The sequence below is a fragment of the Drancourtella sp. An12 genome (genome assembly GCF_002160935.1).
Classification (GTDB): Bacteria; Bacillota; Clostridia; order Lachnospirales; family Lachnospiraceae; genus Sellimonas; species Sellimonas catena.
Map to the genome: position 1 here is coordinate 1 of NZ_NFLO01000025.1, position 57,642 is coordinate 57,642.

Annotated in this window: 53 protein-coding genes; 8 read left to right on the forward strand and 45 right to left on the reverse strand. The window is 46.3% G+C overall.

Going from position 1 to position 57,642, the window contains the following annotated elements:
* Positions 1-243, reverse strand: a 243-nt coding sequence (locus B5E64_RS18235) for a hypothetical protein (protein WP_140398882.1), incomplete at its 3' end; no start/stop codon positions are given.
* The gene (locus B5E64_RS15895) at positions 165-1,391 is read right to left on the reverse strand and encodes an MFS transporter (protein WP_162610212.1); all 1,227 of its coding nucleotides are present in this window, start codon (positions 1,389-1,391) and stop codon (positions 165-167) included. The genes B5E64_RS15895 and B5E64_RS18235, both read right to left, overlap by 79 nt.
* A gap of 182 nt (positions 1,392-1,573) precedes the next feature.
* Here B5E64_RS15895 and B5E64_RS15900 point away from each other — a divergent pair, with 182 nt between their 5' ends.
* Positions 1,574-2,458: a serine hydrolase gene (locus B5E64_RS15900; protein WP_087169439.1), complete on the forward strand. Its 885-nt coding sequence runs from the start codon at positions 1,574-1,576 to the stop codon at positions 2,456-2,458.
* A 126-nt stretch (positions 2,459-2,584) separates the two neighbouring features.
* On the opposite strand, the gene B5E64_RS15905 is transcribed toward B5E64_RS15900, so the two are convergent.
* From B5E64_RS15905 to B5E64_RS15945, 10 genes are all read right to left on the reverse strand, one after another.
* Complete coding sequence (locus B5E64_RS15905; RefSeq protein WP_087169440.1) at positions 2,585-3,463, reverse strand: DMT family transporter; 879 nt, start codon at positions 3,461-3,463, stop codon at positions 2,585-2,587.
* Positions 3,464-3,483: 20 nt separating this feature from the next.
* Positions 3,484-4,293 (reverse strand): hypothetical protein, encoded by an 810-nt coding sequence (locus tag B5E64_RS15910; protein ID WP_087169441.1) that lies wholly within the window; start codon positions 4,291-4,293, stop codon positions 3,484-3,486.
* Positions 4,293-4,706, reverse strand: coding sequence for a hypothetical protein (locus B5E64_RS15915; protein WP_140398883.1), 414 nt, complete (start codon positions 4,704-4,706; stop codon positions 4,293-4,295). Before B5E64_RS15915 ends, B5E64_RS15910 begins: the two co-directional genes overlap by 1 nt.
* Before the next feature lie 5 nt (positions 4,707-4,711).
* Positions 4,712-5,488 carry a carbohydrate ABC transporter permease gene (locus tag B5E64_RS15920; RefSeq protein WP_087169443.1) on the reverse strand — a complete coding sequence of 259 codons (777 nt, stop codon included), beginning with the start codon at positions 5,486-5,488 and terminating at the stop codon, positions 4,712-4,714.
* A complete protein-coding gene (locus tag B5E64_RS15925; protein WP_087169444.1) occupies positions 5,481-6,338 on the reverse strand; it encodes a sugar ABC transporter permease in 858 nt (285 codons plus the stop codon). The genes B5E64_RS15920 and B5E64_RS15925 overlap by 8 nt, the downstream gene beginning before the upstream one ends.
* Positions 6,339-6,375: 37 nt before the next feature.
* Positions 6,376-7,467, reverse strand: a complete 1,092-nt coding sequence (locus tag B5E64_RS15930; RefSeq protein ID WP_087169445.1) for a hypothetical protein — start codon at positions 7,465-7,467, stop codon at positions 6,376-6,378.
* A gap of 54 nt (positions 7,468-7,521) precedes the next feature.
* Complete coding sequence (locus tag B5E64_RS18110) at positions 7,522-7,662, reverse strand: hypothetical protein (RefSeq protein WP_162610213.1); 141 nt, start codon at positions 7,660-7,662, stop codon at positions 7,522-7,524.
* A 38-nt stretch (positions 7,663-7,700) separates the two neighbouring features.
* Positions 7,701-8,825, reverse strand: a complete 1,125-nt coding sequence (locus tag B5E64_RS15935) for a hypothetical protein (RefSeq protein WP_140398885.1) — start codon at positions 8,823-8,825, stop codon at positions 7,701-7,703.
* Between the two features lie 166 nt (positions 8,826-8,991).
* Entirely contained in the window at positions 8,992-10,278 is a 1,287-nt protein-coding gene (locus B5E64_RS15940) for an extracellular solute-binding protein (RefSeq protein ID WP_087169447.1), read from the reverse strand.
* 32 nt (positions 10,279-10,310) lie between these two features.
* A complete protein-coding gene (locus B5E64_RS15945) occupies positions 10,311-11,576 on the reverse strand; it encodes an extracellular solute-binding protein (protein WP_087169448.1) in 1,266 nt (421 codons plus the stop codon).
* A gap of 295 nt (positions 11,577-11,871) precedes the next feature.
* Here B5E64_RS15945 and B5E64_RS15950 point away from each other — a divergent pair, with 295 nt between their 5' ends.
* The 3 genes from B5E64_RS15950 (at position 11,872) to B5E64_RS15960 (ending at position 14,843) form a co-directional block, all read left to right on the forward strand.
* Positions 11,872-12,564: an ABC transporter ATP-binding protein gene (locus B5E64_RS15950; protein WP_087169449.1), complete on the forward strand. Its 693-nt coding sequence runs from the start codon at positions 11,872-11,874 to the stop codon at positions 12,562-12,564.
* Positions 12,561-13,322 (forward strand): ABC transporter permease, encoded by a 762-nt coding sequence (locus B5E64_RS15955; RefSeq protein WP_087169450.1) that lies wholly within the window; start codon positions 12,561-12,563, stop codon positions 13,320-13,322. Before B5E64_RS15950 ends, B5E64_RS15955 begins: the two co-directional genes overlap by 4 nt.
* A gap of 138 nt (positions 13,323-13,460) precedes the next feature.
* A complete protein-coding gene (locus tag B5E64_RS15960; RefSeq protein WP_087169451.1) occupies positions 13,461-14,843 on the forward strand; it encodes a VWA domain-containing protein in 1,383 nt (460 codons plus the stop codon).
* 48 nt (positions 14,844-14,891) lie between these two features.
* On the opposite strand, the gene B5E64_RS15965 is transcribed toward B5E64_RS15960, so the two are convergent.
* On the reverse strand, positions 14,892-15,572 hold the full coding sequence (locus B5E64_RS15965; protein WP_087169452.1) for an HD domain-containing protein: 681 nt from the start codon (positions 15,570-15,572) through the stop codon (positions 14,892-14,894).
* A gap of 23 nt (positions 15,573-15,595) precedes the next feature.
* Entirely contained in the window at positions 15,596-16,969 is a 1,374-nt protein-coding gene (locus B5E64_RS15970) for a PhoH family protein (protein WP_087169453.1), read from the reverse strand.
* A 269-nt stretch (positions 16,970-17,238) separates the two neighbouring features.
* Here B5E64_RS15970 and B5E64_RS15975 point away from each other — a divergent pair, with 269 nt between their 5' ends.
* Positions 17,239-17,961, forward strand: coding sequence for a DUF3592 domain-containing protein (locus B5E64_RS15975; RefSeq protein ID WP_343284095.1), 723 nt, complete (start codon positions 17,239-17,241; stop codon positions 17,959-17,961).
* A 444-nt stretch (positions 17,962-18,405) separates the two neighbouring features.
* Here the strand turns inward: B5E64_RS15975 and ppdK are convergent, their stop codons facing one another.
* The 17 genes from ppdK to B5E64_RS16050 all read right to left on the reverse strand — a co-directional run bounded on the left by ppdK (position 18,406) and on the right by B5E64_RS16050 (position 38,650).
* Positions 18,406-21,033: a pyruvate, phosphate dikinase gene (gene ppdK / locus B5E64_RS15980; RefSeq protein WP_087169455.1), complete on the reverse strand. Its 2,628-nt coding sequence runs from the start codon at positions 21,031-21,033 to the stop codon at positions 18,406-18,408.
* A 267-nt stretch (positions 21,034-21,300) separates the two neighbouring features.
* Positions 21,301-22,707 (reverse strand): aminopeptidase, encoded by a 1,407-nt coding sequence (locus tag B5E64_RS15985; protein ID WP_087169456.1) that lies wholly within the window; start codon positions 22,705-22,707, stop codon positions 21,301-21,303.
* 84 nt (positions 22,708-22,791) lie between these two features.
* Positions 22,792-23,559: a tryptophan synthase subunit alpha gene (trpA, locus tag B5E64_RS15990; RefSeq protein ID WP_087169457.1), complete on the reverse strand. Its 768-nt coding sequence runs from the start codon at positions 23,557-23,559 to the stop codon at positions 22,792-22,794.
* Positions 23,552-24,736 carry a tryptophan synthase subunit beta gene (gene trpB, locus B5E64_RS15995; protein ID WP_087169458.1) on the reverse strand — a complete coding sequence of 395 codons (1,185 nt, stop codon included), beginning with the start codon at positions 24,734-24,736 and terminating at the stop codon, positions 23,552-23,554. The genes trpA and trpB overlap by 8 nt, the downstream gene beginning before the upstream one ends.
* A 34-nt stretch (positions 24,737-24,770) precedes the next feature.
* A complete protein-coding gene (locus B5E64_RS16000) occupies positions 24,771-25,382 on the reverse strand; it encodes a phosphoribosylanthranilate isomerase (protein ID WP_087169459.1) in 612 nt (203 codons plus the stop codon).
* The gene (gene trpC, locus B5E64_RS16005; RefSeq protein ID WP_087169460.1) at positions 25,379-26,173 is read right to left on the reverse strand and encodes an indole-3-glycerol phosphate synthase TrpC; all 795 of its coding nucleotides are present in this window, start codon (positions 26,171-26,173) and stop codon (positions 25,379-25,381) included. The genes B5E64_RS16000 and trpC overlap by 4 nt, the downstream gene beginning before the upstream one ends.
* Positions 26,170-27,207 carry an anthranilate phosphoribosyltransferase gene (gene trpD / locus B5E64_RS16010; protein WP_087169461.1) on the reverse strand — a complete coding sequence of 346 codons (1,038 nt, stop codon included), beginning with the start codon at positions 27,205-27,207 and terminating at the stop codon, positions 26,170-26,172. The genes trpC and trpD overlap by 4 nt, the downstream gene beginning before the upstream one ends.
* A gap of 239 nt (positions 27,208-27,446) precedes the next feature.
* Positions 27,447-27,578, reverse strand: a complete 132-nt coding sequence (locus B5E64_RS18685; RefSeq protein WP_275532837.1) for a hypothetical protein — start codon at positions 27,576-27,578, stop codon at positions 27,447-27,449.
* Between the two features lie 30 nt (positions 27,579-27,608).
* Positions 27,609-29,141 (reverse strand): AAA family ATPase, encoded by a 1,533-nt coding sequence (locus B5E64_RS16015; RefSeq protein WP_087169462.1) that lies wholly within the window; start codon positions 29,139-29,141, stop codon positions 27,609-27,611.
* Positions 29,142-29,144: 3 nt separating this feature from the next.
* A complete protein-coding gene (locus B5E64_RS16020; RefSeq protein ID WP_242960261.1) occupies positions 29,145-30,497 on the reverse strand; it encodes a VWA-like domain-containing protein in 1,353 nt (450 codons plus the stop codon).
* A gap of 12 nt (positions 30,498-30,509) precedes the next feature.
* A complete protein-coding gene (locus B5E64_RS16025; RefSeq protein ID WP_087169463.1) occupies positions 30,510-31,472 on the reverse strand; it encodes a leucine-rich repeat domain-containing protein in 963 nt (320 codons plus the stop codon).
* A gap of 69 nt (positions 31,473-31,541) precedes the next feature.
* Positions 31,542-32,933 carry a glycine--tRNA ligase gene (locus B5E64_RS16030; RefSeq protein ID WP_087169464.1) on the reverse strand — a complete coding sequence of 464 codons (1,392 nt, stop codon included), beginning with the start codon at positions 32,931-32,933 and terminating at the stop codon, positions 31,542-31,544.
* 131 nt (positions 32,934-33,064) lie between these two features.
* Entirely contained in the window at positions 33,065-33,814 is a 750-nt protein-coding gene (recO, locus tag B5E64_RS16035) for a DNA repair protein RecO (protein WP_087169465.1), read from the reverse strand.
* Entirely contained in the window at positions 33,741-33,935 is a 195-nt protein-coding gene (locus tag B5E64_RS17920) for a hypothetical protein (protein ID WP_138372364.1), read from the reverse strand. Before B5E64_RS17920 ends, recO begins: the two co-directional genes overlap by 74 nt.
* A 54-nt stretch (positions 33,936-33,989) precedes the next feature.
* Positions 33,990-34,904, reverse strand: coding sequence for a GTPase Era (gene era / locus B5E64_RS16040; protein WP_087169486.1), 915 nt, complete (start codon positions 34,902-34,904; stop codon positions 33,990-33,992).
* A 51-nt stretch (positions 34,905-34,955) separates the two neighbouring features.
* Positions 34,956-37,880, reverse strand: coding sequence for an insulinase family protein (locus B5E64_RS16045; protein ID WP_087169466.1), 2,925 nt, complete (start codon positions 37,878-37,880; stop codon positions 34,956-34,958).
* A gap of 83 nt (positions 37,881-37,963) precedes the next feature.
* Positions 37,964-38,650, reverse strand: a complete 687-nt coding sequence (locus tag B5E64_RS16050) for a GTP pyrophosphokinase family protein (RefSeq protein WP_087169467.1) — start codon at positions 38,648-38,650, stop codon at positions 37,964-37,966.
* 167 nt (positions 38,651-38,817) lie between these two features.
* Here B5E64_RS16050 and B5E64_RS16055 point away from each other — a divergent pair, with 167 nt between their 5' ends.
* A complete protein-coding gene (locus B5E64_RS16055; protein WP_087169468.1) occupies positions 38,818-39,660 on the forward strand; it encodes a glycerophosphodiester phosphodiesterase in 843 nt (280 codons plus the stop codon).
* A 66-nt stretch (positions 39,661-39,726) separates the two neighbouring features.
* Here the strand turns inward: B5E64_RS16055 and B5E64_RS16060 are convergent, their stop codons facing one another.
* From B5E64_RS16060 to B5E64_RS16095, 8 genes are all read right to left on the reverse strand, one after another.
* The gene (locus B5E64_RS16060) at positions 39,727-40,617 is read right to left on the reverse strand and encodes an Rpn family recombination-promoting nuclease/putative transposase (protein WP_087169469.1); all 891 of its coding nucleotides are present in this window, start codon (positions 40,615-40,617) and stop codon (positions 39,727-39,729) included.
* A gap of 202 nt (positions 40,618-40,819) precedes the next feature.
* Complete coding sequence (locus B5E64_RS16065; RefSeq protein WP_087169470.1) at positions 40,820-42,226, reverse strand: aldehyde dehydrogenase family protein; 1,407 nt, start codon at positions 42,224-42,226, stop codon at positions 40,820-40,822.
* Positions 42,227-42,271: 45 nt separating this feature from the next.
* On the reverse strand, positions 42,272-43,162 hold the full coding sequence (locus tag B5E64_RS16070) for a dihydrodipicolinate synthase family protein (protein ID WP_087169471.1): 891 nt from the start codon (positions 43,160-43,162) through the stop codon (positions 42,272-42,274).
* 28 nt (positions 43,163-43,190) lie between these two features.
* The gene (locus B5E64_RS16075) at positions 43,191-44,366 is read right to left on the reverse strand and encodes an FAD-dependent oxidoreductase (RefSeq protein ID WP_158099278.1); all 1,176 of its coding nucleotides are present in this window, start codon (positions 44,364-44,366) and stop codon (positions 43,191-43,193) included.
* A 4-nt stretch (positions 44,367-44,370) separates the two neighbouring features.
* A complete protein-coding gene (locus B5E64_RS18835) occupies positions 44,371-45,204 on the reverse strand; it encodes a (2Fe-2S)-binding protein (RefSeq protein WP_204229606.1) in 834 nt (277 codons plus the stop codon).
* A 5-nt stretch (positions 45,205-45,209) separates the two neighbouring features.
* On the reverse strand, positions 45,210-46,289 hold the full coding sequence (locus tag B5E64_RS16085) for an NAD(P)/FAD-dependent oxidoreductase (protein ID WP_087169474.1): 1,080 nt from the start codon (positions 46,287-46,289) through the stop codon (positions 45,210-45,212).
* A complete protein-coding gene (locus B5E64_RS16090; protein WP_087169487.1) occupies positions 46,286-46,603 on the reverse strand; it encodes a (2Fe-2S)-binding protein in 318 nt (105 codons plus the stop codon). The genes B5E64_RS16085 and B5E64_RS16090 overlap by 4 nt, the downstream gene beginning before the upstream one ends.
* Before the next feature lie 36 nt (positions 46,604-46,639).
* Entirely contained in the window at positions 46,640-47,647 is a 1,008-nt protein-coding gene (locus B5E64_RS16095; RefSeq protein ID WP_087169475.1) for a proline racemase family protein, read from the reverse strand.
* Positions 47,648-47,952: 305 nt separating this feature from the next.
* On the opposite strand from B5E64_RS16095, the gene B5E64_RS16100 reads away from it, so the two are divergent.
* On the forward strand, positions 47,953-48,621 hold the full coding sequence (locus tag B5E64_RS16100; protein ID WP_087169476.1) for a cupin domain-containing protein: 669 nt from the start codon (positions 47,953-47,955) through the stop codon (positions 48,619-48,621).
* A gap of 127 nt (positions 48,622-48,748) precedes the next feature.
* On the opposite strand, the gene B5E64_RS16105 is transcribed toward B5E64_RS16100, so the two are convergent.
* From B5E64_RS16105 to B5E64_RS16130, 6 genes are all read right to left on the reverse strand, one after another.
* A complete protein-coding gene (locus B5E64_RS16105; protein ID WP_087169477.1) occupies positions 48,749-49,720 on the reverse strand; it encodes an ABC transporter ATP-binding protein in 972 nt (323 codons plus the stop codon).
* A complete protein-coding gene (locus B5E64_RS16110; RefSeq protein ID WP_087169478.1) occupies positions 49,710-50,765 on the reverse strand; it encodes an ABC transporter ATP-binding protein in 1,056 nt (351 codons plus the stop codon). The genes B5E64_RS16105 and B5E64_RS16110 overlap by 11 nt, the downstream gene beginning before the upstream one ends.
* Before the next feature lie 13 nt (positions 50,766-50,778).
* The gene (locus B5E64_RS16115; protein ID WP_087169479.1) at positions 50,779-51,702 is read right to left on the reverse strand and encodes an ABC transporter permease; all 924 of its coding nucleotides are present in this window, start codon (positions 51,700-51,702) and stop codon (positions 50,779-50,781) included.
* Between the two features lie 14 nt (positions 51,703-51,716).
* On the reverse strand, positions 51,717-52,637 hold the full coding sequence (locus tag B5E64_RS16120; protein ID WP_087169480.1) for an ABC transporter permease: 921 nt from the start codon (positions 52,635-52,637) through the stop codon (positions 51,717-51,719).
* A 149-nt stretch (positions 52,638-52,786) separates the two neighbouring features.
* The gene (locus tag B5E64_RS16125) at positions 52,787-54,418 is read right to left on the reverse strand and encodes a peptide ABC transporter substrate-binding protein (protein ID WP_087169481.1); all 1,632 of its coding nucleotides are present in this window, start codon (positions 54,416-54,418) and stop codon (positions 52,787-52,789) included.
* Positions 54,419-54,434: 16 nt separating this feature from the next.
* Complete coding sequence (locus B5E64_RS16130; protein ID WP_087169482.1) at positions 54,435-55,505, reverse strand: Xaa-Pro peptidase family protein; 1,071 nt, start codon at positions 55,503-55,505, stop codon at positions 54,435-54,437.
* 194 nt (positions 55,506-55,699) lie between these two features.
* On the opposite strand from B5E64_RS16130, the gene B5E64_RS16135 reads away from it, so the two are divergent.
* Positions 55,700-57,415 (forward strand): IS1634 family transposase, encoded by a 1,716-nt coding sequence (locus B5E64_RS16135; RefSeq protein WP_087169483.1) that lies wholly within the window; start codon positions 55,700-55,702, stop codon positions 57,413-57,415.
* Positions 57,416-57,642 lie beyond the last annotated feature (227 nt).

Genomic DNA, 57,642 nt, shown 5'->3' on the forward strand with positions numbered 1-57,642 from the left:
GAAGGTTTCTATATCTTCTGACCTTGCCAACGCCTTATCATCATACCCAAACGCATGTTTATCTAACATACGTTCGATGAACATGCGTTCTTTTTGGGCTGCTCCAGAAACGCAATTTCCTATAAAGCAAAAAAGAGAGAACTCTCTTTTCCCGAAATCTGATTTCAGGAAAGGAGTTTCTCTCTTTTCTTTATAACGGTAACTATCCCTGCAATCACCAAAAGCAGGCCGCTCATCTTCCATGTCGTTTCGATCGACCAGATCTCCGCAATCTTTCCCATGACCAGCATGGAAACATAATTAAAAATACTCACAATCATTGAGTGAAAGGACAGGACTGTGGCCCTGTTTTCATGGCTGATTCCTGCATTTAATACGGTCTCCTTGAGCGGATATATGATCCCCAGGAAAAACTCAAACAGAAGGATTCCAAACAGCAGGCTCCAGAATGTATGCAGATATGCCAGTGCAAACACACTGATTCCGCATACTGCACTAATCACTGCAAGTGCCGAAAACGACCGTTCTTTTCTTCGTTCCAGTACCGCATTTCCCGCCAGCATCGCGGCCCGCATCAGTACCCACGCCAGCCCGATCACTGTATAATTAACGCGTTCAAAACTGTGCAGCACCGGCGACCAGAATACAAATACCGGTGAAAACGCAAAGGTCAGAATACTGTTAAACAAAATCACATTCCAGACATTTTTGTCTTTCATACAATACTGCACGCTCTCTTTTATGACTTTTTTTACACCAGACGCTGCTTCTGAAATCCGCCTTTGTGTTCTCGTCTTTCTGACCGTCTCCACCTTTGGCATCACTACGAGACTGATTCCTATGTAAATCACCGCTGCCACAAACGCAAGCAGGAATATTCCTTCAAGATAAAAATCCGCAACCAGACCTCCCAGCAGGCCGGACAGGATCATCATGACAGAAATCCCTTTGTTTTTCAAAATAAAGACCGTTCTGCTTTCTTCTGTCGACGTATTGTCGATAACCCATGCATCCAGCGTCCCGGACTCAAAAGCACAGGAAATACCAAGGGAAATCTGTGCTGCCAGAAATACCGGCATTGTATCACAGAAGAAAAACAACACATTGGTCACAGCCATCAGAATTCCGCTGAGTACAGTCGTTCCGACATATCCAATTGAATCCGCCAGCGCGCCAGTCGGGATCTCCATGAAAAACGAAACAATCAGCGACATGGCAACAACAAGATTTGCTTCCATCGTATTCAGTCCCTTGCTGTACAGAAACAGAACAAATGTCGCCCCTGTAATTCCCGCATAAAACTCAAACAGACAATTCAATAACAGAAAAGTTCTTCTGACTTTCTTCCTTCTTACGCTTTCCGAAGCGTCAATCATGCTTCCTTTTCTCATACCCTTCATCCCATTTCCATTTTAGAAATATATTGTTTCGATTATATCACCAGCATAATAAAATTGCTATTAATTTTTAAATTTTAATTTTATAAATTGACTTTTTAGATATTTCCATCTATAATGACAGAAATTTATTAATCCCTTTTTCTATACGATATTTCATCAAAAGGAGGTTGCATATGAAGCACTCTTTAATTCAATTGGATTCTTTTATTAATGCCACACGGCCTCTTGGGCTTTTGGGTGTGAAAATAAATATTGGGAAAACGCTTGTTGGCGAATGGTATCTTGAAGAAGAACATCGTAGAAACGTCTATTCTGCAGCCAAGAGTTTCACTGTCTGCGCTGTAGGCTTGGCGCTTCAGGAAAATTTGTTATCCTTAGACGAAAAGCTAACAGATGCTTTTGCAGAAGACCTGCCGTCTACAATCAGTGAGAATTTATCCTGTGCAACTGTGAAAGATCTGCTAACTATGCATTTAGGACAGGAAAGGAGTTATCTCCGGGATGCAGAGCGCCCTCTTTTAGAATCTGATAACTGGGTCAGATTGTCTCTCCGTTTTCCGTTTCTTTACAGCCCTGGTTCCAAATTTGTTTATAATAATGTTGGTCCGTATCTGGCGGGTGTTCTGGTACAAAGACGCGCAAAATGTAATCTCGTTGAGTATTTGACTCCTCGTCTTTTTACCTACCTTGGCATCAAGAATCCCACCTGGGAAACTGATCCCCTCGGAAATACTTTTGGCTCTGCAGGGCTGATGTTAACCTTATCCGAGCTTCATCGCTTTGGTTTATTTTGTCTCCAGCAAGGCAAATGGAATGGAAAGCAACTACTGGATTCCGACTGGATCAATGAATGCAGCCGCCAACACTATGATGCTCCGTACGGTTATTGTTTTTGGTGTGGAAAGCACCATTCCTTTCGAGCAGATGGGAAATATTCGCAGTTGTCAATTATATTTCCAGACGAACAGGCAGTCGTCACAACTTTTGCAGAGTGCCGGGATGGAGGTCGTTTTCTCAATGCTGTCTATGAACTGCTTTACCCTCAAATTTCTAGATAAAATTTTCCCATCTCTTTCCAAATAGCACAAAAGAAGTACATTTTGATCTTCTACTCTCAAAATGTACTTCTTTTTTCTATATTCCATCTTAACACACCACTTTCTTCCGTCACCCCAAAGAAGATGCTATTCTTTTCTCAAGGAAATTACCAGCGCCACTCCAAGAATCACCGCGCCTCCGATCAGTTCCCGGATCCCCGGCACTTCTCCGAGAAAGAGAAGTGCATACACGATTCCGTAAACTGTTTCCATACCGGAGATAATACCAGCCGTCTGGGCTTTTACCTTCCTCTGTGCAGCCACATACAGGGAATGGGCGAATGCGGTACAGATAAAACCGATTGCAGCAATACCGAGAATATTCTGTGTTGTCCAGCTTGTTTTGACAAAAAATATTGCCGGAAGCAGGACAACCGCTGCCGTTCCCTGTTCGTACAGGCAGACTGTTCTTGCCGCATAACTGCGGGATAGATACCGGTTTGCCAGAGACAGAACCGCATACGACAGACTGGACACCATTCCCCAAAGGATCCCGATGGTAATCTGATTCTCCAGTGAAAATTCCGGTATCGTAATAAAGACGCCAAGAAGCAGGACCGCCGCGCTCAACACACTTGCCACTTTCAATTTTTCCCGGAACAAAAGTGGTTCCAGAAATGTCAAAAACAGCGGGAACGTAGAAAAGGTAATGGTCCCGATCGCCACAGAGGAACTTTGAATCGCCTGGAAAAAGGTCGTCCAGTGGACTGCCAGAATGATCCCTGCAAACACCGCGATGCCATAGTCTTTCCTCGATTTGAGTTTCAGGGAGGCTCGGCCTGCTATAGAAAGCAGGAAAAGCAAAAGGGAGGAACAGATGACCCGCCCTCCTGCTACAATCACTGCCGGAGCTGTCACAAACTGTCCAAGGACAGCAGACAGCCCAAACAGCATGACTGCAATATGTAATGATATCAGACTTTTTCTATATTCTTCTGACTGAACTGACTGCTCTTCGTTGTGCATGCCGATCGTTTCTCCTTTGTCTATCCGTATTGCCGTCTTCTTTCTCTTTTCTTTTGATTACGGCTTTCCACACCTGCGGCTATCCAGAAAATCAGTGTACCGATCCATCCGCATATAACCCAGGCTCCATAAATTTCCACCTCCTGATTATAACATGCCCGGAGCGTCTGGTACAGTTCCAGATCGGTCCATCTATCATCCGCAAAGAATCCCCGGATTCCATCCACATAAAACCGGATATCCAGGATCTGCTCCGGCGGCAGAAATTCTCTCGGTATCTCAAGTTTTCCTGTCAGAAAATAGATCACCACAAGCCATGCTCCAATCATCAGTACGCCTTCGACTCCCTGTCTCCACTGCTTCTCCTGCAATGCCCCGAGTTTTCGGATACCGACAATCAGAAGGATCACGCTCATCGGAAGCAATGCAATCAGCCATGACAGATACACTGCCTGCGAAGCCATTGTTCTGTGTGAGGACAGATTCAGACTCTCTCCTTCGATCTGTCTGCCAAAAACATTCCATGTAAAGTCAGACACCTGATTGACATGAAGCGGCTTCTCATTCGTCTTTCTGACAGTATAAATCGAAACCTCTCCCGAACCCTTCTCTATGTTTTTTACCTCGTATCCGGCAGTTTCTGCCTTCATAATCTCCCCGGCCTCTAAAGGCTCCACAAGTTTCAGCAGGATTCCTTCCGGAATCTTTTTGATCCGCTTTTCCATTCCCCGTCCAATCAGCATATGAAAGGCCGACAGTCCGGCAAGCAGAATCAATGCTGTAAGAAACAGAACAATTCCTCTACTACTCTTTTTTCTCTCCTTTTCCATCATTCTTCCCCCGCAATCACCACTACGTCACCGTCTTCCAGCGGCCACGCGGAATAATCCACAATTTTTCTCAGTTTTCCCTGATCATTCCTCGCCGACTGAGAAAGGATATACGCCTTATTTCCCTCTTCCCACATTACAGCAGCATTCTCGTCCTTTACAACATACAGTTCCTTTCCAAACAGCCCTTCCCGCTCTTCCACATAGTAAAGAGCTGTCCCGAACTCATCTTCTTTAAAACAGGACACCGGAAGGGTAAACATGTCTATCAGTTCTTCCTCGGTACATTGGATCGGACTGACTGTTTCCACTTCGATCCGCATCATCTTCTCCACCCTAAGAGACAGTACTGTGCAGATCAGAAGCAGAAGAAACACCGTACATCCGGCAATCCAAATTTTCTTTTTCCTCATACTCATCAACTCCATAGAATATCTCTTAAACCATCTGTCAACTCTTTATGATAATACAGGAAGAAGAATGTAACCGGGATCAGACACAGCAGTCCGCATACCGACTGTACTGCCATGCTGTTTTCCATCACGCTTGCGAGAAATACCGAAAGCGGATAATCCAGTTCTCCTTCCAGGAAAATGATCGGCTGTTCCACCATGTTCCAGCTCTCCACAAAGGTGAGCACAAACAAGGTCACCACAGCAGGCTTTGAGGCCGGCACTACAATATAGCGAACAATCTGAAGCTGATTTGCACGGTCCAGCCTCGCCGCCTCCAGCCATTCATCCGGAATCGATTGAAAGATAAATGTCAGCCAGACTGTTCCGAACGGCGAAAAGATTCCCGGAATAATCAGAGACTTCCAGCTGTTCAAAAAGCCCAGTTTCTCCATCAGAATATAATTTGGAAGCAGGGTCACCTGTACCGGAAGAATCATAAAAAGCGCCATGACAAACAGCCAGAACTTCTTCCCGATAAACCGGTATTTTGCAAACGCCGTACCTGCCATGCACGCAAGCACCGTCTGTCCTCCCGCAATCAAAAGGCACATGCCAAGACTTCTCCAGAATTTGATCAGATATCCCGGACTTTCCAGCAGTACCTCATAATATCCCATCAGGGAAATTCCCGCATTTCTTCCTTCCCAGACCGAGCAGACCAGCATATAGATCACCGGATAGAGAAAGACCAGAGAGAGAATTCCCAGAAAAAGAATCCGTTTTTGTTTCTTTTTAGCCATACTTCTTCCCCCTCCTCATAATCAGATACAGCACATACACAACTCCGGCAGCCAGAAGCAGCGCCGCGACAATACTGACTGCAGCCGTGGAGATCTTCTGGTAATTCAGGTTCTGAAAATTGTTATTCATAAAATGCTGTAACAAATAAATACTGTCATCCGGATAATTGCCTCCAAGGAGGAATGCTTCCCTGTAGCACTTGAACGCGTTCATCACGGAAAGAACAATTGTAAACAAAAAGGTCGGGATCAGCATCGGCCAGGTGATGTGCCGGAAGGACTGAAACTTTCCGGCTCCAAACAACATTGCATACTCATAATACTCTTTTGGAATCATCTGAAGTCTTGCAAAATAAATGAGCACATAGTAGCCGGTAAACCGCCAGCAGTACAAAATGCAGAGCACCCAAAACGCCGCCGAAGAGTTCAGCCAGTCTTTTGCCTCTCCTCCAAGCAGTTCCATCACCTTATTCCAGATGCCGGACTCGCCCCAGAGAAACTGTACCCCAAGTACCACCGATGCAATCGGCAGAATCATCGGGTAAAGGAAGGAAAGCTGGAAAAACCGCACTCCTCTTACCGTATTCTGAAGCAGTATCGAAAGCACTATGGCCCCAAAAAGTGTCACCGGAACAGTCACAATCATATAACGAAGTGTATTTTTTACCGCCAGCAGAAACATCTCATTTTCAAACAAATCCTGAAAATTGGCCATTCCGACAAATTCCCTTTTTCCGATCCCGAAAGAAACCGCATACCATCCCGTAATCAGAAACGGGATGAAATAAAATACAAGGAAGCCTGCCAGCGCCGGAAGCGCAAGCAGAAGACCGCTGTTTCTCTTTCTCATCACTTCTCCCTCCTCTCTTCTTTCAGCTCCTGTTCACTTACTCCTCCACCAGCATTTTGTAAGTATCAATAGCGGTGTCGGCAATCTTGGAAAACTCCGTTTCTATATCACAATTTAGATTCGTAACCCTGGAATTCCCCGACATAACATCGAAATTCAGTGCTCTTTCTCCTTCTGTCAGGAAATAAGCACCGTCGATCTCACGAAAGCTCTCCTGCATTTCCTGAATCATTTCTTCCGACGGGAATTCTCCCCATTGCTCAAAAGCGGTCTTCTGAACCGGCATATAATTACCGTCCAGATATCCATATAAACTCGGCAATCCCATGCTGGAATCATCTGCATGTTTTTTTCTGTACTGTTCCGTCCGGTCATTTAAGAACAACATGAGAAAATCATAAGCTTCTTTCTTTCGATCGCTGGACATAGATACTGCTCCATAAGACATGATCGATGCCATTTTCCTTCCTTCGATATCAGGAACAACCTGCAGATCTATTTGAGATTCATAAAGTGTGAGCAGGGTTTTGTTCAACGGTCTAAAGTATAGTTCATTTTCTTTTCCGCTTATTTCTTCATATGCTTCTTTCCTAAATTGGAAATACTTCTCTGAAAATTCAACCCACTTATCTTTATCAAGCAGTACTTCTTTCCTCTCATAATCCGCCGCCGGCTGCATCCACCGCGCACTATGGGTGGAGCCGAATGTACAAAGTGCCTGTTTCAAACGGATGTCATCAGAAGCACGGATCTGTTCCAGCCATTCCTCCAAAGTATCTCCCGTCATCTCTTCCATGTCCTCTGATCTTGGCAGTACATAGTAACATACTGACATTGGAATAATATACTGACGTCCGTCATACTGTCCTGCTTTCAGAAATGTTTTATTATAATTGCCGTCCTCCCAGTAGGAATCTTTTTCCATGAATGTATCCAGAGACGCTAATGCTCCGCTCTGCATCGTTTTGTACGGGTTATCTATCAGAAATCCACCTTCTATTTCCGCATTCTCCGGAATACATTCCAGTAAAAAAAGATCCGGTCCCTTTCCCGCCATAATCTCTGTCTTAAGTTTCTGAATCTGGGGCTCCCGTTCCTCTTTGTTTCTCGAAAGTGTTTGAATTTCCACCTGTATTTCGCTGTTCGTACCTTCAGTGAACTCTGCCGCAGAGTTTACCGCATCCTAAAAAATATCTTCCGTCACAACCCGCAGGATTTTCTTTTCTTCGCTTTTCTCGTCTATTCCGCAGCTGCAAAGTCCTGCTGCCAGAGCGCACACACATAACACTGACATTCCCTTCCGAACCATGTTTCGCTTTCTCATCATCCCTCCCCCTCTCTCTTCTTTCAGCTCCTGTTCTCTTACTCTGACACCATCATTTTATAGGTATTCCATGCGCGCTCAGCAACCTTAGGAATATCTGCACTCCAGTCATAGCCTTCAGAGCGATTTTTCATAAATATTTCATTTATTCCTTCATACAATTCCCTTTCTGCTTTTGTCAGAAAATAAGCACCATCCAACTCATGGAAAGTCTCTTCCATTTCCTGCGCCGCTTCATCAGGCAGGTTTCCCATCCATTCTTCAAAAACCTTTTCCTGTACCGGAATATCTCCTCGATCTATATAGCCATACAAGCGTGGTAAAGGGGCGTCCGGGTTTTCGTTCTCATAATCCTTTGTCCGATCATTTAAAAACAACATCAAGAATTCATAGGCTTCTTTCTTGCAATCACTAGACATACCTACTGCTCCATATGTCATAATGGAAGCCATCTTGTTTCCATCTAGATCCGGAACAACCTGCCAGTCTATTCCCTCCTGCCAAAGATTTGGTCCCGGCATATCTACTTGATAATGCTGTCCTTGCAAAAGGCTCTCCTGTTCATCTGTCTTAAATTGAAAGATTTCATCGGCAAACTCGCTCCACTTCTTTTGGTCAAAAAAGATTTCTCCGGATTCATAATCTACTGCCGGTTGAATCCACCGTGCACATCTCAACGCCATATTCATTGCCTGCTTTATCCTGATATCCCCAGAATTTTTTGCCTGTTCCAGCCATTCTCCCAGAGTATCTCCAGTCATTTCTTCCATATCAGTTGTCCTTGGCAGTACATCATACCTCACAGACATCGGAAGGATATACTGGGTTTCATCATACTGTCCGGCTTTTAAAATCACTTCATTATAAGTACTATCCTCCCAATAAGAATCCTTCTCCATGAACTCATCCAATGGTGCTAATGCACCGCTCTGCATGGTTTTATATGGGTTTTCCAATAGTGGAATCGCTTCCTCTATCACATTTTCTTCTTTTTTTTCGAGTAGGTAGACATCCGGTCCCTTTCCTGCCATAATCTCCGTCCGTAGTTTTTGAATCTCGTTTTCCCGTGTTTCTTTTTCATCCGGAAGTCTTTGGATTCTCACCTCTATCTCGCTATTCGTTCCTTCTGTAAAACCTGCTGCAGCCTCTGCTTTCTTATACAATCTTCCATCTGCCACGACCCGCAGGATTTTCTCTTCTTCGCTTTTTTCTTCCGTTCCGCAGCCCCAAAGTCCTGCCGTCAGGGTACATATACATAAAACTGCTATTCCTTTCCGGATCACATCTTGTTTTTTCATAATCCTTCCCCGCCTCTCTGCGCTTCCGGCTTTATTCTGACACCATCATCTTATAAGTGTTCCATACGCTGTCGACAAGCTTGTCAATTTCTGCACTCCAGTCATAACCCGGGCGTGAACAATTCCCGGCTATCTGATCCAATCCTTCAAACAGTTCCCTTTCTGCTCCGGTCAGAAAATAGGCTCCGTCAAGTTCACGGAAAGATTGCTGCATTTCTTGTAGAACTTCCTCAGATGGATAATTCATCCATACTTCAAATGCGTTCTCCTGTACCGGGGTAAAACTCTTATCAAGATACCCATAAAAAGCTGGTAATTTCATGGAATCTTCCGAATGTTCTTTTTGATACTTTTGAGTCCTGTCATTTAAAAACAGCATCAGGAAATCGTAAGCCTCCTGTTTCAGATCACTGGACATTCCGACAGCTCCATAAGACATGATCGATGCCATTTTCCTTCCTTCGATATCAGGAACCACTTGTAGCCCTAATGGGGATTGCTCGTTATAGTACAACACTTCCATTGAATCTTTAAATACGAATCGGCTGTCTATGTCTGAGTTTATGACTTCATCCTGCACGTCAATATCAAACTGAATGCAGTCCCGAGCCAGTTCTTTCCATCTTTCTTTATCAAATTTTACTTCTGCTTTTTCATAATCTGCTGCTGGCTGTATCCACCTCGCTGTTTGCAATGTCAATCCATAAAAAGCCTGTTTCAAGCGAAAATCGTCAGAGGAAACAGCCTGCTGCATCCATTCCTGCAATGTGTCTCCTTTCATTTTTTCCATATCATCCGGTCTTGGCAGTACATAATACAGCACAGACATCGGAATGATATACTGGCGTCCATCATACTGTCCTGCTTTCAAAATTGCTTCATGATAGGTATTGTCCTCCCAATAAGAATCCTTCTCCATGAATTCATCCAAAGACGCTAATGCCCCACTCTGCATTGTTTGATATGGGTTTTCTAACAGTGGCATAACAGCTTCTGCTGCATTTTCCCGAACGCTCTCCAGTAAATAGACATCCGGTCCTTTCCCTGCCATAATCTTTGTCCTCAGTTTCTGAATTTCTATCTCCCGTTTCTCCTTGTCATCCGGGAGCCTTTGGATTCTCACCTCTATTTCGCCATCCACACCTTCCAAAAATCTAGCAGCGAATTCTACATCTGTATACAGTGTTCCATCCGTCACGACCCGCAGGATTTTCTCTTCTTCACTTTTCTCTTCAGTCCCGCAGCTGCAAAGTCCTGCTGCCAGAGCGCATACACATAACACTGACATTCCTTTCCGAATCATATTTTGTTTTCTCATAATCCTTTCCCCTCCTCTCTGCGCTTTCAACTTTATTCCGACACCATCATCTTATAAGTATTCCATGCGCTGTCAGCAGCCTTTGGAAGAGCCTGAGTCCAGTCGTAGTCCGAATAGATGGCTTCAGAGCAAATGTCGCTTGCTTCTGTAAAAAGGGTTCTTTCTGCACTGGTCAGGAAATATGCACCGTCTAGTTCACGGAAAGTATTTATGGTTTCCTGAAGCACTTCATCATCAGGATATCCCATCCAGACTTCAAAAGCACTTTCCTGTACCGGAACATTTCCTATATGGCTTAGATATCCATAAAACTCTGGAAGCCTTATATCCGGATGTTCTTTATTATATTGTTTTGTTTGATCATTCAAAAACAGCATCAGATAATCGTACGCTTCCTGCTTCAGATCACTGGACATTCCTACTGCTGCGTAAGACATAATCGATGCCATCTTCCTGCCATCAATATCCGGAACAATCTGCAAGTCTACTTTCTCATTCTTATCAGCAGCTCTCCCATTTTCAAAAAAATAGTGTTCTTCCACCAAAGCAAGCTCTTCTTGGGCTGCTTTCCCAAACCGAATGAACTTGTCAGCAAATTCGCACCATTTTTTCTGATCGAAAAGGACTTCTCCGGATTCATAATCTGCTGCAGGCTGTATCCACCGTGCTCCCTGACTCATTAATGTGATAAAATATTTTTTTAACCTTACATCCTCCGAATTTGCTACCTGCTCTACCCATTCTCCCAAGGTATCTCCGGTCATTTCTTCCATATCCTCTGTTCTTGGCAGTACATAATACATCACAGACATCGGAATGATGTACTGCCGCCCATCATACTGTCCCTCTTTCAAAATTGCTTCATGATAGGTATTGTCCTCCCAATAAGAATCCTTCTCCATGAACTCATCCAAAGATGCCAAGGCCCCGCTCTGCATCGTCTGATATGGATTTTCCAACAGTGGAAGAAACTCTTCTCCATTTTCCTGGTTTCCATCCAGCAAATACACATCCGGTCCCTTTCCCGCCATAATCTCTGTCCTCAGTTTCTGAATCTCATTCTCCCGCTCCTCTTTCTTTTCTGGAAGTTGCTGAATTTCCACCTCTACCTCGCTATTCGTTCCTTCTGTAAAAGTTGCCGCAGCCTCTGCCTGATCGTGCAAGGTTCCATCCGTCACAACCCGCAGGATTTTCTCTTCTTCACTTTTCTCTTCCGTTCCACAGCTGCAAAGTCCTGCTGCCAGAGCGCATACACATAACACTGACATTCCCTTCTGAATCATGCTTTGCTTTCTCATACTTTTTCCCCTCCTCCTGTTCAATTATCCGGCTATTATTGTCTAAATTATATCATTGTCAAAAATACTTGTCTATCATTATAGATTTAAATTCATTTTTTTGTGATAATATTTAATCATCAACATTATTTGTCAATATTTTCATCTAGAATATTCTTTAATCTTCCCTTAATATTTATTCTGATTATTTTCTTTTATATAAAATATTCCAAAATTTTACCCCCCCCCATTAAATTGACACATATTTTATTTGTTGATATAATAAGGGAAATACAATTTATGTGAGGGCAAAGGTATGATATCTGTAAAACAAGTTAGTAAATCTTTTCATGGTAATCGTGTTCTGGATCACATCAGCTTTGAAATCCCGGATCAGACAGCCACGGCGCTGATCGGACCAAATGGAATCGGAAAAACAACGCTTTTGAATATTCTGTGCGGATCTCTGGTACCGGATTCTGGCGAAGTCACCTCCGAAACTCCTGATTTTCAAAGAGAAATTTTTACCGTTCTGTCGGGTTCCCATCAGCTGTATGCGAAAAATACAGTGAAAGAAAACATCGAATTCCTTGCGGTGCTGCGGGGCCTTTCCAACTCGGATATCCGGCAGAACCTGGACCGGTACCTGCCTTCTTTCCCGCTGTATGACTCCGTAAAAAACAAACTGTTTGAGGAGCTCTCTACCGGTCAGAAACAGCTGATGATTCTGCTTGCGGCTCTGGTGACGAATTCCCGGTATCTGATTTTAGACGAACCGACCGAAGGACTGGATCTGGATCACAAACGGGCACTGCTTCACGCTGTTTCTTCCATTCGAAATACGAAGACCATTTTGATCACGTCCCACGATTCGGACTTTATTACGTCGGCCGCCGAACGGTTTCTGTTTCTGAAAGACGGGCAGATCGCAGTCGAAAAAGAACATCTTGATACAAAGGAATTTCTGGAAATTTATGAAGCATTATATTTGCAGGGGGAATCGTTATGAGAATAATCTGGTATGAATGTAAAATGGATGTGTTAAGGACGTTCCGCTATAAGATGGGACTGGTTTCTGACCTGGTGATTTATACATTACTTCTCTGTTTTTTCTTTTGGTCTAATACAGGGCAGTCCTTTCAAGAACTGTATGGCGTAGAAAATTATCAGGCACTGCTTCTTCTGGGCTACGTGGCATGGACCTTTTCTGTCACAGCAATTTCCACTATTGCTTCCCAGCTTCTGGCAGAGCTTCAGCGCGGCACCCTCTTTTTCAAGCTTCACTCCCGTCTTCCGCTTCAGATTCTCTATCTGGGAGACCTGCTTTCCTCGGTGCTCGTCCAGACTATTGTTGTGATCATTTATTCTGTTGTAACATATTTCTTTTTCGGGGTACGGTATACAGTAACACTTCCGATCGTAGCCGCATTCTTAATTTCCATCCTCGGCATGTACGGAATCGGGCTGATGATCGCAGGGCTTTCTCTGTATTACAAACGGATCGGCGCTATTGTGCTTCTGGTACAGTTATTTCTTCTTTTTGTTACGGATACCATTCCGACGTCACCCGTCATCACAGAAGTTTCCAGCGTGCTTCCGCTTACGATGTGTAATACCGTGATCCGGAACAGCTTTGTTCACAAAGATCTGGGAATGACGTTCCTTTTGCTATGCGCCGTCAGCCTTCTCTGGTTTGTGGCGGGATATGTAGTCTTTGACTGTTTTATGAAGCAGGCCAAGAAAAAAGGTAATCTTCTTTTATACTGATATACTGTTTTTGCAGCCCTTTCTTTCTCCGGGAGAGAACTGGTTTCCTATTCGACAAAAGGAACCATTTCTCTCCCTTTTCATACCCTGATAGTGAAGGATTTATTTCCTCTAAAATAAAAAACAGGAGGCACTTTCATGGGCATTACAAACTCTAACAAAGAGGTCAATGTCTCACAGATCACCTGCGGCGGAACCTTCCAGGTAACACTTGGTCTTTCGGCAGCTCCGGATATTTTGGAAAATCCGGTGGATATTGTTCTTGTTCTCGACCGCTCCGGCAGTATGGCCGGAAGCCCGCTCGAAAATCTGAAGCTTGGGGCGGACACCTTTATTGACATTATCAATGAAACTACCGACAGTACTCAGGATGGACAGATCGGCTCGGGAAGCCATATCGGTATCGTCAGCTTTTCCAGCAACGCATCAGCAGACACACAGCTGATTACTTCGGTTACTGACTTAAAGGCGGCGGTAGCTGCGCTTTCTGCAGGTGGATCCACCAACCATGCAGACGCATTTTCCACTGCTGCATCCCTTTTTGACCCTTCTTCTTCCAACGAAAAGGTCATTGTCATGTTTACAGACGGGAAAACGACTTCCGGAATTCCTCCTGCACCGGTCGCGGAGACGATCCGTGATTCGGGGATCATTATTTACTGTATCGGTCTGATTGGAGACACAGGAATTGATGTGGATGTACTCAATGACTGGGCAACAGATCCGGATGCATCTCATGTTGCTGTCACCCCGGATGATTCTGAACTGGAGGACTTGTTTGCGGATCTGGCGGCCAACATTTCCAAACCGGGAGCAACAAATATTGTCATTAATGAAACTCTCAATCCGGATTTCACTATTGTAAGCATTGGCATGCCATCTTCCGGTACTGCTGCTGCCATTGACTCTCAGTCTCTGCAATGGAAAATTCCATCACTCGGAGTCTCTGGAAACGAGGGTGCGTCTTTGGAATTCTATGTGCAGCACACCGGCCAGACTTCCGGAAATCTTCCTGTCAACCAGTCCATTTTCTACTCGGATACGGAAGGTAATACCGTATCCTTCCCTGAACCTTCCGTTCAGGTTGAATGCGGCGTTTCGGTAGACCCGGAGCCTTGTCCGGTCCCGGTCGATTTTACAATCGGAAAATGCCAGGACTCTCTGGTCGTTGATCTGGGAGATGCGTATCTGGAATCTTCCGGCCGGATCGTACAGCTCAATGTCAAACTGAAAAATGTCTGCCCTCACAAACGGGTTGCTCTCGGAATTATTCTGACCGAAACCGATAACTACGGAAGCGAATATCAGCGCGGCATGAAGGCCATCACCGTACCGGCCCATAATCAGAAGAACTGTCAGGATGTAGAAGTAAAATGCATCAAGTTTGTTCTTCCGGAAGACCTGAATGTATCCGGCTGTCCGTGCCAGTCGCTGTGCTGTGAACGGCATCTGAAAGTGCGGATTATCGCGCATTATATCGATACCGACTTCCGCTGCTGCGATTCTACAGTAACCTTCTAACGTATAACAGGGAGAGCATTTCGTCTCTCCCCCTTTTTCTTTCTATATCTAACAAATCTTATTGCCATTTGCCACAAGCTTGAACTTGCATCCCAGAACCTCGGCGGCTCTCCGGCACATGATCATCCGTTCCAGAAAAATTTCAAAATAATCCATCACCGTACACATCTCGTCATCCAGCTCCAGATTCATCTGAATCACTCTCTTCTCTTTTTTGACTTCCAGACTGGAGGCCAGCACCGCATAGTTAACCCGGTCGTGGATATCAAAATTGGCAATGGTCGGATTCTGCACCCGGTTTCTTCGCACATCGGTTTTATCCGCCAGAATCAGCGCCGCAGAGACGATGTCCACGGCAGTCCCCGTAGATTCGTCATGGTTTCCAATGGCGGTTGTCACAGTCATCACATCCCGAAGAGGCATTCCCATTTCCTTTAAAATTCCATAAGCCAGAAGTGCTCCGGTATGGGCGTGGTCATGCCGGTTGATGCTGTTTCCAATATCATGCATGTACCCGGCAATTTTGCTGAGCCGGATTTCTTTTGCCCCGTATCCAAGATCTTTAAGAATCTTCCCGGCAGTCTCTGCTACCTTGGCGGCATGTTTTCTGGAATGTTCGGTAAAACCGAGAACGTCCAGCACCTCATTTCCTTTCTCTATCAAAAGATTAATCTCTTCATTTTCCTTTACCTTTCTGTAAGTAATGATGTCTTGTTTCTTTTCTGCCATATATTCTGTCGTATCTCCTCTTCTTATAATCTTGTAATTGCGTCCATGGCAAGGGCGGAGCGTTCACATTCCTCCGGTGCGAAAGTCACCTGCCAGCAGAGCGGGCTTCCTTTCATATATTCGGAAGCATAACTGAGACCATTCGTCCGCTCATCCAGCATCGGGCGGTCAATCTGGTTCGTATCACCCAGCAGAATGATTTTGGTGCCTTTTCCTGCTCTTGTAATGATTCCTTTTACCTGATTCGGCGTCATGTTCTGTGCTTCATCGATAATCAGATAAGTCTTCATAATGGAACGCCCGCGAATATAATTTAACGCTTCCGTCTGAATCAGCCCGCGGTCGAAGATTTCATCGATCTTCCCCTGTAATTCCCGTTCGTCCTTATAGCGTTCTTCCTCGTTGGAATCGATCAGCTGTTCCAGATTGTCAATGACAGGACGCATCAGCGGAGAAATCTTCTCCTGTTCGTCTCCCGGGAGAAAACCGATGTCCGAGTCAAACTGTGCGTTTGGCCTGGAAATCAGAATTCTCCGGTATTCTCCCGTTGGATGATTCAGGATTTTTTCCAGGCCGACCGCCAGCGTATAGAAAGTCTTACTGGTCCCTGCCCTGCCTTTGATAATAACAAGCGGTGCCTTTTCAGCCGGCTGCATCAGTGCTTCCTGTACGAAATATTGTCCTGCATTTCTTGGAGAAACACCGTAAGGCTGGGTTTTCCGGTATTCCAGCTTTTTAATCACTCCCTTTTCCACCCGACCGAGCTGGGTTTTCTTTGCAGACTGATCCGCCTTTAAAATCACAAATTCATTTTCTTCCAGCTTTGGCACGATCCGGTTTCCCTGTTCGTCCGAAAGGTAGACATCCTCCACCGGAACACCCTTTTTCTTAAACTCTTTGAACTTTTCTTCCGGCACATACACTTCTATCCTTCCCCTGTACTGCCCTTCATACTCTACAACCTGCTCTGTCGTATAATCTTCCGCCCGGATTCCGATGATCTGTGCCTTAATTCTGAGCAAAATGTCTTTTGTCACAAGAACCACCTGTTCCTCACAGGACTCCGCCAATCCCTTGCAGACTTTCAAAATCCGGTTATCCATCTTCTCTTCCGGCAGATCCTCCGGAAGCTGCACGTTTACAAAATTTTTCTCCACCCGGAGTATACCTCCTGATGCCAGTTCAATTCCTTCCAGCAGATCTCCTTTTTTCCGGAGTTCTTCCAGAATCCGGATTGCCGCCCTTGCATTTCTTCCCTTCTCGCCATCTGCCTTCTTTAGATTATCCAGCTCTTCCAGTACAACAACAGGCAGAATCACCTGATTATCCTCAAAACTGAGCAGTGCCTGTGGATTCTGAATGAGAATGTTGGTGTCGATGACATAGATTTTTACCATATGCAGGTCTCCTTTACCATATAGACTTTTCATAAAACACAAAAGGAAAGCTGTTCTTCCCCTTTATGGAAATTATAGCTTTCCTGTATTTTAACTTTGCTCAGATTTGGGTTAAATTTGGGTTAAAGCAGGCATGCAGATAAACATTGCCATTTCCTTTTTATCAGGATTTTACTTAGACTTGACAGAAAGCCAGTAGTTCATACCGGTTCTTTCTTTTATAATGACAGTAAAGATTGGAGGAGTGTCTTATGCTTTTCTATACGATCATGATTCTTATTCTAGGCATACTTAGCGCAGGCATAACTGTATTTTTCTTTTTCCGGTGGAGACAGAATCGAAATGTTCCAGAAGATATCAATACAGAAAATACAACTGTTCCGGCGCACATATCCATTTTTACCAGACTTGGGACAGCACTGTTTCTTCTTGTTTTCACAGTTGGATTTATGTCAGTCGGCGTTTATTTCCTATATTCTTCCTGTCAGGAAGATCTGAGATATTCCGGCGAAGCGAATGGAACTGTAGTAGAATATACCCGGAAATGGGATACTACAGGCGAAACTTCCGGCTATCTCTACGCCCCTGTAGTCCGCTATCAGGCAGAAGGAAACGGGATCTGCATGGGTACAGGAAATGTCTGGAGCTCCAGACGCTCCTTTGAAATCGGAGAACAGATTACCATCCGCTACAACCCGGATCAGACCGATATCGTCTCTATAGAAGGCAACGGTTTATCCGTCGGTTTCAAAATGGGATTCGGATTTTTTCTGTTTGGTTTCACGGTATCTATTCTTGTTCTTATTTTCTTCGCCCTGAAACTGTTGGTCCATAATCAGGACACCAGGAACCGGATTATGGGACGGATCTGCGTGCTTCTAATCGGGCTTTTGATTGCAGGGGTCTGGATTGTCTTGGCCGGTCTGAAACTGGCAATGGCAGTATTCGCCCTGTTTGGATTGTATGTTCTTATTCATCGAATCCGAAGGTAGGGATAGACATTCCAGAGGACGTTTTCAATATCCGGATTAGTTAAATCCACATTTTGCATTAGATCTACTTCATAATCATTTTAAAGGACCAAGAAAAGGTGGAATCTTATTACAAAATAATTGAAGATCTTAAGAATTCACTTACGGACGAAAATGGGAATGCAAAAAACTTCATTTTTACAAGCTCTTATTTGGATCTATATCGCAAAGCAGACTCCAAGATTTTGGCTGTGATTAATTGAAAAGAATAGAACAATCCATGAAAGTTTTAAAACCATAAATGGAGAAGAATTCGGGTATCTAAATTTAAAGAGGACCTTTCTTCGTGAGGGTTCTTTAAGAGGGGCCTTCATGATGGGCTGGTAAAACAAACATAAGGGTAAGGAAAAAAGGGAAGCATACGCTTCCCTTTTTATCATAAATATAGATTAAAATCTTTATTTATTATTTGTTGTTGATTGCTGCCTGTGCTGCTGCAAGTCTAGCGATCGGTACACGGAATGGTGAGCAGGATACGTAGTTCAGGCCAAGTTTATGGCAGAATTCTACGGAGCTTGGATCTCCACCGTGCTCTCCACAGATTCCTACATGCAGGTTCGGGTTAGCCGGTTTTCCTAAATCGATAGCCATCTTCATCAGTTTGCCGACACCAACCTGGTCAAGTTTTGCAAATGGATCGTTCTCGTAGATCTTAGCGTCATAGTAAGCGTTGAGGAACTTACCAGCGTCGTCACGGGAGAATCCGAATGTCATCTGTGTCAGGTCGTTTGTACCGAAGCAGAAGAAGTCAGCTTCTTTTGCGATCTCGTCAGCTGTAAGAGCAGCTCTCGGGATCTCGATCATTGTACCAACTTCGTATTCAAGGTCGATACCAGCTGCTGCGATTTCAGCGTCAGCTGTTTCAACAACGAAGTTCTTCACGTATTTAAGCTCTTTTACTTCTCCAACAAGCGGAATCATGATTTCCGGTTTGATGTTCCAGTCCGGATGAGCTTTCTTTACGTTGATAGCTGCACGGATAACAGCTTTTGTCTGCATCTTTGCAATTTCCGGATAAGTAACTGCAAGACGGCATCCACGATGACCCATCATCGGGTTGAACTCGTGCAGGCTGTCGATGATTGCTTTGATCTGCTCTACAGTCTTGCCCTGAGCTTCTGCAAGTTTCTTGATATCTTCTTCCTCTGTCGGAACGAACTCATGAAGCGGCGGATCCAGGAAACGGATTGTTACCGGGTTGCCTTCCAGAGCTTCGTAGAGAGCTTCGAAGTCTCCCTGCTGATATGGAAGAACTTTTTCAAGAGCTGTTTCTCTTTCTTCTTCTGTTTCAGAACAGATCATTTCACGGAATGCGTCGATTCTTCCTTCACCGAAGAACATATGCTCTGTACGGCAAAGTCCGATACCTTCTGCGCCAAGTTCTACAGCTTTCTTAGCGTCTTCCGGTGTATCTGCGTTTGTACGAACTTTTAATGTTCTGTATTTGTCAGCCCAGTTCATGATACGTTCGAACTCACCAGCGATTGTAGCGTCTACTGTCGGGATTACTCCGTCGTAGATGTTACCTGTTGTACCATCGATGGAGATGAAGTCTCCTTCGTGGAATTCTTTTCCGCCAAGTGTGAATTTCTTGTTTGCTTCATCCATTACGATGTCGCCGCATCCGGATACACAGCACTCACCCATACCACGGGCAACAACTGCTGCGTGAGATGTCATACCACCGCGAACTGTCAGGATACCCTGAGCGCTCTTCATACCTGTGATATCTTCCGGTGATGTTTCAAGACGAACCAGAACGACTTTTTCTCCTCTTTCAGCCCACTCTACAGCGTCATCAGCTGTGAATACAACTTTACCGCAGGCAGCTCCCGGAGATGCTCCAAGACCTTTGCCCATCGGTGTAGCTGCTTTCAGTGCAGCAGCGTCGAACTGTGGGTGAAGTAATGTATCAAGGTTACGAGGATCGATCATAGCAACTGCTTCTTCTTCTGTTCTCATACCTTCGTCAACAAGGTCGCATGCGATCTTCAGAGCAGCCTGTGCTGTTCTCTTTCCGTTACGTGTCTGAAGCATGTACAGTTTACCATGTTCTACAGTAAACTCCATGTCCTGCATATCTCTGTAGTGGTTTTCCAGAGTGCTGCATACTTCTTTGAACTGTTTGAATGCTTCCGGGAATTTGTCTTCCATTTCGGAAATGTGCATTGGAGTACGAACACCGGCAACAACGTCTTCGCCCTGTGCGTTTGTAAGGAATTCTCCGAACAGACCGTTTTCTCCTGTAGCCGGGTCACGTGTAAATGCAACACCTGTACCACAGTCATCTCCCATGTTACCGAATGCCATCATCTGTACGTTGACAGCTGTTCCCCATGAATACGGGATATCGTTGTCACGACGGTATACATTGGCACGCGGGTTGTCCCATGAACGGAATACAGCCTTTACAGCGCCGATGAGCTGTTCTTTTGCGTCAGCCGGGAAGTCGGATCCGATCTTCTCTTTGTATTCAGCTTTGAACTGTCCTGCAAGAGCCTTGAGGTCTTCTGCTGTCAGTTCAACGTCCAGCTTCACGCCTTTTTCTTCTTTCATCTTGTCGATGAGTTCTTCAAAATATTTTTTGCCGACTTCCATAACAACGTCGGAATACATCTGGATAAATCTTCTGTAGCAGTCCCATGCCCAACGCGGGTTTCCGGAAGCTTCTGCCAGAGTTTCAACAACTTCTTCATTCAGACCAAGGTTCAGGATAGTATCCATCATACCCGGCATGGAAGCTCTTGCACCGGAACGAACGGAAACGAGAAGCGGATTCTCTTTATCTCCGAATTTCTTTCCTGTGATCTCTTCCAGTTTTGTCATAGCTTCCATGATCTGACTCATGATTTCGTCATTGATCTGTCTGCCGTCCTCATAATACTGGGTACAAGCCTCTGTTGTTACAGTGAATCCCTGAGGTACCGGGAGTCCAAGGCCTGTCATTTCAGCAAGGTTCGCACCTTTACCACCCAGAAGGTTTCTCATTGTAGCGTTACCTTCTGTAAACATATACACCCATTTCGTAGCCATGTTTCAATGTCCTCCTAATAATATATTTGTAATATTTGACACGAAAAACACGACTTTGCGTTTCTCTTATGTAAAGTCGTACTTCTGTGCCCGGAATATTACGTTCTTTTGCAGTTTCCCGCTGGTAATATTGTAAATGTTTTAACATAGTTCGTCAAGAAATTTATCGTATTTTCTGCAACAATTCTGTCATGCCTCGTATGGCAATTATGTCACAGTTTATGCGACAATCCGGTCATGTCTTATGGCCGGATTGTCACTCTCGTTTTATTTCTGTCCGATTTTTTCAATAAATGCTTTATAGCCTTTCACAGCTTCGTATACATCTGCCTTACTGGAGATCTCATACATTGCATGCATACAGAGAACTGCAACACCGCTGTCGATCACTTCCATGCCGTACTGTGCCATGATGTATGCGATCGTTCCGCCGCCGCCGACATCTACTTTACCAAGTTCTGCATACTGATATCCAACTCCTGCCTCATCCATGACGCTGCGGATTTCTGCGAGATACTCTGCGTTCGCATCGTTGGAGCCGTTCTTTCCACGGCTTCCTGTGAACTTGTTGAATACAAGTCCTTTTCCGAAGAATGCGGAGCTTCTCTTTTCAAATGCTGCTGCAAACATCGGATCGTAAGCAGCACTTACGTCTGAGGAAAGCATCTTGGAATTCTGAAGGGCACGTCTTACTTTTAATTCGGACTCTTCGCCTGTCAGTGCAATGAGCTCTGCTATCGTATTTTCAAAGAATCTGGAATGCATGCCGGTTGCTCCGACGCTTCCGATTTCTTCTTTATCTACCAGGATGCAGCATGCGGTACGGCTGATCTGCGGGTTGTCCAGCATTGCAAACAGAGATGTGAATGCGCAGACTCTGTCGTCCTGTCCGTAGGATAAGATCATGCTTCTGTCAATACCGCAGTCTCTTGCTTTTCCTGCCGGAACGATTTCAAGCTCTGCAGATACGAAATCTTCTTCTCCGATTCCGTATGTTTCTTCCATAAGACGAAGAACGCCTGCTTTTACTGCTTCTTTTTCGTCTTCTTTGAGTCCCTCTGCTTCTGTGAGCGGACGGCTTCCGATCAGAAGATCCAGATTGTCGCCTTCAATCACTTCAGATGCTTTCTGTGACATCTGTTTTCCAGCCAGATGTACAAGCAGGTCTGTGATTACAAATACCGGATCATTTTCATTTTCTCCGATATTAACACGGACTTTTGTTCCGTCTTTCTTTACGATCACTCCGTGAAGAGAGAGCGGGGAAGCAAGCCACTGATATTTCTTGATGCCTCCATAGTAATGAGTATCGAGATATGCCATCTCATCCGTCTCATAGAGCGGATTCTGTTTGATATCGATTCGTGGAGAATCAATGTGAGCTCCAAGGATATTCATTCCGTTTTCCAGCGGTTCTTTACCGATCTGGAAAAGAAGAATCATCTTGCCCATGAAAGATGCGTAAACCTTGTCGCCTTCCTTTAATGGTTCTCCTGCCTCTTTGTAAGAGCACAGGCAGCGGTATCCTGCTTCTTTTGCCAGGCGCTCTGCGACCTCTACGCATTCTCTTTCTGTCTTTCCTTCATCCAGGCAACGTTTATAACGTGCGCTGATGTCTTCCATCTCTTTTAATTCTGCCTGTGTGTAAGTCTTCCATACATTTCTTCTGTCCACTGTTTTGTTCCTCCTTCTGACATGAGATATTTTCAGGCTCAAATGCCCTCAAGTACTCTTATTATACATCACTTTTGCCAAAAGTCACAGTGCTTCTTTCATTTTCTTTACATATTCTTTTATATACGGCACACACTGCTCTTTGTACCGCCCGCAGAGCTTCACAATGGCCGAACCTACGATCACGCCGTCCGAAACTTCCGCCATCTTCCCTGCCTGTTCTTCTGTCGATATTCCGAATCCGACCGCACACGGGATATCTTGTTCTTCTTTCACCAGCTGCACCATTTTTCCCATATCCGTTGTGATCTCTGAACGTACACCCGTTACCCCGAGCGAGGAGACGCAGTAGACAAAACCGGCTGCCTCTTTTGCAATCATCTGGATCCGGTCTCTGGATGTCGGTGCGATCAGCGAAATAAAGTCCAGCCCATACTTCCTGCACACGCTGTCAAACTCTTCCTTCTCTTCAAACGGAACATCCGGAAGAATCAGACCGTCCATGCCGATTTCCGATGCAGTCCGTATAAAACGTTCCGTCCCGTAGGAGAATACCACATTGGCATAAGTCATAAAGGCCATAGGAATACTGGTGTTTCTTCGGATCCGCCGGACCATCTCAAAGACCGCATCCGTCGTAATTCCTCCGGAGAGAGCACGTAAATTCGCATCCTGAATCACCGGGCCTTCCGCCGTTGGATCGGAAAACGGAATTCCAAGCTCAATCAGGTCTGCTCCCGCCTCCTCCATGGCATAGACGATCTTCTCTGTCACCTCGATGGACGGATCACCGCAGGTGATAAATGGAATAAATGCTTTTCCATGTGTAAATGCTTCTCTGATCCTACTCATAAATATCCTCCCCTCTGTATCTGGCGATGGCCGCGCAGTCCTTGTCGCCTCTTCCTGACAGATTGACGACGATACACTGGTCCGGTCTCATCTCTTTTGCAAGTTTCATGGCATAGGCTACGGCATGGGCGCTTTCGATGGCCGGAATAATTCCTTCCGTCCTGGACAGATATTCAAAGGCGTCCACTGCCTCGTCATCTGTCACCGCCACATATTCAGCCCGTTTCTTATCATAAAGATCCGCGTGTTCCGGACCGATTCCCGGATAGTCCAGTCCGGCTGAGATGGAGTATACCGGAGCAATCTGTCCGTACTCATCCTGGCAGAAATAGGATTTCATTCCGTGGAAGATACCGGGCTTTCCTGTAGCAATGGTTGCTGCCGTCTCTTTCGTATGGATGCCGCGGCCTGCCGCTTCACATCCGATAAGCCGGACGTCTTTCTCTTCGATAAAATGGTAAAACGCTCCGATCGCATTGGAGCCGCCGCCGACACAGGCCAGCACCGCGTCCGGAAGTTTTCCTTCCGCCTCCAGGATCTGCTCTTTGATTTCTTTGGAAATCACTGCCTGGAAATCCCGTACGATGGTTGGGAACGGGTGGGGCCCCATGACAGATCCAAGGACGTAGTGGGTATCATCGATCCGGTTCGTCCACTCCCTCATGGTTTCGGACACCGCATCTTTTAAAGTTGCCGTTCCGGTAGTGACCGGATGTACCCTGGCTCCGAGAAGGCGCATCTTATACACGTTCAGTGCCTGACGTTTTGTGTCCTCCTCTCCCATGAACACTTCACACTCCATCCCCATCAGAGCGGCTGCAGTTGCGGTTGCAACTCCGTGCTGCCCTGCTCCGGTCTCCGCAATCACACGGGTCTTTCCCATCTTTTTTGCAAGCAGAACCTGACCAAGAACATTGTTGATTTTATGAGCGCCGGTGTGATTTAAGTCTTCCCTTTTCAGATAAATTTTAGCCCCGCCCAGATCCTTCGTCATATGCTCCGCATAGTAGAGTCTGGATGGTCTCCCTGCATAATCATTTAATAGTGTTGTAAGTTCCTTCTGAAATTCCGGATCGTTCTTATAATGATTGTAGACCTCTTCCAGTTCAATGACCGCATTCATCAACGTTTCCGGTATATACTGCCCTCCATGGGCGCCGAATCTTCCCTTTGACATCTGATTCCTTCCTTTCTTTCTCTTATCTGATATCTCAAGTCAGCGACCGCAGCATGTGTACTGCGTCCGCGATCTTTTTTTCGTCTTTCACTCCGTCTGTCTCAACGCTGCTGCTCAAGTCGACGGCAAACGGATAAAACCTTTCCACGGCTTCTTTCATATTATGAATGCCGATTCCTCCGGCAAGAAAGTACGGCTGTTTTGCTTCCTCCAGGCATGACCAGTCGAAACTTCTTCCTGTTCCGCCGGTTCCGCAGTCAAACAGCAGATAGTCTGCCGGAAATCCCGCTGCTCTTTCTACATCTTCTCTGCTCTTTACGGAAACAGCTTTGATCACCGGCACGCCGGCTGTTTCCCGAATCGTCCGGACCATCTCTTCTCCTTCCTGTCCGTGGAGCTGAATCATTTTAAGCCCGCTTTCCCTCACAATGCGTAGAATCGTATTTGTATCCTCATTGACAAAGACTCCTACAGGCACAATCCCCGGATCCAGCTCTTCCAAAAGCCCTTTCAGTCCTTCCGGATCCATATTTCTCCGGCTTTGCGGCACGTTTAGAATAAATCCACAGTAGTCCGGCCTTGCCGCGTTCACATATACAATGTCTTCTTTTCGCCTCAATCCGCAGATTTTGATTTTCGTTTTCATTGGTCCATTCCCCCAAGACAGGTAAGCGCTTTCCTTTTGTCCGGTTCCCGCATCAGTGTTTCGCCGATCAGCACCGCGTCCGTTCCGTTTTCTTTTAAAAGCCGTATGTCCTCCGGAGTGCGGATGCCGCTCTCTGATACAAAGATGATTTCTGGCGGCACCAGTCTGCGCAGACTGGCGCTTGTCTGAAGATCTACCTGAAACGTATGAAGATCCCGGTTGTTGACACCGATGATCTTTGCCTGGCACCGCTTTGCCATCTCTATCTCTTCCTCAGAATGTGTTTCCACCAAAGCGGAAAGTCCAAGATGCTCTGCAAGTTCCAGATCAGACCGTAATTCCTCTTCCGTCAAAATCGCACAGATAAGAAGCACTGCATCGGCTCCCATGGCTTTTGCCTCGTAGATCATGTACGGATCCACAGTAAAATCTTTCCTCAAAACAGGGATCTGTACTTCCCTGGCAATTGCTTCCAGATAAGCATCGCTCCCCTGAAAATAGAATGGTTCGGTCAGACAGGAGATGGCTGCCGCTCCAGCCTTTTCATAGTCTTTTGCAATGTCCAGATATGGAAATGTTTCCGCAATCACCCCTTTGGACGGGGAAGCTTTCTTCACCTCGCAGATGAACGAAAGTCCTTCCCTGGAAAGGCTCTTCTGAAAAAGAAACGGTTCTTTTTGCTCCTTCCGGCTTTCGATTCTCTCCAGAAGCCGGCCTGTCGGAATCTCCCTCTTTTTCTTTGCAATCCGCTCCCTTGTCTTTTCAGCGATTTCATCCAGTATGGTTTTCATACCCGTTCCTCCTGTACTTCCGGTTTCCAGCCGTTCGATTCCCGAATGAATTCTTCCAGTTTCTTTCTGGCTGCCCCGCTGTCGATGATTCCTTCCGCCATCCGTACGCCGGCCTCCAGATTCGGTGCCTTTCCGGCCAGATAAAGGGCAGCTCCGGAGTTCAGTGCCACAGCATCCCGTTTTGGTCCTTTCTTTCCATTTAAAATCTCCAGTGTGATCTGTGCATTTTCCTCCGGTGTTCCTCCCGTCAGTTCCTCTTTTTCGCATCGGATAAATCCGAAATCTTCCGGAGTAATCTCGTAAGTATGATAGGTTCCGCCTTTGATCTCACAGACCTTTGTCGGCGCACTCATGGAAATCTCATCCAGCCGGTCCATCCCATAAACCACCATCCCGCGCTTGACTCCAAGATTGCTCATAACTCTGGCAAGCGGTTCTACCAGCGACTCTTCATAGACCCCCATCAGCTCCATGTTTGCTCCTGCAGGATTGGAGAGCGGCCCTAAAATATTGAATACAGTACGGATCCCCAGTTCCTTCCGAATCGGCGCCACATACTTCATGGCAATGTGATAGTTCTGTGCAAACAGAAAGCAGATGCCGATCTTCTTTAACATGGCCGCACTTTCTTCCGGCGAGGCCGTAATCCGGACTCCCAGCGCTTCCAGAACATCGGCCGCCCCGCTTTTGCTGGATGCCGCCCGGTTCCCGTGTTTTGCAATCGGAACGCCGCCCGCCGCGATGACCAGAGAAGATGTGGTGGAAATATTAAACGAATTTGCTCCGTCTCCTCCTGTTCCGACAATCTCCAGTACGTCCATCTCATGAAGGAGACGGATACAGTGATCCCGCATTCCTTTGGCTGAACCGGTAATCTCTTCGATGTTCTCCCCTTTCAGGGAAAGAGCGGTCAGATAAGAGCTCATCTGAACCGGGCTTGCCTTGCCGTCCATGATCTCATTCATGACTTCCAGTGCTTCTTCTGCTGTCAGATCGTTTCTTTGTGCCAGTTTTAATATTGCTTCTTTAATCATGTCTGTAAACCTCCACAAAATTCTGAATCATCTTTTTCCTTTCCGGTCTGATCAAAGAGCATTGTGTACTATCAGCCGGATCAGCATTCCGACAACAAAAAAACGCCCCTGATACAGACAATCCATAACATCTGTATCAAGGACGATATCTACATACCGCGGTGCCACCTTGATTCACGGAAAAAATCTTCCATGCGCTTAGCGAGATACCAACATATCTCCGGCAACTGACGTATGCCCTACGTCGCAGAGTACTGGGCAGGAATTCCTGCTTTTGACTGCGCCCTCCGTGGTCCATTTGGCTGACTGCGTTCCATCCGGCTCTCACCTTCCCGGACTCTCTGTGGGTGCACGGCAACTTTGATCTCCACTTCAACGGTTTATCTGGCTAAATTCAATTTTTACTCATTATAGGATGAAAGCGCAGATGTGTCAATACTTTTTTCAAGATTTTCCATCTCTGTCAGAATCTCCTTCTGTCTCTCATCAAACAAAAGTCCTTTATTGTACTTGTAGAAATACGGGCAGTCATTATCCCTCAGGAACCGGATACTGTCCCCGTTGGTATTGAGTTCTGCCAGAAAGGCCGCCATCTCCTGACTTTCGCCAAAGGCGTCCTCCAGAAACCGGAATGTGTTTTCCAGTGCTTCCATCGCCTGGTCCGTAACTGTCTGCCGCTTCTCCACCTGTCCGGAAAATGCTTCCTTGACAAAAGCAAACTCCTCGTCCCATCCGGCGCCTTTTGCCGCCGCTTCGGTCAGCTTCCACCGCTGCTCATAGGATTCCAGCTCTGTAATCACCGAAGTTTCCAGTTTTTCCATGGCTCCGGTCAGAAGCCCTGCCTTCTTTTTCGACGCCAGTTCTGCCCGAAGTCGTTCAATCACTGCTGACAGGCTGTGCTCCTCTTTGTATACTTTTAATTCCGCAAACAGCCGTTCTGTTCTGGCATCTTCCTCTTGGTACGCCCGGAAATACTCGGCAAGCTTTCCGTTTAACATGCCTACAATGCTGAACCGTTCATCAAAGGCGGCGAATTTCAGCTTTTCGAGAACATCCTCCCCGTAAATGCCCTGTACAATCTTTTCCAGACCGTAGTCTTTCTTGTATTTCTCGTACAGTTCCAGATAATTGGCAAATTCCTTTGCTATTTCCCAGTTCTGTAAATACTGGTGCGCTACTTCCCGGTCCACTTTCTTACCAAGCATCCGGTATACGCGGAGAAGTTCTGAGAGATCCTCCCATCCTCTGGCCGTCACAAACTGCTTTCCATCCACCGTATTTTCTACCCTGTAGAAATGATCCTTCCGGATTTCCAGATAAGCAAGAATCGCCGGATCGATCTGTGCCTCGTAGGCGTACTCCCGCCATACGTCATAATTTTCCTCGATGTCAATCCGTTTCAGCCGGTCCAGTGTCACAATGTCGAATTCCCGCACGGACTTATTGTATTCCGGCGGGTTGCCTGCCGCCACAATGATCCATCCTTCCGGTACTTTGTGGTTTCCGAACATCTTGCACTGAAGGAACTGCAGCATGGTCGGCGCCAGTGTCTCCGAAACGCAGTTGATCTCGTCCAGAAAGAGGATGCCTTCTTTTAACCCGGTCTCCTCCATCTTCTCGTAAACTGACGCAATAATCTCGCTCATCGTATACTCCGTGACGGAACAGACTTCCCCGCCATAGCTGCGCTCCCGGATAAACGGAAGTCCTACCGCACTCTGCCGGGTATGGTGTGTAATCGTATAGGAAACCAGGCCGATTCCACATTCTCTTGCGACCTGTTCCATGATCTGGGTCTTCCCGATTCCCGGAGGCCCCATGAGAAGGATCGGCCGCTGCCGGATCGACGGGATCAGGTAATGTCCGTCCGCGTCTTTTTGCAGATAAGCCTCGATGGAATCCCGGATTTCCTGCTTTGCTCGTTTGATATGCATCCTCTATTCTTCCTCGCTTTCCATAAATATCGCTTCATCCAGCACAAGCCGGATTGCCCATGCCGGTGTCCGGATGTCCCTCGATCCGTCGTCGATAAAGACGAACGCCGTCTCGTAGGATGGCATCCGGGACGGATAGGTGCCGTATCCGTCTGTAAAATAAATCACGCCCCGCAGATTCTGGAACGCTCCCTGTTCAATCAGGCTGTCAATATAGGCAAAGGCCGGACGGAAATCGGTTCCGCCGCCGCCATAGAGTTTCAGCTCCTGCATATAGCGTTCCCAGTCTTCCTGTCTCTCGATCCTCACATCCTCCTGCACCTGTTCATCGCACTGAAGAATCCGGATATGAACTTTTCGGAAGAAGCTCTCATTTTCGCTCAGGACATCATACGTTTCTTCCAGAAATTTCCGCACCAGGTCTCCGGAGCAGGACATGGACGTATCCACCACAATGACAAATTCTTCAATCTTTTTAACCTCCTTTGTCTCCTGTGGTTCGATCAGCGGCATATTACCGTACATGGACAGTCCGTAATGATAAAAGGCATAGTCAAAGCTGTCGTCATCCACACCGATTTCTTCCCGCCACACGGAAAACTTTCTCAGAAATTCCCGGTAGTCGTAGCGCTTCTTGTTGGCGACCCGAAGCTCTTCCAGAAGGTCTCCGGAAGCACTTGCCTCTTCCTGCGCGAAAGTATCCAGATTCAGTTCCATCTGCTCGCTGATCTGTTTCCAGTTATTCTCTGTCTCATTTGGCGGCCGCTTTTTATTTTCCTCCGGGTCCGGCCAGTAAAGATGGCTGTCCGCCCCAAACTCGGCATCCAGTTCCATCCGCTTCTTCTCACTCATTCCCCATGCTGTCAGACTTTTATAGATCTTCTGTGCTGTCAGCACCTTCGTGCTGTTTTTCAGTCTGCGGTATACGTCCTTTCTCAGCCAGGATGGTGCCCGTCTGACACAAGGGCAGGAAAGGCTGTCGATAATGGACTCCACTGCGATATTGCAGGCCAGATCCCAGAAAAGGGGATCCCGTTTACCTCTCAGATAAAGATGCCCGAACAGACAGTGCAGGACGATGTGGAGATAGGCCCGGTTGACATTCTTCCGGTCTTCCCGGTAAGTTCCGCCAAGCCATCCCGGATGAAAGTAAAGCCCCTGCCCGTCTGTTCCGATGGAGCCGATCTCCCCGTCCATCTGGAACCGCAGGCTGGAAAGCGCCACGTCCAGGTACCGCATTTTCAAATATAACTCATTTCTCGCTGTCCGCAGAATTTCCTTTCCCAGGGCATTCATGCGCGCGGCCTGCTCTTCGCTGATCGTCTCTGCCATCTCTTCCTCCTTATCCATCTTCATACATTTTTCTGATTACAGATCAAACGTTTTCTTTCCGCTCCGTTTCCTTCCGGCCTGCAGGAGAAGGGCTGACATTTCAGCATGTCCTTTTTTCTCCGCAACAGTAAGCGCCGTCTCCAGTGCCTCACCTTCCCAGATCTTCTGATCCAGAAGAAATCGTACCGTCTTCATGTCATCCGCCTCAAGCAGAAATCCGGCAGTCTCCCCGGCACAGCCCCTCAGGAAATCTGCGTACTCTTCTTCTGCCTGTCCGGTAAGCCGGTACGGCTCCCGAAGTCTGGCCAGCGCAATCCGGATCAAAGTGCGGACATCTTCCCTTGCTCTTGCCTTTACAAAAAGGGAATCGTACTCCTCATAATCGATCTCCTTATGATAGACACACTGCCGGTAGTCTCCGCCGGATCCGTGGTAGTGCGTCTCCACGATCCGGGCCGGCGTATTCTCCACCGCCTCTTCGTAGTGCTCCGGAAAGATCAAACTGGCTGTCTCGATCTGTTCCTGATCCTCATAGGAGATATGGACCGCAAGTTCAAACCGTTGTTCCTCCAGAATCTGTCTCAGACAGGTCTGGCGCGACTTTCTGCAGCGGATTTCCACATGGCTTAACTGGCATCCGGTAAAGGCACCTCCGCCGATACTGGTCAGGCTGTCCGTAAAGGACAGTCGTTTTAACCGAAAGCAGCGGTAAAAGGCGTAGCGCCCTACTTCACCAAGCTCCTCCGGCAGATGGATCTCCTCCACCTGTCCGCCGCAGAGCCGCTTCCGCGCTTCTGATTTTCGCTCCCCGTCCGGCAAAAAGACTGCCATGCCTTCCTCTTCCTCTGTCTGCGCAAATCCATAGTCTGCAATTCTTGTTACCGGAAGGCCATCAATGGTATCCGGAAGGAAGACCTCCGGACTCTCTCCGTAGCATCCGAAGATGGTGACGGTCTTAAATTCTTTTGATTCTGTTTTATAATGTATTTCCGGATACATGACTCCCTCCTGCCAGAATAAATCACTGCATAACAGCGGCCGGAAGACAACTGCTCCCGGCCTCGTTTTTTAATATTCAAACTTCTTTTCAAAATAAGCTTTCAGATCTTCGATCTTTACACGCTCCTGCTCCATCGTATCACGGTCACGTACAGTTACTGCGCCATCTTCCTCGGATTCAAAATCATAGGTCACACAGAATGGTGTACCGATCTCATCCTGACGGCGGTACCGTTTTCCGATGTTTCCACGGTCGTCGTACTCACAGTTGTAATATTTGCTGAGCTCGGCATAAATCTTCTCCGCACCCTCGTTTAACTTTTTGGAGAGCGGAAGGATACCGATCTTCACCGGAGCTAAAGCCGGATGGAAGTGAAGGACTGTTCTTGTATCTCCTCCTTCCAGTTCTTCCTCATCGTATGCTGCGCAGAGGAACGCAAGTACGACACGGTCTGCTCCAAGTGACGGCTCGATGACGTATGGCAGGTATTTTTCCTTCTTCTCATCGTCAAAGTATGTCATATCCTGCTTGGATACTTCCTGATGCTGTGTCAGGTCGTAATCGGTACGGTCTGCAATACCCCAAAGCTCGCCCCATCCGAACGGGAATAAGAACTCGAGGTCTGTTGTCGCACGGCTGTAGTGGGAAAGCTCTTCCGGCTCATGGTCACGTGCGCGCAGCTCGTCTTCTGTCATACCAAGATCTCTCAGCCAGTTGTAGCAGAAATCTTTCCAGTATTTAAACCACTCCAGGTCTGTTCCCGGCTCACAGAAGAATTCCAGCTCCATCTGCTCGAACTCTCTTGTACGGAAGGTAAAGTTACCTGGTGTAATTTCGTTACGGAAAGATTTTCCGATCTGTCCGATTCCAAACGGGATCTTCTTTCTGGAAGTACGCTGTACATTCTTAAAGTTGACGAAAATACCCTGAGCAGTCTCCGGACGGAGGTAAACGACGTTTTTCGCATCCTCTGTAACTCCCTGGAATGTCTTGAACATCAGATTGAATTCCCGGATGTCCGTGAAATTGTGCTTGCCGCAGCTCGGACACGGAACCTGGTGTTCATTGATGAAATCCATCATCTTCTCATGGGACCATGCGTCTACGCTTTCTTTCAGCTCAATCCCGTGTTCTGCCGCATAATCTTCAATCAGTTTATCTGCACGGAAACGCTCCTTACACTCTTTACAGTCCATCAGCGGGTCACTGAAGTTTCCAAGATGTCCGGAAGCAACCCATGTCTGCGGATTCATCAGAATCGCACAGTCTACGCCGACATTGTAAGGATTTTCCTGAATAAATTTCTTCCACCATGCTTTCTTCACATTGTTTTTCAGTTCTACGCCGAGATTTCCGTAATCCCATGTATTAGCAAGTCCACCATAGATTTCGGATCCCGGATATACAAACCCCCTGGTTTTGGCAAGAGCTACGATTTTGTCCATTGTTTTTTCTACCATCGTCTTTTACCTCACATTCTTCTAAAATTGTTTCCATTATACGGTAATTTGCCCGCTTTTGCAAGCACATCCCCTGTTTTTGCGTCCTGTTTTCCTGACAATTCGGCCGTTCTTCCGGCCCGGAGCCCTGCTTAAATCATTTCCAGCATCTCCAGCGACCGGAATGTATGTCCTATGTACACATCTACGCACCGCTTTGCTGCCTTTTTCAGCTGCGCCAGCACATCATCACTCACCGTAAAGGTGTAAAGTTTCTCCACCGGCGTCCCCTCAATAAATTGCAGGGCGTAAAGCGCAGACTGTCCAAACGGAAGTACATCCGCCGCCTGTCCGGCACAGTCCGGGCAGAGCATGCCGCCCCTCGACGCGCTGAACCGGGAAAGCTCCTCCGTCCTGCCGCATCCGGCGCAGGCAAAGGCCTGCGGCGCCTCCCCTTCGAGGCAGATCATCTTCAGTTCAAAGATGCACCGGATCAGGGGAAGAGAAATGCTTCTCTTTACGACAATCCGCATCGTCTGATAGAGAAGCTTTAAAATTTCCGTCTCGTCATTATTCTCTCTTGTACAGTATTCGGCAAATTCCAGGAAATAAAACCCGTATGTCACGGCTTCGATATCAGTTCTAAGCTCTCCGAAATAATTCTGAATCTCCGCCTGCTGCAGCGTATACGAAGATCTTCCTTCGTAAAGCGTAAAGGTGCCGAACAGAAACGGGCCCGTCGTCCCGACAAGCATACTGTTCGGCCGCCTTGCACCTCTGGCAAAAGCGGAGATCTTCCCCCGCTCACGGGAGAGGATCACCACTCTTTTATCGTATTCTCCAATCGGAAGCGCTGACAGAATCATTCCTGTCACGGTAATCGTCTGGCTCACTTTCTTCATCCTTCCGGCTTTCGTTCTGATCCCGGTCTTTTTCGGCCTTATGAGCCGTTATCCCTTTGTAGGTCAGATAGTCTTCTACTTTTCCGGTCATCTCAAACCGTGCCCAGTAGTCTTCATTCATCGGATCACCTCTTCATCTTTTGGAATAAAATTAGGTTCTCCGATTTTTCTTTTGTTATTCTTCTTCCCGGTATCCAAAATTTCTCATCAGAAATTCGCTGTCTCTCCAGTCTTTTTTCACCTTCACCCACAGCTTTAAATTGACCTTGCAGTCCAGCATCCGCTCAATCTCGAATCTGGCGGTACTGCCGATCTTTTTAAGCATGCTGCCCTGTTTTCCGATGATAATTCCTTTGTGGGAATCCCGCTCACAGATGATCGTCGCATCAATATCCGCGATGGTTCCTTTTTGTCCCCTGCGGAATTTCATCTGGTCGATCACTACCGCGATTCCATGCGGAATCTCCTCGTTTAAGCTGTGCAGTGCCTTCTCCCGGATCAGTTCCGCCACAATCTGGCGCTCCGGCTGGTCCGTCACCGTATCCTCATCGTAAAACTGTGGTCCGTACGGCAGATACTGCAGAATCACCTTTACCAGTTCGTCTGTATTCTCTCCGTTTCTTGCGCAGACCGGAACAATCTCCGCAAAATCGTAGATATCTTTATACTTTGCGATGCACGGAAGAAGCTCTTCCCGCTTTACTTTATCCACCTTGTTGATAACAAGAATCACCGGTGTGTGTACTTTCTTCAGCTGCTCTGCAATGTGCTGCTCTCCCGCACCGATAAAAGTGGACGGCTCCACAAGCCAGAGTACGACATCCACCTCATTGAGTGTCCGCTCCGCCACATTCACCATATAGGTGCCAAGCTTGTTTTTTGCCTTGTGGATTCCCGGCGTGTCCACAAAGACGATCTGTCCCTCGTCCGTTGTGAGTACGGTCTGAATCCGGTTTCTCGTTGTCTGTGGTTTATTGGATGTGATGGCGATCTTCTGCCCGATCAGCTGATTCATCAGCGTGGATTTTCCCACATTCGGCCGCCCGATCAGTGTCACAAATCCTGATTTATACTGCTTATTCTCTGTCAAAATCCCGTTCCTCTTTCCTTTGTAAACTCTCCGAACCGGAGGACCCGGCACCTAAAACAGCGCCTTCACCTCGGTAAAGATTTCTTTTTCCTGCTCAATCTTGTCTTCATTTCCGATGACACAGATCTGGTCTGCCTGTAATACTTTCTCCACGATATCCGCCAGATTCCGGATATCCTGCTGCGTTGCACGGAGAACTTCCAGCCTTTCTTTTCTGATCATCTCTTCCGTCACATGATTCATGTAAAGATTCATGGAACGGTCGCCCTTGGTAGCCGGAGTCATCGGCTGATCCATATTGCTGATGGTACCGATGATGAATTTTGTCATATCCCGGTCACTGACATCAAAGTTTCTCAGATATTCGGTCACACCCTGGTAAATTTCCAGCGTATTTTTCAGGTGCGGATCCCGGTAGGAGACAAAATAGCCTTCTCCCAGCTTGTTAAAGCTGCTCATGCATCCATAGGCGCCGCCTTTGACACGAATATTCTGCCAGAGGTATTCGTATCCCATGATAACTTTCAGAATCTGAAGCGCCCCGTGGTACTCTGCTCCGGCATCGATAAAGTTTCCTGCCATTGCCACATACTGTACCTTGGAGGAAGTCTGGAATCCTTCGTTTTTCTTCGCGCATGTGAGCTGGAAACCGGACTCTTCCACTTCTTCCGTGTGCAGACATCCTGAGAACTTCTCGATCTCCTGAAGTACCGGTTCTTTGCTTTCCGGTTCTCCCGTATAGCTTACGATCATCCGATCTTTCCGGAATACCTTGCGGCTGATCGTCTGCAGCATCTCCATGAGACGATCCTTTTCTTCCTCAAAATGGTCTGCGATCCGGCTGACGGTCTCGTAGTACTCAATTCCGTTTGTCATGTCTTTAAAGCGCGCAAGCGGCGAACTGTAGGACATGGCACGCAGCACGGCGGAACTGTGTCCCGCAGAGAGGAACTTCATCTGAAGTCTGGATTTCAGCATGTCCAGAATCTCTTTGATCCTCTTCTCATCTGTAAGCACCGACCGCATCAGAATTTCCTCCATCATAGAGAGGGCAAACGGAAGCTGGCCGTACATCGCTTTCGTCTTGATCTCAAACGTCGGGCGGAATTCTTTCTCCTTCACTTTTGTGACGTCGGTGTACATTTCAAGGGATGTCTCAATGCCTCCCGTGCGCCGGTTGATCTCATTGAACAGTTTGCCGTACTCGTAATGTTCGGTATCGATAATGCCGAGCACTGCCTGCAGAAGTCCTGCATACGGGATCTCTTTCTCGCTTAATGTCCGAAGATCAAAGATCAGTGTCAGATAGCCGATTCCGTTTGTATCGATCGGATGACAGATACATGGAACATCCCCGGCTTTTTGCTCTTCGTTATAAATCGGAGCAATGTCTTCGGAAATATCACTGACTTTCAGCACCGGAATCTTCTCCAGAATTTCCGGCGGAGTCGGCTCCTCCTGGTACGCTCTCAGATCTTTCGTATCCTGCACAAGCTTCTCCACTTCTTCTCTGGAGAGACCCGCCTTATAGTCCTGAAGCTTCTGATGGAGCTTCTGGTCTGCTTCCGCTGTCAGTCCTTTCTTCGGACAGATCATGACAATGGAAGCATGGGTGTTATCAAGAAGGTACTTCTGAATCAGATCTTCATAGTAGGAAGTACTGATCTGCTCTTTCAAAAATGCAAACGTGTCCAGTGCCTCGATGTGAAGGAACGGACTTTCTTCATCATACAGCCAGCTGTCGAACATCTGAAGTCCGTACATCAGCCCCTTCGGGTAGCTGCCAAAATCCGCCTCCCGGTAGCGGAACTCATGATAATTGATGCCTGCTGTCAAAGCGTCCGGATCTATTCCCTCTTTGACAATCTTTTCCAGAGTGGATTCAATCACACGGACAAATTCTTCTTTCTGTGATTCTTCGGCATTCTTTGCAATCACGGAGAATGTCGGCTGGTAAATTCCGTTATCATAGGATCCCAGAATATCATGTCCGATTCCTGCATCTGTCAGCGCTTTCTTTAACAGCGCACCCGGTGCGGACAACAATGCATAGTCCAGAATGGAAAATGCAAGGTAAAGCTTCTCGTCCAGACTGGTGCCGATTACCTTGTTGTAGGACAGATAGGTATTCATCTCCTCAGACTCGTTTGCTGCGATGGAATAATACCGCTTCCACTCTACCGGCTCATCAAACGGCTTCTGCAGGCGGATCTCCGAATCGATTTCGGCTTTTTCAAATCTGCTCAGATATTTCTCATCCAGCCACTGGAGCTTTTCTTCCATATCCATATCGCCGTACAGATAAATATAACTGTTGGACGGATGGTAATATTTCCGGTGGAAATTCAGGAAGTCTTCGTATGTCAGTGACGGGATCGCATCCGGATCTCCACCTGACTCATTGGAATAGGAAGTGTCCGGGAAAAGCGAATTTAAAATCATCCGGTCCAGTACGCCGTCCGGGGAGGAAAACGCTCCCTTCATCTCATTGTAGACAACGCCGTTGTATTTCAGCTCTCCGTCCGGATCTTCCAGCTCGTAGCTCCATCCCTCCTGACGGAATGTCTTGTCACTCTCATAAATATTCGGATAGAATACCGCATCCATGTAAACATGCATCAGGTTCTGGAAATCCTGGTCATTGCAGCTTGCGATCGGATATACGGTCTTGTCCGGATAAGTCATCGCATTTAAGAATGTATTTAACGATCCTTTCACCAGCTCCACAAACGGGTCCTTTGCCGGAAACTCCTTTGATCCGCAGAGTACCGAATGCTCCAGAATATGCGGCAGTCCCGTACTGTCCTCAGGAGGCGTACGGAATGCGATGGAAAACACTTTGTTATCATCATCGTTTTCGATCAGGGCAATCCTTGCCCCGCTTTTTTTATGACGGAGAAGCGTCCCTTTTGCCTTGATCCCGCTCAGGTCTCTCTCCTGTATCAGCTCATATGCCTGTAATTTCTTACTGTCCATTCCAATCTCCTCATTTCGATTCAAATTTTCCTGTTCTATAGTATACCATGTTTTCCGGGTTCGTAAAACATTCCGACCGCAAATCAGGTATATCTTGGCTTTTGTTTCTGTCCGTTGCTCTTTTCGATCATGTTCCGGATATCCTGCATTTCCTGATCCAGCTCGGAGATCACTGTAGCGCACCGTTTCAGCTTCTTCTGGATCTCTCCCTCATCATCGATCTCCTTTTTGTAACGGAGACGGTGATCCACGCTTGCCCAGAAATCCATGGCGATCGTACGGAACTGCACCTCCACTTTCATATATTCCTTTCCGTCTGCCAGAAAGATCGGGACCTCCAGAATCAGATGCAGGCTCCTGTATCCATTCTCCTTTGGATGCTGTATGTAATCTTTTGTCCGCAGAAGCCGGATGTCATCCTGCCCTGTGAGAAGCTCCGCCAGCTTGTAAATATCCTCCTGAAACGCACAGACAACACGGACGCCCGCTACGTCAAAAAGATTCTTCTCGATATTTTCCAAAGTCGGCTCAAACCCTTTTCTTTTCAGCTTCTCCATGATACTGGCCGGAGACTTCAGCCTCGTCTCTATGGATTCAAACGGATTTCGATCATAATTCAGCGAGAACTCGGCATCCAGTACGTTCAGTTTTGTCTCAACTTCCATGATCGCACATTTATATTTATTCATCAGTGCTGTGAATTCCACGCTGTTTGCCATATCACAGCTGTCCGTACGCTGTGTATAGACCTCTTTCAAGTTTTCTTTCATTAGTCGCACCTCTTCTTGTATCAATATGGAACATTGATTCCTCACTATAGTATAACAAAGCGCACATGGAAACTCCAATGAAAAAACTATAAACATTTTTCTGCCCCTTTGCCGGATTTGTGCTATCATAAAAGAAAGCAATGGTTTTTGTCGAGGAGGAGTGTATCATGACAGATAATAGACATTCATGGATAAAAAGAGGACTGACCGCAGGGCTTTTTTACCTGCTTTCCATCGCGCCAAGATTGATCGGGCGTCCGAAACGGATGCCCGGAAAATTTTATGCCCACCGTGGGCTTCATGACTTAAGTCTCGGAATTCCGGAAAATACCATGGCCGCTTTCCGGCGCGCTGTAGAGCACGGATACGGAATCGAACTGGATGTCCAGCTGACAAAAGACGGTCAGGTTGTTGCCGCACACGATTTTGATCTAAAGCGCATCTGCGGAGTTGAAAAAGATGTGGATGAGCTGACTTATGAAGAGCTGAAAGCTCTTCCTGTTCTTGGTACGGCTGAGCACATTCCGCTGTTTCAGGATGTGCTGGATCTGGTGGATGGCAAAGTGCCGCTCCTTGTGGAGATTAAATATAAACATGTGGGAAGTTCCATCTGCCGGAAGGCCGCGGAGCTTCTGGATCATTACAGTGGTTCTTACTGCATCGAATCTTTCCATCCGGTGGCTTTGATGTGGTTTCGGAAATACCGGCCGTATACCGTCAGAGGCCAGCTGGGAATGAATTTTCACAAGGATGACGGACGGGTGCACCCTGTCTATTATTTCCCGCGGCATCTGCTGACCAACTTTCTGACAAAGCCGGACTTCATCGCCTACGACCACCACGCAAGAAGCGCCCTTTCCCTGACGATCTGCCGGGTGGTTTTTGGCATTCCATGTTTCGCCTGGACAGTAAAATCCCCGCGGGAATATTATGCCTGCGAGCATATTTTTGACTACTTTATTTTCGAGGGCTTTCTTCCGGAAGAATGGGATACCCGGAATTGCTCCTGATCTGTACAAAACGGGGCATCGGCTCGTAAAGAACTGCTGCCCCGTACTTTATTTTCCATCTTCTTTTCAGACTTTCCTAGCTAAAAGCTTCTGGAATTCCTCTACTGTCGTTCCATACTCTTCCGCTGCCTGCTCAAGCGTCAACAGATTTTTCTGATAAAGGCTGATTAATGTTTTCGCTTTTCCTTCTTCCCTAAGCCCTTCGGCGTATTGTTCCTCATTAAATTCTTCCAGAATCACATCGCTCACCTCCGCACTGTTCTTCTCCAGAAATTCTTTCAGAATGTCCTGTTCGATACAGCTCTTCTGTGCCTGCCGGACTGCTACTTCTATGGAACTGCCTTTTTTCTGATTCTCTCTGACTTCATTGATAAAATATGCATATTCCCAGAGGATTCTACAATTCTCGAACAGTTCTTTGTTGTGTCCAAGATTGATATTCAGCATGATGACGCGACATTCCAGAGCCGCCTGTCCGGAAAATTCTGACTTTTTAAAAGCATCCGAAAGTTTTAATTCCTGGTATTCAGCTTCTTCTTTTCGTCCATTATAGAATACCACATATACCGGTACTGGTAAAGAAATCTGGGTAGAACTGTATATATTCAGCCCATTCTCCCGGATGTAATTCTGATAAATCCGCGCCAGATAAAGCAGTCCGCGAACTGGCATATTCGGATTGAATGTGCTTTGATGCTCGAAGAGATTCATGATACTTGAGAATAAAAAGGACACATCGTTTTTCATTCCCACATAAATCACATCTTCCAGTGTTGTAATTTTCATATCATCGGGATTTGTATAAGATGTTTTGTTTAAAGCATTATAAAGAGAGAGCAGATTTTTCTTGTCACGGAATATCATTCGGAAAAGTGTATCTTTATATTTAGAATTGACATGATGATTCGAAGATGTGTTTTTCTTTTTGGATATTGGTTTTCTTTGTTTTTTACTCATAGGCAGAAGCCTCCTTTGATTTGATGATAAATTTGACAAAAGATTAGAACACGGATATGAAATCAGACTGCATTTTCAGAATAAACACAGAAAAAGAGAAGTCTTCTTCATCATAGCAGAATATTCTAAAAAGCACAAGAGACAGCAGCTCTTTACGAGCCGCTGCCCCGTGCTTCGTGAGGTTATTATGGCATGTTTTATCCTACTTGTCGTAGATTGTCTTGATTTCGAGGAATTCTTCGTATCCCTCTACACCGCCTTCTCTTCCAAGTCCGGACTGTTTGTATCCGCCGAACGGGGATGTCGGGTCCCACTGTCCTTCGTTTACGTAAACAGTTCCTGTCTTCATCTGACGTGCAACTTTGTTTGCCTCTTCTTCCGGACCAAATACAGCGCCTGCCAGTCCGTAGATGCTGTCGTTTGCAATCTGAACCGCTTCTTCCTGTGTTTCGTAAGGGATCACTACCAGTACCGGTCCGAAGATCTCTTCCTGTGCGATTTTCATATCCGGTTTTACATCACTGAAGATCACCGGTTTTACATAATAGCTTCCGTTATCTTCCGGCACTTCTCCGGCTACCATTCTGGCACCTTCCTGTAATCCAAGTTCAATGTAGCCTTTGACACGGTCAAACTGCTTTTTGGATGAAAGCGGTCCCTGTGTTACCGTCGGATCATCGGCCGGTCCGTATTTGTATTCTTCCAGCTGTTTTTTGATGATTTCCTCTGCGCGTGCAAGTCCGTCCTTCGGCACCAGAAGTCTTGTCAGCGCGTTGCATGTCTGTCCTGCGTTCGGCACGACAGTCTCCAGTACAGAATGAATTCCATTCTCCCAGTCTCCGCCGTCCAGAAGGATTGCAGCGGATTTTCCTCCGAGTTCCAGTGCAATCTTTTTGATATTGCCAAGAGCCATTCTGGCCACTTCCCGGCCTGCTCCTGTAGATCCTGTAAAGGAAATCATGTCCACGTCTTCATGTGTGGAAAGGGCATTTCCGACTTCTCCGCCCCGTCCTGTTACCAGGTTGAAGACACCTGCCGGATATCCTGCCTTGTCAATTTCTTCTGCGAGAATGTATGCGGTCAGCGGAGTGTACTGGCTTGGTTTTAATACAACACAGTTTCCTGCCAGAAGCGCCGGCACAACTTTCTTTTCAATCTGCTCCAGAGGGAAATTCCACGGAGTCAGTCCTCCGACAACGCCCACCGGTTCTCTTCTTACGACAGAAGTCAGTCTTCTCTGCTCATACGGGAATTCAGAAGCGGTCTTGATATAATGTTTTGCTTCCAGAATAAACGGATCCGTATGCACTTCCGCGGAAACCTTGTACGGAGAACCAAGTTCTTTGGTGATGGTCTCGATCAGTTCCTGGCGTCTTTCTTCCAGACCAGCCACAACTTTTTTCATCAGCTCCACTCTTTCTTCCAGAGGAGTGTACTGCCATGTTTCAAATGCTGCTCTTGCAGCCTTTACTGCCCTGTCTACATCGTCTTTGTTTCCTCTTGGTACTTTGGCGATGATTTCGTGCGTAGCCGGATTCTCGATCTCAATCCACTCGTCCTGTGATGAATCTACCCATTCTCCATTGATGTACAGTTTACGGATTTCCATACTGCTCTTACCTCTCTTTCTGAAATTTTATGCCTGTTCTATAACCTATCGAAGTGTTTCAAATTTCATTGCTTCGGAAAGATATGCTTTTTCTTCATCATTTAATTCCATACGCGGTCTTCTGACATATCCACCGTTTAATCCCTTTTTGCCAAGGCCGTATTTTAACGCCTGCACCGGCTTCGGGAATGACTCCAGCACATTCAGCGCCGGCAGAATCTCTTTGTAGATTTCTTTTCCTTTTTTCAGATCTCCTTCTACATAAACCGCCTCGTAAAGTTCCACGCACTGTTTCGGAGCTACATTTGCAAGCATGCAGATCCATCCGCAGGCACCGTCGGCAAAGCTTTCATATGCAAGATTGTCGCATCCGCAGAATACAGATACCTTTTCCGGAGCATCCATCAGGACTTCTGTCAGCTTCTGCATGCTTCCGCTGGACTCTTTTACGATCGCTGTGTATGGAAGTGCCATGATCTCCCGGAATGCTTCCTGGCCAATTTCGATTCCGGCAGATCCCGGATTGTTATATGCCACGATCGGGAACTGAGTCTGCTCTTCAATATAACGGTAGTGCTCAACGATCTCGTCCTGTGCCGGATGGCAGTAGAAGGATGGAAGCACCATTGCCGCATGAGCGCCGCATTCCTTGATGTTGTTGACAAGTTTGACCACGTCTTCCGGGCGTTCTCTGGAAGCCCCTACAATGACGCTGACACGGTCCTTTACATATGGAACGATCTCTTTTACATATGCCATATGTTCTTCATCGGAAATACTCTGATATTCACCTGTTGCTCCAAGGATGCAGACTCCCTGCACGCCCTGTTCGATCAGCCAGTCCAGATTTTTCTTTGCTGACTCGAAATCAAATGTTCCGTCCTCGTGGAATGGTGTGACTACTACGGCATAAATGCCCTGAAACTGTGTGTTCATGTTTTACCTCCTTGACTTTGTCGTCTCTCTATGCCTGTCCGGCTGCAAACCGGTCAAATTTCAGCGGGCTTAAATCCATAAACGGTTCTTCTCCCGCAATCATATCTGCCATGACTTTTCCTGTGATCGGGGAAAGTCCGATTCCGTCTCCTTCGTGTCCGGCCGCAATGTAGAAGCCTTCTACCGGAGTGCCGGATACGATCGGCATGTGGTCCGGCGTGTAAGGTCTAAGTCCACTGTAGGAACGGATCACTTTGATATCTGCGATTACAGGGAAGAAACGGATCGCACGCTCTGCCATTGCCTTCATGACTTCAATGCTGCTTCTTGTATCTTCTCCTGCAAAGGTTCTGGAAGAACCGATGAGGAAGTTGTTGGATGCTGTCGGCTCAAATACGAAAGCAACTCCGTATTTTTCCACCCGTTCCGATACCGGACGCTTGTATCCGTCGCTCTGGAACTTTGTGGACATATATCCGAATTCATGTACTTTTCTTCTTGCCACCTGGAAGGTCTGCTCGGAAACCAGGATCTGTCCCTGGCGGGCCTGAATCGGAATGTCAAGTCCTACCATCTTTCCGATCACCGGGGCCCATACTCCGCAGGCGTCCACAATATTCTTCGCTGCGATTTCCCCGTTTTCTGTTTCAATGACAAATGCGTTGCCGTCCCGGCGGATTCCTTTGACACGGTTATGTAAAGAAAGCACCGCGCCTTTTTTCTCTGCTCCCAATGCCATACCATAAGTCAGTCCAATCGGATAAACCGAGCCGTCCGACATGGTTTCCAGTCCCCCATAGACATCTTTTGCAAGATACGGTTCATCATCCTGAACTTCCTGTCTGTCCATCATCCGCATCGGAATTCCGCATTTCTTCATAGATTCACAGAACTCGGACGCCATCTGAAATTCTTCTTCCGTCTCTGTGAGAAAGAGACTTCCCCTTTGTCTCCACTCAAAATCATAATCCAGCTCTTTGCTTAAGCCTTCGAACATATCCTGGCTGGCCTTTGCAAACAGAGCGTCAAATCCCGGCTGTTTGTCACAGACAAGAACATTTCCATCACTTCTGCTGCTTGTGGACTGTGCAATGTCCCCGGCGTCAATCAGGACGACAGAGGCTCCCTTTTTTGCGTTAAAGTATGCCACGGATGATCCGATGGCACCGGCCCCGATGACCGCTACATCATATGCTTTGCCCATGTTTTTATCCCTCCTGATCTTCTCCATCTTCTGCAAGTTCTCCAAATGTTACAGGGCGTACCGGAGGCCGGTCCGTGCTTCCCTGAATTTCATTCATCTTTTTGCCTGTTTCTTCTGCGATAATCCGGCTCACCAGTTTGCCGCATGTTCTGCCCTGGCAGAGTCCCATTCCGGCACGGACTCTTCTCTTGACTTCCGTCACAGTTGTTGCATGGTATTCCCGGATCGCTTTTCTGATTTCTCCTGCTGTAATTTCCTCACAGCGGCATACGATCACATCGTCATCCAGCGGTCCTTCCGGTTCTACCGGGCGGAATCCTTCGTGTGCTTCCGGAAGCTTCAGTCTTCTCATTGTCCGGACAGTGTCCGCATGTTCTTTCGGGATCGCAATGGTTACAACCGGTGTGTGGTCGTTCTTTTTCGGATTCATTACCTTGATCACACGTCCTTTGCAGACATACTCTCCCGCACGGGAAAGGGCGTCTATTTCTGCTCCTTTTTCCGGAAGCGGATCGTATTCAAACGGGAAGCTCACTGTGGCTTCTGTCTCGGAATAGCTCTTATCTACAAGGAAAATCGCAAGTCCCGGACAGGCTGCAACGCACATGCCGCATCCGATACATTTTTCTCTGTCTACCTGAGGCGTATTGGTAATCGGTTCCCCGATATGAATTGCATGAAGCGGGCATGCGGATTCGCAAGGATTACACGGAATCTGCTGTACACACTCAACCACTGCCACCGGGCCTTTCGCGAAGCGTTCTTCGTCCGGCCATCCATTTGCCTCTTTGATTTCGTCCATAGACGGGTATCCATCATAAATGATTCCTGTTGCCATCTCTATTAAACCCCCTTCTTGATGATCCGTTCTTTTGCCGCCATTCTCCGGTCTCCGAACGGTCCCTGCCTCAGGGAATCCAGCCTCTCTCTGATTTCGGCCTTTTTCTCTTCTGCCTGTTCTTTCGTCAGATGTCCAAGTGCTTCCGCAGCTGCTGCCGCCGCAAGTCTTCCTTCATCCATCGCTGTGCTGGCCTCTTCCACTCCCGCCGTATCTCCGGCAACGTAGATTCCCGGCACGCTCGTCTCCATATCCGCGTTGTGAAGCGGCATCCATCCGCCCATTTCCGGAATGAAATCATGCTGTACTCCTGCCATCTGTGCCAGTTCGGAAAGCGGACGGAGTCCGACTGCCACACAGATGACGTCCACATCGGTTTCCATCTCCGTGCCCTTTACAATCTGTCCGTTTTCAAATTTTGCGATCACTGCTTTTTCTACATGGTCCGTTCCCTTAGCCTCTGCAATGGTGCTGCCAAGATAGAACGGAATTCCCGCACGGCGGATTTTCGCCGCGTGCACACCGTAAGCACCGATCTTCGGCATTCCTTCCACGATTCCGACTACGTCCGCCCCTGCCTGAAGGAGCTGGTAGGCAACGATCACACCTACATTTCCGGATCCGATCATCAGAATCCTCTTGCCCGGAAGCACTCTCTGTACGTTTGCCATCGTCTGTGCCGCACCTGCTCCCATGACACCCGGAAGGGTCCATCCCGGGAACCGGAGCGGATTCTCCGCGCCGCCTGTGCAAAGAAGAAGTTTCTCCGCCTCTATGATTTCTGTTTTTCCATCTCTCAATACTGCTGCTCTCTTGTCCGGGAAAATTCCGATGCAGGCGCTGTTCAGCCAGAAGTCAATTCCGAGTTCTTCCGTCTCCTGAAGGAGCTGTTTTCCGATATCGATTCCTCTGACGCCGGCACGGTGTGCCCTGGAACCAAAGAATTTATGAAGCTGTTTGAAAAGCTGGCCGCCGGCACGTCTGTTCTCATCTACGAGAAGCACGTCACAGCCGTCTTTTTTTGCTTCGATTGCCGCCGCAAGCCCTGCCGGGCCGCCGCCGATGATTACTACTTCTCTTTTCATTCTTTCGTGCCTCTCTTTCCGAATCCCTGTTGTGTCTCAATTACCATACCGTCTTCCACCGGAGTGATGCAGGTACGAACATTCGGTTTCCCGTTCACTGTCATGACGCAGTCCGTACACTGTCCGATGCCGCAGAACACACCTCTCGGCTCATGCTTTTTCGTTGTATATCTGTGAATGTGGATTCCGTTTGCCATCAGCGCCGCCGCGATCGTTTCGCCGCTCTTTGCCTGAAGCTTTTTTCCATCCACGATAATCTCCACATAGTCATCCTGACCGAGTTCTCCCAGGATCGGATGATGTAATACTCTCATTGTATCTGTTTCCATCTTTTTGTCTCCTTTCCGCCCTTATGCCAGCTGATAACCCTCCTGGAAAATGTCTTCCGGATCCAGAAGGAATGTATGGATTCCTGTCACCCAGGCTCTTCCTGTCACCTGCGGAATCACCGCCGGTATGCCGGCCACCTCTGCATCATCCAGGTATTTACATTTGAACTGGCTGCCGATGATGCTCTGGTGAATGAAGCTCTCGCCCTTTTTGATTTCTCCCTTTGCCGCCAGGACAGAAAGCTTGGCCGATGTTCCGGTTCCGCACGGTGAACGGTCAATCGCTCCCGGCGGGATAATAACTGCATTTTTGATTGCTCCGTCTTCCTGATCTGTCGGCTCATAAAACTCAACATGTGTCACATGATGCTCAAACGGAATCGTAGGATGCTGCACAGCAATCTGTTCATTGATCCGCTGCTTCAGGTAATTGCCCGCCTGAATCAAAAGTGAAGAACTTTGCGGATTGATGTGAAGTCCTACGGATGCAGCCGGAAGAATCGCGTAAATATTTCCGCCGTATGCGATATCCGCTTTTACTGTTCCGTACTTGCTTGTTGTGATTTCCGCATCCCGAACCATAACAAATGCCGGTGCATTCACGAAAGTAACGTTTACAGCCGAGCAGTCGCGCACTTCAATCTGAAGCTTTACAAGACCTGCCGCGGTATCAAGAGTTACATAGGTGTAAGGCTCCTGCACATCAACCATGCCGGCTTCCACAAGTGCGGTTCCGACTCCGATCGTATCGTGTCCGCACATCGGCATCCATCCGCCGACCTCAAAATACAGCACTCCGAAATCCGCCTCCGGATTGCACGGCTCCATGATCAGTGTTCCTGACATTACTTCATTTCCTCTTGGTTCAAATGTCAGAAGCTTTCTGAGCCAGTCTCCTTCTGTGGACATATACTCCAGCTTTTCCTGCATCGTCTTACCCGGTATGTTCGGGATTCCACCAATCACATTTCTCGTTGGCTCACCACAGGTATGTGTGTCTATCGTATGAAATGTTTTTCTGATTTTCACCCCAGTATCCTCCTTCTTGTTCTTGTGCACTTTTTCTGTTTGCTTGTTAGACCGCGTTCTAGTTTATGCTTTTATTATAGCATAGTTTTCATTTTCGTCAATCCTTTTGTTCATATTTATGAATATTTTTATTCGATTGTGAAGCTTTTATCAGAAATTATTGTCACATTTTTATCATTTGTGAACTTTGTGAAATATTTTACATTTAATGTTTCATTTTTATGAATAGACAGGCAGCATGGAAAAGGTTGACTTGACAAAAAAAAGTCAATATACTGTTATTACCAAAGAATGGGGGTTATATTATGAACCAGAACGCAAGTATCGGAGAAAAAATCAAAGCATTACGTACCTCACAGAATATGACGCTGAAGCAGCTCAGCGAAAAGACGAACCTGTCCACCGGATTTCTCTCCCAGATGGAACGGGGCATGTCATCTATAGCAATCGACACACTGGAAAACATAGCCGGAGTTCTCGGCGTAAGTCTTACCAGCTTTTTCGACGAGGAACCGGTAAAGGATATTTCAGATCCTGTTGTACACAGTTTTGCCCTTCCGGCAGTACAGGTCGGGCCTCAGATCATCCAGCATATTTTAAGCCACGATGTTTCTTCCTTCGATTTTCTTCCAAGAATTTTTACCCTGCTTCCACTTGCCAACACAGCAGAAGAAAATCTGGAAATGTATACGCATAACGGCGAGGAGTTCATCTATATTCTGGAAGGCATTGCCACCATTCAGGTGGGTTCTTCCCAATATACGCTGTATCCGGGTGACAGTATCCAGATTCATTCCAATGAAAGTCATAACTGGATGAATCACACAAACAAGGTCGTTCGGCTTCTTACCGTCAACGTACCCAATCCATTTCGTCATGCCGAAAGCGGACATATTATGCCGGATGATCTTGAGGGAACAGGTTCTGATTTTTGGCATCAATATCAGACGGCAGCCGATTATCCGGAATATTAGATTTGAATATAGTGGTCCAGAAGCGAACCGCTTAAACGAGCATAACCGTTTCGTCATCAAAAAACCGGGAGGAATCCACAGATACTGCGGATTCCTCCCGGTTTTTAATGAATCACTCTTTTTTCTTTTATTTCTCATCCATCAGATGACACGCTACCTTGTGTCCCGGACATACTTCTCTTAATTCCGGCACTTCATTAAAGCAGCGGTCCGTTGCAAATTCACAACGTTCTGCGAAACGGCAGCACTGTTTCGGATTGATCGGGCTTGGGATCTCTCCTTTGATCGGGATACGGCGGTTTGCTTTTGCCTTATCCGGATCTGCCTCCGGAATCGCGGAAAGCAGTGCTTTCGTGTACGGATGCTGCGGATTGCTGTAAAGCTCTTCTGTCTCTGCCTGTTCCACAATCATTCCAAGATACATAACAACCACGCGGTCGGAAATGTATTTAACGACACTTAAGTCATGGGCAACAAACAGATATGTCAGTTCCCGCTGTTCCTGAAGATCTTTCAGCATATTGATAACCTGAGCCTGAATGGATACATCCAGAGCGGAGATCGGTTCATCACAGATAATGAACTCCGGATCTACCGAAAGGGCTCTCGCGATACCGATACGCTGTCTCTGTCCACCTGAGAACTCGTGCGGGAAACGGGACATATGGTCCTTGTTCAATCCGACAGTTTCCAGCAATGCCTCTACTTTTTTGTCAATCTCATTCTTCGGGGTTCCATGCTGCTTTAATCCCTCTCCTACGATTTCTTTTACCGTCATACGGGAATTCAAAGATGCATACGGGTTCTGGAAGATCATCTGTACCTTCTGACAGAACTCTTTCTGCTCTGCTTTGGAAAGCTTTGTAATATCTTTTCCATCGTAAATGACTTCACCTTTTGTCGGTTCGTACAGACGGATCATGCAACGTCCTGTCGTGGATTTTCCACATCCGGACTCTCCTACCAGTCCGACCGTCTCTCCTTTATAGATATCAAAAGAAACATCGTCTACCGCTTTCAGTTCGGCATGCCTTCCCACTTTGAAATATTTACATAAATGCTTTACCTGAACGAGAGGCTGTTTTTCCTTATTTTCCATCTTCTGCCACCTCTCCTTTCTCTACTGCTACGGCTCCTTCTTTCTTGAACTCGGTATCCGGAGCATATTCATGCTGTAACCAGCAGTTTGTGATATGTTCAGCTGATAACTGATATGTATACGGCGGATTGTCCTTGCATACATCCATCGCATACTCACATCTTGCCGCAAACGGACATCCTTTCGGCGGGAAGAACAGATCCGGAGGCGTACCTTCAATCGGTTTCAGTCTCTGACCTTTCTTCGTATCCAGTTTTGCGATAGAATCCATCAGTCCTTTTGTATACGGATGAGCCGTATTGTAAAAGATTTCCTGTGCAGTTCCCTGCTCTACAACCTTTCCGCCGTACATAACAACGACGCGGTCACACATACGGGCAATAACACCAAGGTCATGGGTAATCATGATAATGGATGTTCCAAGCTTTTCTCTCAGCTCAAGAAGCAGATCCAGGATCTGTGCCTCGATTGTAACATCCAGAGATGTCGTCGGCTCATCACAGATAACAAGGCTCGGCCTGCTTACAAGAGCGATCGCGATCATGACACGCTGTTTCATACCGCCGGAAAGCTCATGCGGATACTGGCGGTAACGTTTCTCAACATCAGAGATACCTACCAGTTTCATAATCTCCAGTGCCTTTTCCTTAACTTCCTTTTTTGAAACACCTGCCCGGCCAATGAACACCTCTTCGATCTGTGCGCCGACTCTCATTGTCGGGTTCAAGGATGTCATCGGATCCTGAAATACAAATCCGATATCTCCTCCACGAAGCTGTCTAAGCTCTTTTTTGTCCATCTTCAGGACATCTTTTCCGTTAAACAGGATTTCCCCGCCTTCAAAGAATCCCGGCGGTTCCGGATTCAGACGCATGATACACTGCGCTGTAACGGACTTTCCGCATCCGGACTCTCCTACAATTCCGAGGATCTCCCCTTTGCGTACTTCAAAGCTGACATCACGGACAGCCTTTACTTCCCCACCATAGGTGTGGAAAGAGTACACAACATTTTTTAATTCAAGAAGTTTCTCTTTTTCTGCCATTTATCCGTTCCTCCTATTCCGTTCCACGCAGTTTCGGGTCAACCGCGTCTCTAAGTCCGTTTCCAAGAAGGTTCAGCGCCAGCATTGTCGTACAGACAAAAAATGCCGGAATCAGGATCTGATGCGGATAGTAGCGCAGGTACTGAATTCCCTCTTTACAGATAACACCCCAGCTACAGTCAGGAGGTGTGATACCAAGTCCGATGTAGGACAGGAATGCTTCCTGGAAAATGGCTCCCGGGATTGCCATACAAAGGTTTGTAATTAGCATTCCAAGGATATTCGGAATAATATGACGGACAATAATGATAAAATCTGGTACTCCAAGTACCTTTGCCGCCATAACAAAATCCTGCTCTTTGATCCGGTAGACTTCACCACGGACAAAACGGCAGGTGCCAATCCAACCAACAATACACATTGCTACAATCAATGGGGCAACACCTTTTCCAAGTACCATCATAACGAGGATTGTAATGATAAGACTTGGAATTCCATATAAAATATCAACAATTCTCATAACAATCATATCGAGCTTGCCGCCATAGAATCCGCAAAGCCCTCCAATAACAGCCCCAACACACATATTCAATACGGCTGAAATCAGACCAATTGTAAGCGATACACGGCCGCCCATCCAGATACGTACCCACAAGTCACGTCCCGTAGAATCACATCCAAACCAGTGGGCTGCTGATATCATTGCATTCTTAGATTCAACATCCATTTCTGACTGTGTATACTGGCTGAACATCGGTGCAAAAATAGCAAGCAGTGCATAAAGCACAACGATGCAAAGACCAATAAATGCTGTTTTATTTTTACGAAGCCGTCTCCAAGCATCCGACCAAAAGGAAAGAGACGGACGGCTGATACTCTCCATGCGGACAGTATCTTTTCCTTTGATCACAAATTGTTCTTTCTTTAATTCTGCCATGTCTCTCACCTACCTTATTTCTTTCCAATACGTACACGTGGGTCAGCAACACCATATAAGATGTCGACAATCAGGTTACATAATACAAGGAAGATACCATAGAATACTGTCATTCCAAGTACCATGGAATAGTCGTTATTGGATACACTTTCTACATAGTATTTTCCCATTCCAGGAATCGCAAAAATAGATTCGATAACAAATGTACCTGTCAATACAGAAGCAACAGTTGGTCCCATGACGGTCATGACCGGCATAATCGCATTACGAATCTGATGTTTACATGTAATTCTCAGCTCTGATACTCCATTAGAACGTGCTGTCTTAATATAATCCTGGGATGTTACCTCCAGCATACTTGCACGCATAATACGTGATACCGATGCCAATGTATAAAAAGCAAGTGCAAAGGCAGGCAGGATTGTATATTCAATTCCTTCATACTTTGCAACCGGGAACAATCCCCATTTGATTCCAAAGAAATACTGGAGCACTGCTCCCATAATAAAATCAGGAATACTCGTTCCCAAAACCGCAATAATAACGCAGAAGAAATCCAGTTTTTTTCCTCTGTTCCGGGCCGAAATAATACCTAATACTAATCCAATCGCAACTGCCATTACAAGTGCACGTATACCAAGATCAGCCGAGAACGGGAATGTCTCACCGATAATATCATTGACTGTTCTATTCGTATACTTCATGGAATATCCGAAATTCCCATGAAGCAGGTTCATCATATATGTCCCATACTGCACGATCATTGGTTTATCAAAGCCATAGTATGTCTCCATATTTGCTCTTATCTCCGGGGTTAGTTTTACACTTGTAAAAGGCTCACCTGGCATTAGACGCACAAGAAAAAATACGATAGTTATCAATACCCAGACCGTCAGAATGGCTGCTACCACTCGTTTTAAAATATATTTTGCCATCCTTCATCCTCCTGTTGTAAGCAAGATGATCCAGGAAAGATCAGATCCCCACCTTTGGGCTTTCCTGAACCATCTCTATTTTACTTAACATTCTCACTGCCCGGCTTCTCTTTCCGGGCAGTGGAAAAAACATATTTTAAATTATTGTTTTAAGCTTCAATATCTGCATAAACCCAGTCAATGTTGATACTGCAATAGAAGAAGTGCAGATCTTTTACATCATCATCAAGCAGGTAGTGAACTTCACGTTCTGCCTGCGGAAGGAATGCTGCGTCATCGACAATAATCTGTTCTGCCTGATGAAGCATATCCATACGTGTTGCTGCATCTGTTTCTGTCTGAGAAGCATTCAAAAGCTGATCTACCTGATCATTCTTATAATGAGAGTAGTTCTGAGAGCAGTCAGATTTGAAAAGTTCCAGATAACTGTATGGATCATCATAGTCAGATCCCCATCCAGCCCATGAAATTTCAAAATCACCTGTCTGCTGACGGGAAAGTACTTCATTATATGTTACCTGTTCAATTTCAACATTAATTCCGAGCGACTTCTTCCACATTTCCTGACAAACTTCAGCCTGTTTCTTGGAATTGTCTGAATCAGTTGTCAGAATAGTTACTGTAATATCAGATGGTTTTGAATATCCTAATTCAGATAAAGCTGTATTCAGATATTCTTTCGCCTTATCTTCATCACCGTCCAACGGATAGGAATTCAGATTAGATTCTTCACCATATGTACCATTTACTCCGCTTAATCCAGAGAATACAAGGCCATTGCTTGGTTTAAAGTAACCATTGTTTACAAGCTCATTATAATCATTTCTATTCAATGCATAGTTTAACGCAAGACGGAAATTCTTGTTTTCAAGAGCCGGATTACTTCCTGCCATGTTGAAATAGAAGAAGTCTACATTACCATTCAGGAATGTATGGTCTTCGCCTTTATGCTGATCAATAGATGCTGTCGGAAGCTGAACATAATCCAAATCTCCATCCTCATACATTGCAACAGCTGTTTCTGTATTTTGAACATAACTTAATTCTACGCGGTCCAGTTTGATAGAGTCCTTATCCCAGTAATTTTCGTTTGGTTCAAATACCCATTTCTGATTTTGAGAACTTTTAAGAACATAAGGACCTGAATATACATTTTTCTCAGCATCTGCAGCAAAATCTTTACCATACTCTTCTACAATATCCTGACGAAGAGGTGCATACTGAGCCGAAGAACCAATCAGACTTAAGAAATATGCTGTAGGATGTTCGAGAGTAACAACTAATGTTGTGTCATCCTGTGCTACAACCCCCAATTCACTTGGATCCATCTGATCTTTTTCTATTGCATATCCATTTTTCAAATATTCCCCAATAAACGCGTACGGAGCTGCTGTATCCGGATTCATCAGCCTCTGCCAGCTGTAAACAAAATCCTGAGCTTTAATCTGTTCTCCATCACTCCATTTTGCATCCGGATTCAGATGGAAGGTGTATGTAAGACCATCATCTGAAACTTCCCATGACTCTGCAACACCTGGAGTAATCTCTCCACCTGTGTTGCGGACAAGGCTTTCAGTAACAGCATGCTGAATTTCATTATCCGGAATACAGTTACCTTTTGTTGGGTCCAGAGTTGTTGGCTCTGTATTCGTAGAATAGCGAAATACCTTTCCATCACTCGAACTGTCATTACTGCTCTTGCTTCCAGGTGTGCCGCATCCGGCAAGCATGGTTCCTACCATCACTGTTGCAAGCAGCGCCGCAAATACTTTTTTCTTCATAATGTGTCCTCCTTTTTTAAAGCTCTATTAACTCATGTGTAGCACTTATCAGGTTTTCATATCCCTTCGCTGTGACAAGTCCCTGGTCTTCGACCCGGACACCGCCCCATCCCGGTATATAAATCCCCGGTTCTACCGTCATAATGTTCCCCTCCTGGAGAACATCTTTGCTGTTGCTTCCGATAAATGGAAGCTCATGTACGAACAGGCCGACGCCATGGCCGATCCCTCCGTAATTGTATTGCAGATACTCTGTGTCCTTGATCGCTTTCAGTGATGCCTCATAACACTCGGTACCTGTCACTCCCGGCTTAATCGCCGCCTCTACATCTTCGGTCATCTGACGGCAGAGATTGTAGACTTCTTTCTGCTTCTCTGTCGCCTTTCCGACTACAACAGTTCTTGTCATGTCAGAAAGATAACCATTGAACTGACATCCGTAATCCATCAGGACGAAGTCACCGTATTCGATGGCTTTGCTGGACGGAATGCCGTGAAGAAGTGATGTCCTTGCTCCTGATATCAAAATCCCGCCGTACGGCTTGGTGTCCGCTCCTTCCATTACCATGTAATGGGAAAGTCTGGATGCCAGCTCCTTTTCTGTCATTCCGACACGGATATCTTTAATAATCTTATCAAATGCTCTGGATGCAATCTCACATGCTGCTCTTAGATATCCTTCTTCTTCGCTGGTCTTAACAGAACGGAACTCTTCGATCACATTAACCGTCGGTACCATCTCTGTCGCGCCCTGGCTCCGGATAGATTCATAAAAAGAGAAGGTGAGATAATCTTCCTCAAAAGCAATTGTTTTTGCCCCTTCTTCTGACGCCAGTTTCTGTACCGTCATTCCGATCGTATTGTTCGGCGTCCTCCAGTTGACCACTTCGTAATCAGGACATTCATAAGATGCCTGTTCTGTATAACGTGGATCAGTGATGAAGAACTGCTTCTTCTGTGTAATGAACAGATAAGAATCTTCACCGGTATAGGAACTGATGTAACGGACATTAGCTGGCTTGGCAATAAAGAAAGAATCTACCTTCTTCTCTTCCATATATATTCTCAGCTTCTGGATAGTATCCATCTGATTGTACCCCCTATCTAAAATGTATATTTATATTATCCACAGTTTTGCAGTAACATATGTTCGCTTATAGCTTGAAATCCTTTTGTATGGCGGCTTACAAGCTTTTTTTATTTTTTAAATTCGTCATATTTTACTAGCGTTTTGTAACGTTTTGTGGTATAATAAGTATTATATGAAATGGAGTGCTTATTATGTATCTTAAAAAAACACCGAACTCTCATGGCCGCATCCGGCTTTCTATTGTTGATACTTATTACGATAAAGTTAAGAAATGCTCCCGCCAGAAAACCGTAGAATCTATCGGCTGGCTCGATGAACTGGAAAAGCAGTATGAGGATCCGATTGCTCATTTCACAAAACGTGTAGCGCAACTTAATGAGGAAAAAAAGAAAAAGCAAGCCCCGATTCACTTTACTTTCTACGATTCCGACAGGCTTCGCATTGATGATGACCTGCGGAAAAACTTCGGCTATACCGCATTGAGCCGGATCTATCATGAACTCGGCATCCATACCTTCCTGACCAACCGGCAGCGCCACTCGAAAGAACAGTATGATGCCAACGCCATTATGAAGATGCTTGTTTATTCCCGACTCCTTTTTCCTGCTTCAAAGAAATCTTCTTATGACGGCCGGGAACGTTTTTTTGAAAGATCGGATTACTCCCTGGATGATGTCTACCGCTGCCTTTCTTTTCTGGACAAACACAGGGAAAACCTGCAGATATGGATGAATGACAGGATTAAAAAGAATTATGGCAGGGATACCAGCCTGATCTATTATGATGTTACAAACTACTATTTCGAAACAGATGAACAAAACGACTTCCTTCACAAAGGCATTTCCAAAGAGCACCGGCCAAACCCGATTATACAGATGGGCCTTTTCATGGATAACAGAGGAATCCCCATTACTTACGAACTCTTTCCCGGCAATACCAATGACTGCCTGACCTACCGGCCAAACTTCGGGCGCATCAAAAAACAGTTTGACCTTGGACGTGTGATCTCCGTTGCTGACAAAGGCATGACGACAGGCGATAACATCTGGTACACGATCAATACCCCTACTCATGATGGATATGTTTTCAGCATGTCCATCAGAGGATCTGAAAAAGGGATCAAAGACTATGTCCTCAAAGAAGAGGGCTACGAGTGGCTTGGCACGGAATATAAACGAAAATCCCGAAAATCCCCAAGAACGATCCTGGTTACTTCTGTCACCGGCAAAAAGATGAAAAAGCAGGTGGACGAGAAACAGGTCGTCTTCTGGAGTGAAAAATATGCCCGGCGGGCAAAAGCCGAACGGGAAACCGCACTGGCAAAGGCCAGAGATCTGGCACAAAACCCGGGGAACTACACAAGAGCCACTTCCTATAGGGCAGCAAAATATGTCAAAAAAATAGACTACGACAAGGAGACCGGTGAGATCCTTACCTCCTCATCCATACTGGATATTGATGAAGAAAAGATCCGTGAAGAGGAAGCACTGGACGGTTACTATATGCTCCTGACCAGTGAAATGGAGACATCGGATGATGAAATCATCGACATGTACCGGGGGCTATGGCGGATCGAAGAGTCTTTTAAGGTGACCAAAAGCGAACTGGAAGCCAGACCCGTATACGTCTGGACAAAAGAACATATCGAAGCACATTTCCTGACCTGTTTTGTAGCCTTGACGATAGCAAGGATACTGGAAAATAAGTTGGAACGAAAATACAGTGTCGGAAGAATCCTGGACTCCCTGTCAAAAGCAGAATGCAGCCTGCTCCAGCAAAACTATTATCTATTCGATTACTATGATGAGGTACTAAAAGAGATTGGATCGATTATGGATATTGATTTCGGAAAACGTATCCGTACGCTGGGAGAAATAAAAAAAATTTTGGCAAAAACAAAAAAATAGAAAAAACACCATGAAAAAATGACAAAATAACAAGGCCGTAGTCCCGCATAAATACTGGGATTACGGCCATTTTTAATTCTCTTTATCTGCAAAAGTCAGGAGATAAGAATCTTCACCGGTATAGGAACTGATGTAACGGACATTAGCTGGCTTGGCAATAAAGAAAGAATCTACCTTCTTCTCTTCCATATATATTCTCAGCTTCTGGATAGTATCCATCTGATTGT

What these genes read in the sequence shown, in the direction of transcription:
- B5E64_RS15895 (WP_162610212.1), bottom strand. Translation starts at nt 1,391, where the DNA reads ATGAGAAAAGGAAGCATGATTGACGCTTCGGAAAGCGTAAGAAGGAAG.
- B5E64_RS15900 (WP_087169439.1), top strand. Translation starts at nt 1,574, where the DNA reads ATGAAGCACTCTTTAATTCAATTGGATTCTTTTATTAATGCCACACGG.
- B5E64_RS15905 (WP_087169440.1), bottom strand. Translation starts at nt 3,463, where the DNA reads ATGCACAACGAAGAGCAGTCAGTTCAGTCAGAAGAATATAGAAAAAGT.
- B5E64_RS15910 (WP_087169441.1), bottom strand. Translation starts at nt 4,293, where the DNA reads ATGGAAAAGGAGAGAAAAAAGAGTAGTAGAGGAATTGTTCTGTTTCTT.
- B5E64_RS15915 (WP_140398883.1), bottom strand. Translation starts at nt 4,706, where the DNA reads ATGAGGAAAAAGAAAATTTGGATTGCCGGATGTACGGTGTTTCTTCTG.
- B5E64_RS15920 (WP_087169443.1), bottom strand. Translation starts at nt 5,488, where the DNA reads ATGGCTAAAAAGAAACAAAAACGGATTCTTTTTCTGGGAATTCTCTCT.
- B5E64_RS15925 (WP_087169444.1), bottom strand. Translation starts at nt 6,338, where the DNA reads ATGAGAAAGAGAAACAGCGGTCTTCTGCTTGCGCTTCCGGCGCTGGCA.
- B5E64_RS18110 (WP_162610213.1), bottom strand. Translation starts at nt 7,662, where the DNA reads ATGAGAAAGCGAAACATGGTTCGGAAGGGAATGTCAGTGTTATGTGTG.
- B5E64_RS15940 (WP_087169447.1), bottom strand. Translation starts at nt 10,278, where the DNA reads ATGAGAAAACAAAATATGATTCGGAAAGGAATGTCAGTGTTATGTGTA.
- B5E64_RS15945 (WP_087169448.1), bottom strand. Translation starts at nt 11,576, where the DNA reads ATGAGAAAGCAAAGCATGATTCAGAAGGGAATGTCAGTGTTATGTGTA.
- B5E64_RS15950 (WP_087169449.1), top strand. Translation starts at nt 11,872, where the DNA reads ATGATATCTGTAAAACAAGTTAGTAAATCTTTTCATGGTAATCGTGTT.
- B5E64_RS15955 (WP_087169450.1), top strand. Translation starts at nt 12,561, where the DNA reads ATGAGAATAATCTGGTATGAATGTAAAATGGATGTGTTAAGGACGTTC.
- B5E64_RS15960 (WP_087169451.1), top strand. Translation starts at nt 13,461, where the DNA reads ATGGGCATTACAAACTCTAACAAAGAGGTCAATGTCTCACAGATCACC.
- B5E64_RS15965 (WP_087169452.1), bottom strand. Translation starts at nt 15,572, where the DNA reads ATGGCAGAAAAGAAACAAGACATCATTACTTACAGAAAGGTAAAGGAA.
- B5E64_RS15970 (WP_087169453.1), bottom strand. Translation starts at nt 16,969, where the DNA reads ATGGTAAAAATCTATGTCATCGACACCAACATTCTCATTCAGAATCCA.
- B5E64_RS15975 (WP_343284095.1), top strand. Translation starts at nt 17,239, where the DNA reads ATGATTCTTATTCTAGGCATACTTAGCGCAGGCATAACTGTATTTTTC.
- ppdK (WP_087169455.1), bottom strand. Translation starts at nt 21,033, where the DNA reads ATGGCTACGAAATGGGTGTATATGTTTACAGAAGGTAACGCTACAATG.
- trpA (WP_087169457.1), bottom strand. Translation starts at nt 23,559, where the DNA reads ATGAGTAGGATCAGAGAAGCATTTACACATGGAAAAGCATTTATTCCA.
- trpB (WP_087169458.1), bottom strand. Translation starts at nt 24,736, where the DNA reads ATGTCAAAGGGAAGATTCGGCGCCCATGGAGGGCAGTATATACCGGAA.
- B5E64_RS16000 (WP_087169459.1), bottom strand. Translation starts at nt 25,382, where the DNA reads ATGAAAACGAAAATCAAAATCTGCGGATTGAGGCGAAAAGAAGACATT.
- trpC (WP_087169460.1), bottom strand. Translation starts at nt 26,173, where the DNA reads ATGAAAACCATACTGGATGAAATCGCTGAAAAGACAAGGGAGCGGATT.
- trpD (WP_087169461.1), bottom strand. Translation starts at nt 27,207, where the DNA reads ATGATTAAAGAAGCAATATTAAAACTGGCACAAAGAAACGATCTGACA.
- B5E64_RS16015 (WP_087169462.1), bottom strand. Translation starts at nt 29,141, where the DNA reads ATGCATATCAAACGAGCAAAGCAGGAAATCCGGGATTCCATCGAGGCT.
- B5E64_RS16020 (WP_242960261.1), bottom strand. Translation starts at nt 30,497, where the DNA reads ATGAAGATGGATAAGGAGGAAGAGATGGCAGAGACGATCAGCGAAGAG.
- B5E64_RS16025 (WP_087169463.1), bottom strand. Translation starts at nt 31,472, where the DNA reads ATGTATCCGGAAATACATTATAAAACAGAATCAAAAGAATTTAAGACC.
- B5E64_RS16030 (WP_087169464.1), bottom strand. Translation starts at nt 32,933, where the DNA reads ATGGTAGAAAAAACAATGGACAAAATCGTAGCTCTTGCCAAAACCAGG.
- recO (WP_087169465.1), bottom strand. Translation starts at nt 33,814, where the DNA reads ATGAAGAAAGTGAGCCAGACGATTACCGTGACAGGAATGATTCTGTCA.
- B5E64_RS17920 (WP_138372364.1), bottom strand. Translation starts at nt 33,935, where the DNA reads ATGAATGAAGACTACTGGGCACGGTTTGAGATGACCGGAAAAGTAGAA.
- B5E64_RS16045 (WP_087169466.1), bottom strand. Translation starts at nt 37,880, where the DNA reads ATGGACAGTAAGAAATTACAGGCATATGAGCTGATACAGGAGAGAGAC.
- B5E64_RS16050 (WP_087169467.1), bottom strand. Translation starts at nt 38,650, where the DNA reads ATGAAAGAAAACTTGAAAGAGGTCTATACACAGCGTACGGACAGCTGT.
- B5E64_RS16055 (WP_087169468.1), top strand. Translation starts at nt 38,818, where the DNA reads ATGACAGATAATAGACATTCATGGATAAAAAGAGGACTGACCGCAGGG.
- B5E64_RS16060 (WP_087169469.1), bottom strand. Translation starts at nt 40,617, where the DNA reads ATGAGTAAAAAACAAAGAAAACCAATATCCAAAAAGAAAAACACATCT.
- B5E64_RS16065 (WP_087169470.1), bottom strand. Translation starts at nt 42,226, where the DNA reads ATGGAAATCCGTAAACTGTACATCAATGGAGAATGGGTAGATTCATCA.
- B5E64_RS16070 (WP_087169471.1), bottom strand. Translation starts at nt 43,162, where the DNA reads ATGAACACACAGTTTCAGGGCATTTATGCCGTAGTAGTCACACCATTC.
- B5E64_RS16075 (WP_158099278.1), bottom strand. Translation starts at nt 44,366, where the DNA reads ATGGGCAAAGCATATGATGTAGCGGTCATCGGGGCCGGTGCCATCGGA.
- B5E64_RS18835 (WP_204229606.1), bottom strand. Translation starts at nt 45,204, where the DNA reads ATGGCAACAGGAATCATTTATGATGGATACCCGTCTATGGACGAAATC.
- B5E64_RS16085 (WP_087169474.1), bottom strand. Translation starts at nt 46,289, where the DNA reads ATGAAAAGAGAAGTAGTAATCATCGGCGGCGGCCCGGCAGGGCTTGCG.
- B5E64_RS16090 (WP_087169487.1), bottom strand. Translation starts at nt 46,603, where the DNA reads ATGAGAGTATTACATCATCCGATCCTGGGAGAACTCGGTCAGGATGAC.
- B5E64_RS16100 (WP_087169476.1), top strand. Translation starts at nt 47,953, where the DNA reads ATGAACCAGAACGCAAGTATCGGAGAAAAAATCAAAGCATTACGTACC.
- B5E64_RS16105 (WP_087169477.1), bottom strand. Translation starts at nt 49,720, where the DNA reads ATGGAAAATAAGGAAAAACAGCCTCTCGTTCAGGTAAAGCATTTATGT.
- B5E64_RS16110 (WP_087169478.1), bottom strand. Translation starts at nt 50,765, where the DNA reads ATGGCAGAAAAAGAGAAACTTCTTGAATTAAAAAATGTTGTGTACTCT.
- B5E64_RS16115 (WP_087169479.1), bottom strand. Translation starts at nt 51,702, where the DNA reads ATGGCAGAATTAAAGAAAGAACAATTTGTGATCAAAGGAAAAGATACT.
- B5E64_RS16120 (WP_087169480.1), bottom strand. Translation starts at nt 52,637, where the DNA reads ATGGCAAAATATATTTTAAAACGAGTGGTAGCAGCCATTCTGACGGTC.
- B5E64_RS16125 (WP_087169481.1), bottom strand. Translation starts at nt 54,418, where the DNA reads ATGAAGAAAAAAGTATTTGCGGCGCTGCTTGCAACAGTGATGGTAGGA.
- B5E64_RS16130 (WP_087169482.1), bottom strand. Translation starts at nt 55,505, where the DNA reads ATGGATACTATCCAGAAGCTGAGAATATATATGGAAGAGAAGAAGGTA.
- B5E64_RS16135 (WP_087169483.1), top strand. Translation starts at nt 55,700, where the DNA reads ATGTATCTTAAAAAAACACCGAACTCTCATGGCCGCATCCGGCTTTCT.